This is a genomic window from Microcoleus sp. Pol1C5 (genome assembly GCF_036701115.1).
Taxonomy (GTDB): domain Bacteria; phylum Cyanobacteriota; class Cyanobacteriia; order Cyanobacteriales; family Microcoleaceae; genus Microcoleus.
This window is the reverse complement of sequence record NZ_JAUBQE010000017.1, coordinates 1-57,671: the sequence shown is the minus strand read 5'-3', so window position 1 is coordinate 57,671 and position 57,671 is coordinate 1. Positions and strand designations below refer to the sequence as shown.

The following is a 57,671-nucleotide window of genomic DNA, read 5'->3' as shown; positions in this document are numbered from 1 at the left end:
CGGTACAGAATTTCCGACTTGGCGAAAACCGTGCCATTTTGTAACGTGAAATCTAAACCAGTCAGGATAGGAATGGAGTCGCGCAGCTTCTCTGACAGTAATGCACCGAGGCGCGATCGGGTGAATCGGTCTCGGCGAAGTATAAGCCCCCCTAGCCCTGTCGGTTCCAGCCCTGAGAGTGTTGCAAACTCCCTGGGGATGAAGCTTATAAAAACGGCTGATCGGCTCTTTTTCGCCGTGTTTAGCAGCATGAAACCTTTCCATACATTCGAGAGAGTGTTGAGTTCGCAAACTACAAGAGAGAATTTGTCGATCGTACTCGCGATCGTAGGAATAATCATCCTCCAAACCATCAATCCCGCGCATTATACTCGCATAAGCGCTGCACTTTCCGTACTCCGCGATTACCCAATCTCGGTGCAGCAACTCGCTGTACTTTTCCACTTCCGGCAAATCTCCAATCGCATCCCAAACTGTCGGGACAGCAGGTAAATTAACTTTTTTATAGCGTTTAGGAATTTTAATTTTTGGCAGTATCGTAGTTTGCTGAGGGTATTTGGGTAGCTCATAACCTGCTTTGCACCCAATCAGAAACAAGCGTTTGCGAGCTTGTGGCACTCCGTAGTGAACCGCGTTGAGAACTTGATAGTTTTCTTCTACTTGATAGCCTGCTTCCAGAAAAGAGCTAATTAAAATATTCAAGAGTTCTTTGTGTTCTCCTGATGCAATTCCCGGCACATTTTCCATTACGAAAAACTTGGGTTTTAGCTCCAAAACTAAGCGTTTAAAGTGAAAAATTAGAGAATTTCGTGGGTCGTCCACCTCGCGCTTGCCCATCATGGAGAATCCTTGACAGGGCGAACCGCTGATTACTACGTCTATCTCGCGCCGCCCGATCGCCGATTTTTTCCGAATTTCTGAACCCGTAAGCTGTGTGACATCTTTGCACAGAATAGAACACAGCGGGAAATTAAACTCGTGTGTGGCGCAGTGAATAGGGTCAATTTCGACTGATGCAAGTACATCAAAACCTGCTTGTTCAAAGCCCAGGGTCATGCCGCCCGCGCCTGCAAATAAATCAACAGCGATCGGTCGCTTTTTCCGATTGCTTGGCATAACATTTCAATAACAAAGTTGCTTTAATAGAAATTAAAAAAATTAACCTGGTTTTTGGTAATAAATCTTGGGTTTGTCAAGAAGTCATCTACAAAGAAACCGGGTTTATACATAACCTTTCAATACCAAAATTGCTTTAAGAAGCTGTATTTAAGTTGACATTTTTCATTATTTCCGCAGCGGCCCGATCGCACACGCCCACCTCTCCGAGACTTTCGCGCATTTCCTGATAACCTGCCAAAGTTTGCTGGCGTCGATCGGCATTTTGCAGCAATTCCAGTGCGTGATTCACTATATTTTCCGCAGTAGCGTCGTCTTGCAGCAACTCCGGGACGATCGGCTTCATTTGCACCAAATTGGGCGGAGACATAAAAGGAATCGAAAATTTCAGCACGTGGCGAGCAATAATCGCGGTAATCGGACTGACGCGATAGATGACAACTTGCGGAACATCCAGCAAAGCCAACTCCAAATTAACAGTACCAGATTTAGCGATCGCCAGATCGGCAGCCGCCAAGATTTCCAGAGTTTGATTTTCTAACAAAGTAGCCCGCAAACCGTAATTCTCGATCGCTTTTTCGATTTTGCTGCGGAAAGCTTTGTTAGCAAGCGGAATCAAAAAATCAACTTCCGGCAATTTAGCTTGAATAGTTTGAGCTGCCTCAAATATAACCGGCATCAGGTACTTGAGTTCTTGGTGTCTAGAAGCGGGAATTAGGGCGATCGACACCTGTTCCGGCCCAATTCCCAAAGTTTTGCGGGCAACTTCCCGGCTGGGCGCAGATTGCATTCTATCCACCAAAGGATGACCAACCCAACTCACTTGGGCTCCTTTTTTTTGATAATAACAAGCTTCTTCAGGAAAAATTGCCAAAAGGTGGTCGCAAATATTGACAATCAAATCAGTATTGCGAGGAGAAATCGACCAAACCCATTCTTGAGGTGCAATGTACCAAATCACCGGCAAATCCGGCAAACAGCGACGGATGTAGCTGCCAATGCCGAGATTGGGAGTCAAATAATCAATCAATACAACCGCATCGGGGCGGAATTTTTTGAGATATTGTTTAGCTTTTTCCTGAACTTTGATCGTCGGCAAAATATAGGGTACAGATTCTATAATGCCCATAGAACCAATGCCCACAGTATCGCCTAAGATAGTAGCCCCAGCTTCTGCCATACGAGGCCCGCCCAATCCTGTTATTTCTAACTCTAAACCAGCGGCGACAGCGTGACGTTTTAAGGCTGCAATTAACAAAGCTCCTTGCAAATCCCCAGAAACCTCACCAGTGCTGATAAAAATTTTCATATTCTCACTTTATACAGGTAAGATGTTTGCTAATAACTCGGTAACAGCATCATATTGATCCGGCATATTAGCACAGCGTAGCAGTAATTCTAAGTCCACACCGGGAAGGAATGTACTCTGGCCAATCTCCTCATAATTTTCACCTGTTAAGTAATAGAGAGATAACTGACTATTTTGCCAAAACCAGACTTCCCTAACGCCCAATCTTGTGTAAAATTCTAAACTATTTATCTCGCCACTGGTAATTACCACTTCAATAGCAATATCTGGGACTATTTTTGGGGTTCCTATGTCATAGGAATCACCCGGCTCTTTTCTACCGCCTAATTCTCTGTTACCGAGAGTCGGCCCGCCCTTGCCGTAAAATCGAATCCCATTTGCTCTCATATATGCCTCTAGCAGCATACAGAGAGTTTTCTTGATTATTTCGTGTTCGGGCGAGACAGTCATAATTTGCAGTTTTTGATCGAGATAGAAAAATTTCACACCTCTGACATCTTTAAAAGCTGCTTCTATCGCTTCAAATTGCTCCCAACTCACATCTAAGAACCTGATGCAGCCCTCTTGTTCTGTTTCAGGGGACGTAGATTGGACTGAAGTATAAACATTCATTGGGCAACAGTCGCTTAGTTCCTAGGTTTATTCTACATCATTCACTTTTTGCCAGGAATCAAACCGCGCCGCCCTTTGGTTATAGACTGCTGCACAAATCTCCGCAGGTGCTGCAAGTGGGCGTTTTCTGGTAACAAATCCAACTGTTCAAAAGCTTGATTTAGAGTGTAACCAGAATGGTATAGAATACGAAAAGTTTTCTTCAAAACTAGCAAATCTTCTTCTGTCAAACCAGCGCGTTGGAGACCGACTTTGTTGATTGCTCGCACTCTCGAAGGATTCCCCTCGACTAGCATATAAGGAGGTACGTCTCGATCGATCCTGCTCAAGCCGCCCACCATAGACAAGCGACCGATGTGGACAAACTGGTGAACGCCCAAAACACCGCTCAAGCGGGCTTGAGACTCGATTTTCACGTGTCCGGCTAAGGCTACAGCATTGGCGATAATTACTCGATCGGCGATCGCGCAATTGTGTCCCACATGAACATAAGCCATCAATAGATTATGATTGCCAATAGTCGTGCTTTCCCCGGCTCCAGTAGCGCGGTTAATTGTCACATATTCCCGAATTTGATTGCTGTCGCCAATTTTCACCCTAGTCGGAGAACCCTCGTATTTCAAATCTTGAGGTTCCAAACCAATCGCCGCACCGGGGAAAATTTGATTGCGAGCGCCTATTTCGGTTAGCCCGTCGATAATTGCATGGGCACCAATCTTAGTATCAGGCCCGATTTTCACTCTTTCCCCAATTACAGCATAAGCTCCCACTTCTACAGTCGGGTGAAGTTCAGCACCGGGATGAATCACAGCAGTTGGGTGAATCAAAGTAAGCATTTGTCAGTTGTTTTGCTGGTAAGTGGGAAGGAAGTTTGGCAACGCGCAGTGTAAGGGATTAAACTGATTTAACGGATGGATATTGAAGCAAGAAGGAAGAGAGAAGAAGGAAGAACGAAGAAGGAATTTTTTTAATTTTAAGATTATTTCCTTCCGAGGAAGGCTTCGCGGTTTCAATTTAAATTGAAAACTCATAACTTAAAACTACCCCCAAGCCCTCACTAATTTCAAATTTAATCTACCATCGAAAACGTCAATTCTCCTTCACAAACTTTTTGTCCGTCTACTTCACCCAGAGCCTGCATTTTTGCGAAGCGGCGGCGTTTTACCCACAGCAATTCTACAGTCATCAGCAACTGATCGCCCGGTACAACCTGACGACGGAACTTGACTTGATCGATTCCGGTAAACATCCACAATCCTTGCTTGATGTCGGGCAACTGAGCGAGAACAATACCGCCAACTTGAGCCATAGCTTCAACAATTAATACCCCAGGCATAATTGGCCGTCCGGGAAAATGCCCTTGAAAATGTGGTTCGTTGAAAGTCACATTTTTAATTCCTATAGCCTTCTGGGACGGCACGTAATCAACAATCTTGTCAACCAGTGCAAAAGGATAGCGATGAGGCAATAATTTCTGAATTTCTTCGAGAGTAAAAGTAGATTTAACCGCTGGAGACTCCTCACCTTTTTCAGTGGGGACGGATTCAGAATTAGCAGTATTGAGGGTGTTAACTTCAGTCAGCGTGGACATTGCTTGAAGACTTTTGAGTGTGGTATGGCAGAAGGAATATGCAATCTTAACAGATCGCGTGTTTTTTCCTAACTTTTATCTAGCGTAGCTAGAGCTTGCGATTTCAGGGCTTGGGCGAGTTGGACGTGCAGGTTGTGACTGGCTTTGTAAGCCAAGTAGTGAGCTTTTGGCCAAGTTCCGAGCAGACTGAGGTCGCCTGCTAAGTCTAGGATTTTATGGCGCACCGGTTCGTTGGCAAATCTCAAGGGCGGGTTGAGCCAGCCGGATCGATCGCAAACTAGGGCGTTTTCTAGGGTACCACCTTTGATCAAACCTGCTTGTCGCAATTGGTCAACTTGGCGAGCAAGTCCAAAAGTGCGGGCTGGGGCGATCGCCGTCGCAAAACTTTCTGCCTCTGGCGACCAACTGTACCATTGATTGCCGATCGCCTGTTCCTCAAAATCAATTCCGTAACTAAATCGAGTTTCGGCTGAGGGTAAAGCCGCTGCAAAAGCATCTCCGTGGCGCACCCAAATTGGCTGTTGTAAGACGAAGGAGGAAGTGGGGTCTTGCTTCGATTCTTGAGGAACTAAGCCGGTATGGGCGATCGCCTCTACCCAAACCAGAGCCGAACCGTCCAGCAGCGGCAATTCCGCCGCATCAACCTCAATTCGAGCATTATCCGCTCCCATCCCCGCCAAAGCTGCTAAGAGATGCTCTACAGTGCGAATTTGAGCATCGATACCTGCCAGTTCAGTTGAAAGTGCAGTCTGAGAAACCGCCTCAATTTTTGCAGGAATTATCGGAGCACCGGGCAAGTCTATTCTGACAAAATAGCGACCTTCCCCAACCTCCGCAGGCAAAACTCGGACGCGAGTTTGTTCGCCACTGTGCAAACCGATTCCCGACAGTTCAAATTCAGATTTTAAGGTACGTTGAATAGTCATTAGTCAGTCATTAGTCATTAGTTAGTAGTTAACAGTTAGTAGTTAACAGTCAACTGCCAACTGTCAACTGTCAACTGCCAACTGCCAACTGCCAACTTAGAATCGCTCACCAATCCCAAAGTGAATTCGATTGTCGCCAGTGTCGTTGATACCGTAATCGATCCGGATCGGTCCTAAAGGAGATTGAATCCGCACGCCGAGGCCGTAACCGTAACCGCTACCCGGCTTTCCGCGGATACCGGCAGGGTCGCCCGGGACCTCTTCGCCCGTACCCAAGTCGGTGCCAGCATCCAAAAATAGCGCTCCGCCGATAAACGAAATAATCGGGAAACGGTACTCAACGCTGGCTTCTAGGAAGCTGCGACCTGCTCCCATGTCGCCTTCGTCGTATCCGCGCACCGAGTTCGCGCCGCCCAAGGCAAAGGCTTCGTAGGGAGGCAAATCTCCGAAGACGGTGCCGCCTCTAAAACTGAATGCCAGGGTTTGAGGGCCGGGGGTAAAGTTAGTGTACCTGACTGGTAGGTACAAGCTGTAGCTGGCCCGCAGGCGGTTTAACAGGATGCTGCCGGAACCTACAGGAATCGATTGTTCCATCCCAAACCTGAGCAGGGAACCGCTAGTGGGGCGGAGGGGATCGTTGCGTCGATCGCGCACAACACCTGCTTGCAATGTTGTCAAGTCGTCGGAGCCGGAATCGCTAAAACTTAAGAGGTTGCCGAGTTCGTCCTCGGACTCGCGCCTGCCTTTGCGATCGGTAATTGAGACTCGTTGGTACTGCAAGCCAACTGAAGCTGTCCACTCAGCATCGACAAAAGGATTGCGCGACAGGGGACGGGTGAAATTGATGCCTGCGCCGGTGCGGACGACGCGAGGTCGATCGTCGTTGGGCAATCTGACTTCCCGTTCGCCACCGTCAAAAATCACGCTGATCGATCGTCTTCTAAACGCATTAATCGTATAAGAAGTCCGGTAAGGGTCGCCCGCAATCCAGGGGTCGGTAAAACTCAGGTCAAACAGCGTTTGGCGTTCCCCGATTTGTACTTCAGCCCCCAATTTCTGGTTCCTACCTCTCAAGTTTTGCTGCTGGTAACTCAGCGTACCGAACAAACCCGTCGCCGAACTCAAACCGGCACCCGCCGCCAGAGAACCGGTATTTTTCTCAATGACGTTGACAATTACCCTTGCCTTGCGGGGGTCAGTCGTTCCCGGTTCCAAGGCAAGTCGCACGTCTTCAAAAATTCCCAAACCAAACACCCGTCTCAAATCCCTTTCCGCCTTGGTGCGGTTAAAGATGTCTCCTGGCTTGAGTTCTACTTCGCGGGTGATGACAAACTGACGGGTGTTGCCTCCGATCGGCTGACCCGTGGCATCTGTTGCCTCTCCCTCCTTGTTCAGGAAGCGGACATCAACGGATTCGATCTGGCCTTCTGCCACTACCAGAGTGACAGTGCCGTCGTCTGCTACTTGCGGGGCATCCGTGATTTGGCCCAAAACATAGCCGTTGTCTTGATACCACGCATTAATTTTTTTCACTCCCTCTTCAAAGCGACGAAGGTTGAGAATTTTGCCGTATTGATCGCGGAAGCTTTCGTCAATTACGCTTTGGGGCAGCACTTGCTGACCGGTGATTGTCACTCCCCGCAATACCGGATTTGGCTGCACAATAAAAGTCACCCGGACGCCCAACGGGGTGTCTTCCGGTACTGCCCGCACGTTTCTGAAAAAGCCTGTGGCAAAAATGGCGTTGATGTCTTGTTGCAGTTGGCTACGGTTGGTCGTGCGTCCTGGTTGGGTGCTGATGACTCGGTAAATTTCACTTTCCAAGTCTTCTGTCGCCCCGGTGACTGTAACTTCTGCAACTAGCACTTGCGGTTCTGCCGCCCCGGCGGGTGCGGGGGTTTGTCTGGGCTGCGGTGCTGGGCCAGGGGGCAATGGGGGAACGGTGTTAGCCGGCGGTCGGGTCGGGGCCGGTCTGGGGGTAACTTGGGCGTTTTGAGCGATCGTCCCGGATTCCTCTGGTTTCGCTAGCTCTGCTGCGATCCAGGCGGGCGTTACAGCCGCTTCCGATGGGGGGAGCGAGCTGTCCTGTTGCGCGTCTGGCAGGGCGTTTTGGCTGCTAGAGGTGGGGGAGGGGTTGGATGCTAGATCGGGTTTTAGTTCAAGGATCGGAGGAGAAACCGGAGAGGGCGGGTCTGTGACTAGCCTTGGGGGTTCGCTGTCGCCTTCTCCCCTGGCAGGGGCCGCAGCTATTTTTAGGGCTTCCCCTTTGCCGGTTTTAGCGGCTTTGCGGTTTTGAGGAGGGTTTTGGGTTAATTCTGGAATGGGGCGATCGGGTAATTCGATCGACGGGGCGGGCGGAACGGCAGCCAAAGCTTCCTCTGCTGATTCAGAGTAGGATGTTTGGCCGCTTGCAGAATTTGATAACCCGAATGTTGCTGAGGCAGTAAAAACTGCCACCAATACAGCAGATAAACGCATTTTTGTTCACTTTTTTGGGCAATCCACACACCACATTAGTCATTAGTCATTATTCATTAGTCATAGTCATTAGTTATTAAGTCGGTTGAATTTCGCGCTGACCGCTAATTGATGACTGTTGACCGCTGATTGCTGACATCAAAGGCACAAGGGTGACAAACTGTGCAATTCTAGCGCATTACCAAGGCCTCTAGACTTTCTGAGCGAGAACCCGTTGGAGAACTTGCTGGTAAGCGGTTTCTACCGATCCTAAGTCGCGGCGGAATCGGTCTTTGTCCATCACACGGGCGTCGGGGTCGGCTTCTGCGTTGTCCCAGAGGCGGCAGGTGTCGGGACTGATTTCGTCGGCGAGGATCAGATTTTGATGTTGGTCGATACCGAATTCTAGTTTGAAGTCTACTAGGGTAATGCCGCACTCGGTGAAAAATTCTTTTAGTATTTCGTTAATTTCGCGGGCGGCGATTTCTAGTTGGTCTACTTGTTCGGGGGTGGCTAGCTGCATTAGCAGCAGCCTGTCGCGGGTCAGCAGTGGGTCTCCCAAATCGTCGTTTTTGTAATAAAACTCCACCAGCGGCGGATTGACAATTGTGCCGAGGACGAGTCCGGTTTGCTTGCAAAGACTGCCGGCGGCAATGTTTCTGACTACGACTTCCAAGGGCAAGATTTGGACGCGACAGACTCGCATTTGGTTGGGGGCCGGCGTGTCGATGAAGTGGGTGGGAATGCCTTTGGCTTCTAGCATCCGAAACAGGTGGGCGGATATGGCGCAGTTGATTTCGCCTTTGCCGACGATGCTGCCGCGTTTCTGGGCGTTAAAGGCTGTGGCGTCGTCTTTGAAGTGTGTCAGCAAAATTTCGCTGTCTTCGGTGGAGTAGAGGATTTTGGCTTTGCCTTCGTAGAGTTTGCGATCGGCTGACATGGCGATTAATAATGTAGATGAGTTTTAGATTTTACCGTAGCTCGATCGGGTGTTATTGGCGAGTTTTTGGATCTCCGCTGCACCGCTCATTCTCTGACCAAGAATTTCTTGAGGGTAAAAGCCCCCTGATTTATCCGTGGAATCAATCCAAAATCTAAAATCTAAAATCCTCAAGCCCCCGCATTTATCCGTGGTGTCAATCCAAAATCTAAAATCTAAAATCTAAAATCGAATGATGGGCGAGTACGCCTGCAGGTAGATACTGTCATCGACTCAGGCATAAATGATTCTTGACAAAGGACAATAGAGATTAAACCTGCTGGGTTCGCGATCCGTGCTGACTAAACATCGCCAACGAGACGGGCGCTTAAAAAACATCTATAAAATGGCTGATTTATGCAAGACAAAAAAATTCATATTCTCTTGGTAGAAGATGATGAGGTTGATGTGATGAACGTCCGGCGAGCTTTCAAAAAAAATAACATCGTCAACCCCCTCTACATTGCTGCCAATGGATTAGAAGCTCTAGCTATATTACGTGGAGAAGGAAAAATAGATCCTCCAATGCCTCAAGCCCGCCGGTTGATTTTGCTGGACTTGAATATGCCGAGAATGAGCGGGATCGAGTTTTTGCAAGAATTGCGACTGGATGAATGTTTGAGGTCGATTCCGGTGATTGTTCTCACCACTTCTAATGAAGATAGAGATAAAGTAAAAGCTTATAATTTGAATGTAGCGGGATATATTCTTAAACCTGTTACTTTTTCTAACTTTGTGGAAGTGATGGCTACCCTCAACAGATACTGGATGCTGAGCGAAATTCCCTAACTAAAATAGGGAATTTTTAATAAAAAATTTTTCAAGGGAGCTCTATGATTTTTCAGCTATGCAGTTATTTTAATTCCTTTTTCTCGACAGCAGCTTTTTCGGAGTAATCCACAATTCGGTTTTTATGGACAAAATTCTCACAATTCTGATAGTTGATGACGATGCAGTCGATCGAATGGCGATCAAACGTTCGCTCAAGTCCGCTGGTGTTTCGGCAGCAGTTACTGAAGCAGAAGACTGCGCGGATGCGCTGGCCCAACTCTCGGTCAACAAAAATTATGCCCAGGCTACTGCTAAACTATCCAAACAAAATAAATCTCAACTTTTAAGCGAGGTTGATGAGATAGAAAATGGGCTGCTATTAAATCAAATATTTGAATGCAAATTTGACTGCGTATTGCTCGACTACGGATTGCCGGACGGAGACGGACTCAGTTTGGTAAAAAATCTCCGAGAAGCGGGGCTGAAAGTTCCCTTAATTGTTCTCACAGGTCAAGGCGACGAACAAATTGCTGTGGAATTAATGAAGGCTGGAGCTTCTGATTATATTGCTAAAAACAAGCTTTCTCCCGATAGTTTGTCTCGCAGTTTGTACAATGCCATGCGCGTGTACCGCGCCGAATCTCAAGCCTTTCATACCAGTCAAAAACTCAAGGAAAGCGAGGAACGCTACAGGTTAGTTTTAGAGGGAGTGAACGACGGAATTTGGGATTGGGATTTAAGTAAAAATGAGGTTTATTGGAACGATCGCCTTTTGGAAATTATCGGTTTGTCGCGAAAGCAATTTGGCAGGACGATGGACGCTCTATACAACCGCCTGCACCCCGATGACAAGGAGGGAATCGTCGCGGCGATCGCTGCTCACTTGGAACAAGAAATAGACTATAATGTAGAATTCCGGCTGCTACACTCGAACGGTCTTTACCGCTACTGCACTTCTCAGGGAAAAGCTCAGCGCAATTCCCAAGGAAAACCGCTGCGAATGGCCGGTATGATTAGCGACATTACTGAGCGCAAACAAGCGGAAGACGCTCTGGAAAGGGAACGGCAGCAACTGAGACAAATTATTACTTGCGTGCCTGTAGCAATGGCGATGTTCGATACACAAATGCGCTATATGGCTAACTCTAAAAAATGGGTTAGTCAATTTAATTTGGACTTGCCGTCCCTGAATAATCTCAGCCATTACGAATTGTTTCCAGATACGCCGAATCGCTGGAAATTAATGTACCAACAAGCGCTCACAGGTCAGGTAGTTTCTGTGAGCGAAGATGCCTGGGAACGAGCCGACGGATCTGTTCTGTACCTGCGGTGGGCTGCTCACCCTTGGTACGATCCAGACGAGAAAGTCGGGGGAATCGTGATGGTTGCCGACAAGATTAATGAGTTGGTGGAAGCCAGGGAAACTGCCTTAGAAGCGAGCCGGGTGAAGTCGCAATTCTTGGCGAACATGAGTCACGAAATTCGCACTCCGATGAATGGAGTTTTGGCAATGGCTCAATTGCTGCTGCGCGCTCCTCTGGAACAAAAACAGCGGGACTGCGCTCAGACTATTTACCGCAGTGCTGAACATTTGCTGAATGTTATTAACGATATCCTCGATTTCTCTAAGATTGAAGCTGGAGAAATGCGGCTAGACAAGGCTAATTTTGATTTGAATAGTTGCGTTGAGTCGGTGATAGAAATTATAGCGCATTTGGCCGAAGAAAAAGGTATTGAATTAAATATTTTAGTTGACAGCTCAGTTCCGAGAAAGTTGATTGGCGACGCGGGCAGATTGAAGCAAGTTTTGCTGAATTTGACGGGGAATGCCATAAAATTTACCGATCGCGGTCAAGTTCTAGTTCACGTAACTGTCAAACAGGGCAACCGACTGGCAGATGGTAGACAACAAGCAAGATTGCTGTTTTCCGTGCGGGATACTGGCATTGGAATTTCCGCAGAAGGGCAAACAAAGCTGTTCCAATCTTTTTCTCAGGTAGACGATTCTCCTACTAGGCCATACGGCGGGACGGGTTTGGGTTTGGCTATTTGCAAGCAGTTAGTGGAGATGATGGGAGGGGACATTGGAGTTCGCAGTTTGCTAGGCAGCGGTGCTACTTTTTGGTTTACTGTACCTTTGGAAAAACAGTTGCAAGTTGAGCCTCACGATCCCGAACTTGCGGGCAAGAAACTGTTAGTAGTCTCTGGAAGCGCTTTGAGAAGGGCAGCCGTGCGATCGCTCGCTCAAAGTTGGGGGGCCCGCTGCGATGAGGCGGAAACTGTTGCTGAGGCTTTGAGTTGGTTGAACAATGCCCAGGGCGGGATTTCTCAGAATTCGGGGGAGGGGGGAAAAAGCTGGGATGTGGTGCTTGTGGACTTGCAAATGCCAGAGTTGGATGCGGAGGAATTTGCTAGGAAAGTGCGATCGACCTCTATAGTTGGCTCGTTAATCGCCATGACTGCTTTGCGGGAACAGCCGAAGGCGGAAGCGCTTTGCCGTCAGGGTTTTAACGGATATTTGATCGAGCCAGTGCGGCCAAGCCACCTGCTGGAGGCAATGCTTGCGCCGGTGAAGGCAACGGGAGAGTTTGGGAGAGTGGACCCTACTAATACTTGCAAGTTGTCACCAGTTAATTCTCAATATGTTACTTCCAATTCGCCGTCATCGCTGAGAATTTTGGTAGCGGAAGACCACCCGATAAATCAACAAGTTCTTGTCGAACAGTTGGCTGTTTTAGGCTATCAGGCTGACTGCGTGGTCAACGGTCAAGAAGCGCTGGAGTTGCTGGCAAAAAAAAGCTATGATTTAGTGCTGATGGACTGTCAAATGCCGGTACTTGACGGTTACAAAACGGTCCAAAAGTTGAGGCAAATCGAAGGAAGCGAGCGGCATACTTTTGTGATGGCTTTAACTGCTCATGCTATGCCGGGGGAACGAGAAAAATGTCTGGCGGCGGGGATGGACGATTATCTCAGCAAGCCTGTAGATTTAGATGCTTTGGCGGCGGCCCTGAAAAAGTATGAAGCCCTAAATGTTCATGGTAAAAATAAGTATGGAGTTAAAAGTATTAATTCTGAAAATAAATCTCCATTAGCAACAAGTTATACAGAAGTTGTGGAAAAAGCGCAGGTTGTGGCTGGGCCGACACCAAGGGCGATCGGACTTCAAACTTGGGAACATAGAGACTACGACGGACTGTTCGACAAGAGCAGATTGGAGCAACTCGGACGAGTTAATATTAAATTGCCAGAGCGACTTTTGCAAGCTTTTGTGGCAGGCGCCCAAGCTGATATGGCTGCTGCCAAACTAGCTCTAGAAGCTAAAGATTGGCAAGCTGTGGAATATCAAGCCCACCGTCTCAAGGGAACTTCCGCTAATGTGGGAGTTGCTCTGATGTCGGATTTAGCCGCACAATTGGAGCATCAAGCGCGAGGCTTTCAATCTAAACCATCAGAGGTGCAATTATTAAATATTGAGAGGGTTGAGAATATATTAGTGAGTTTGTCTAGTCATTTAGCCCGGGTTAAAGAATTTGTGGAAACTCGAATGTTTGGTTAATATCTTACTCGCTCGTAGTCGATATTACTCGGTGATTAAAATCGCCCTTACAAAAACGAAATCCCTCTCTAAAAGACTAATAAATAAAGCGGTATGTTACGGAGTGTGCATCCTACATATAGACAATCTAGGAAAATTTTGTTTGTTTCTTCACTCCGTGTCCTCTGCGTTCTCTGCGGTTAATTAAAAAAATAATTAATTTAGCTATGAATTACGATACCAGTACAAACACTATTTTAGATAGCGATTCATTAGAAAATGATGAAAAACTGCTAACGCCTTTGATGATTTTTGAGCGAGAAGTTTTATTGTACGAAAACGAGGCTATCTCTGAGCAAGATTCTGCAAATCCTGGGCCGTACTCGCTCGAGGAAATCAATAATTTATGTGTTGACAATCTCCTAGCAAAGGTGGCTCGCTGCTGTCGGGAAAGCAAGGTGGGAAAAAAATTACCGACGGCTTTTTATGTTCACGTTTCGGCTTTGCAGACACTCAACCCTGTCCTCGGAATCTACGAAAATTGTGCCAGACGCACTCTGGAAAATATTGATGAAGCAACTTTAGTTAAAATTTCACTCCATCAACCTAAAATATCTTATCTTTTTTACCCTGATTTCGATACAGATGCTCATCCTGCTTTGCAAACCAGCATCCAGATTAATCTAGCAACTGGGGAAGTTAAATGTTTTGATTACAGCAACAGCGAAAATCCCCCGGTTTTGCACCGTAAGGAAACTTTTGTAGCTGCAGATTATCCCCATTACGAAAAGTTTGCGAGGCTGACTCGCTGCGAGGAAAAGTGGGGGCTGCTTGACAATACTAGCGTTATCGGCACTCGCGAGGGTTGGCTCAAATATTTGGGATATTGCGGTGTGGAAATCCAAGATCATGCTGTTGTCGAGCGTTTGAAACAGGAGAATAGTGAAGTATCAATTCCCAAAATCGAGCGACACAAAGCTGCGATGGTACGCAACTCTCTTTCTAAACCTTTGCGTCTGGTTTTAGAAGCTGATTTAGTGAGGGACGGGGCGACTTTTTTTGACTACGGTTGCGGTTACGGCGGGGATGTTAAATATATTGCACAAGAGGGTTATGCTATTTCTGGTTGGGACCCATACTATCAGCCGGATACTCCGCGAATTTGTGCTGATATTGTGAATATTGGTTATGTGATTAATGTCATTGAATCTTTGGCGGAACGCCGAGAAGCTTTGCTGAATGCTTGGGAATTAACTAAGAGTTTATTAGTTGTAGCGGCTCAAGTTTTGATTGATGATAGCGATCGAGGTCAAATTGCTTACGGGGATGGGGTGATTACTTCTCGGAATACTTTTCAGAAGTATTACGAACAAGAAGAGTTGAAGGTTTATATTGACCAAGTTTTGAGTGTTGATGCAATTCCTGTGGCTTTGGGGATTTATTTTGTGTTTCGTGATGCTGCGGAGGGTGAAGGTTTTCGCGCTTCTCGGTTTCGATCGCACTTATCGACTCCCAGAGTGCGATCGCAAGTTAAGCGGTTTGAGGATTATACGGAAATGTTGGCTCCTTTGATGGATTTTGTGAGCGATCGGGGCCGCCTTCCGGTTAAAGGCGAATTAGCTGAAGAATCGGTAATTAAAGGGGAATTTCACAGTTTTAATCGCGCTTGGAGGGTGATTTTGCAAGCAACGGATGCGGATGATTGGGAGAGAATCGCCGATAAGCGCCGCCAAGATTTGCTAGTATATCTCGCTCTCAACGGTTTGGGCGATCGACCTTCAATGCGCCGACTCCCGGCTCAAATCCGCAACGACATTAAAGGTTTGTTTGACAATTATCAAAAAGCTTGCACTTTGGCAGATTTAATGCTATACAGTCTGAGCAAACCTGATATTGTGGCTGACTGCTGCGAAGATAGTGCGATCGGCTACAAACAGCCCGGTTCCCTTTCAGTTCACGTCTCTGCATTAGAAGAACTTGACCCTTTGCTGCGGCTCTACGAAGGCTGCGCCAACCGCACAATTGGCAGGCTTGACGGGGCGACAATTATCAAATTTTACGCTCGCAAACCTCAGATTTCCTATTTATTTTATCCCGATTTTGACACTAACCCCCATCCAGCCCTTCACACTTCTATGCACATAGATTTGCGCGATCTTTCGGTCAGCTATCAAGACTTTTCTGATGTGTATAATCCGCCAATTTTAGTTAGAAAAGAAGCTTTTGTTACTGCTAGTTATCCCCATTACGACAAGTTTGCGAAACTCACTCGCCAAGAAGAAAAGTTAGGGATTCTCGATCGTGGCGCACCTAAAAAACATCGGGAGTGGGTGAAGTGTTTGGAGGAAAACTGCGTTAAAATTAAGGATCATAAGTTGTTTTGGCGATCGAATGCTGACCCTGAAAAGTTGAAAATGCTGCAAAAAGCTGCGTCGGAACGTCAGCAGAAAAAGATTGAGGTTAATGGGGGAAGGATTGAACAAACCGCAGAGGACGCAGAGGGCACAGAGGATGGAAAGGTTACTGGCTAACACAGTTCAAATTTGTTGGTGAGGCGTTTACAATTGAGGCTATAGCGTTCCTAGCGGTTGACATGGAAGAATACTTGAAAGTGAGTGAAGTTATTGATTGGCAGCATCCCGAAATTATGGAATGTGCTAAACAAATCGCATCGGGATATGAGACACCAACGGCGATAGCTAAGGCTTGCTTTGAGTGGGTGCGAGATGAAATTCGTCACAGTTATGACTATCAAATGAGTCCTGTGACCTGTCGAGCTTCAGATGTACTTCAGCACAAAACAGGATATTGCTATGCGAAAAGTCACTTGCTAGCAGCGTTACTAAGAGCAAATGACATTCCAGCAGGTCTTTGCTACCAGCGGTTAAGTATTGATGACAAGGGTGCGCCGTATAGTTTGCACGGTTTCAATGCCATCCATCTACCTGAATTTGGTTGGTATCGGGTTGATGCAAGAGGTAACAAAGAAGGAGTCAACGCTCAGTTCACCCCGCCCCAAGAGCAATTAGCATTCAAGATTCAGTTTTCCGAAGAGGCAGATTTTCCAGCCATATTCTCAGAGCCGCTTCAAGTCGTTATAGAAGCATTGCAAGCACAGAAGACATGGGATGATATGCTTCGTAATCTCCCAGACATTTCGTTGGAGTCTGCCAAGAGTTATATTGTGCTATGACGGATAATGATTGTATGCCAGCCCGCTAACACGACGTTGAAGCCATAATCAGCGTCATGTCGCTTAGTTTTTGTGATATTTGTCGCCACTCAATTTAGCCGTTAAGCATCATATGAATATTGTCCAAAGTATGATTGAGGAGGAATAGTTAGGGAAACAGAGTATGATTTTAGTCAGGGTAAGCGAGGGGCGATCGAGCCAATATTACCTGGGAAAACTCGGATCTCAGCTATGACAAGTTTGACGTTCAAAGAAGTTATGATTAATCTACGCTCCGCGACTTCCGCTGATTTGGATCTGTTACGACACTGGGATGAGCAACCTCACGTAATTGCGTCAGATCCTAACGATGACTGGGCTTGGGAGGTGGAACTTGAGCGCGCGCCCGATTGGAGGGAGCAATTGATTGCTGAAATCGATGGTCGTCCGATCGGATTTGTCCAGATTATTGATCCGGCACGCGAGGATAGCAACTATTGGGGTGATGTCACGGCTGATCTTCGTGCAATTGATATTTGGATTGGGGAACAAACCGATTTAGGCAAAGGCTATGGAACACAAATGATGCAGCTTGCAATTGCCAGATGTTTCGCAGATCCGGCGGTGAAAGCTGTCCTCGTCGATCCGCTAGCCAATAATACTCGCGCCCACCATTTCTATGAACGTCTGGGCTTTCAATTTATCGAGTACCGAAAGTTCGGTGACGATGATTGCTTTGTTTATCGCCTGAACCGAGTAGATTGACACCATCAATTGAGAAGGCATCGCTGTAGCAGCAGTCCGTGAGAGGCACAAATCTACAAGTTTTTTTTTGAGCCGTGATTTGAGAATATTAGATGTTCCTTGACGTAATAGATTAGAAAGTTGTTGTCATAGTCGCTAAAAATTAAGCTAAATTCAGGAATGATTGAACGAACCGTAGAGGACGCAGAGGAGGGGAAAGAAGATGGAAAAAAGGTTCAGATTGAAGCAGTTGAGCGTGGTTAGGATTGCTATAATGACCTCAGCGCTCGTTAGAGTCGATAAAAAGTAGCAGGGCAAAGAAAGTCAGCACCCCGGTTGAATTTTAGGCGGTTAAAACCGCTATCTCGCTTTCCTCTCAGTTCTCGCATAGACTGAGTTTCTAGCTTCGGAGGTTTCTCATGAAAATAATTTGGGAAAGAATTCATAATTGGCTGGCAGCCAATGCACCTCAAGTGCTGAAAAGTCTTAAACCAGGCGCTACTGATGAGGAGATTTATCGGGCACAAGCATTTTTTGGTGTAGAGTTTCCCGAAGATTTCACGCTGTCTTACCGCGTGCATAACGGTCAGGATGAAGAATCTTATTCCCTGTTCCCCCACTTGGAGTTCCTCTCTCTCGAAAGCGCGATCGAAATATCTGAAAAATGGCAGGATTGTTCAGACGATAATTTTAGGTGCGATCGTGAAAATATTTTTGAAGGAATCTGGAACGGTTGGTGGAACCAGAATTGGATTCCATTCACAATGGAAAGCAATGGTGCTTGCGAATGCGTAAATTTAGCCCCAGCAGCAGGCGGAAATGTTGGACAAGTCATTATTGTTGAGTGGCAGGAGCCTACTAGAGGGCTGATTGCACCTAATTTTCGCGTTTATCTGGAGACCTTTGCAGATGCACTAGAGCGAGGAGAATATCGGTTCTCTGAGGATGGTTATGGGTTAGTCGTAGTTGACTTTGAAATACTCGATCGTGCAGTTGATACTGCTCGATAGCGTCAGTCAGTCAAGTGTCAAGAATCAGCGTCTATTGAGAGGGGTAAGTATGTCAAAAATAATTTGTTACTGTACAGTAACAAACCTGAAACTATTGATGTACAAAGCTGTGAGAGTAGTGCGGATAAAAGGACTTGAACCTTCACTCCTTTCGGAACCAGAACCTAAATCTGGCGCGTCTGCCAATTTCGCCATATCCGCATTTAGACATTCAATTACTCTAGCACACAACAGAGCGATCGGTCAATCGATTTTAGATTTTAGATTTTAGATTTTAGATTGAAGGAAGCGACCCACTGATAAATCCGCAGGGTAATGACCCAATTGCTCGATCGCCCAACATCGAGAAACCCGGTCATTTTGGGACACCGGGTTCAATCATGAGTTATCGCCACAGCAATTTTCCGTATTTTTCACTTGTCACTTACTTTTGGCCGAGCGCTTTCCAGGTTGTTTCGTCCACCATGCCGCTAGCCATCAAACCCTTAAATTTCTGAAAGTTCTTGACAGCCGTAGCAGTGCGAGCGCCAAAAATGCCGTCGATCGGGCCCGGATCGTAACCCTGTATTTCCAAACGCACCTGTAGCGTCTTCACCTTGGAACCGACAGCGCCTTTATTTAGAAGAGTTGGAGGATTGCCGGGAACCGCAGCATTGCTCAGAATAGGAGCATTGCTCTGCACAGTTTCAGAAGCTGATGCCGGATCTGCTGCTAAAGCTGTCCAAGTTTCTTTGTCCACAATGCCATCTGCGTTCAAACCCTTAGACTGCTGAAAGGCACGAACCGCCGATGTAGTGCGAGAGCCATAGGTACCGTCGATCGTCCCAACCTTGAAACTGTGCACCTGCAAGCGCTGCTGTATGGCGGCAACTTCTGGCCCGTCAGCTCCCGCCGAGATAGTTTTTTCCTTTCTCACTGGCTGCTCGCCGGCGTAAAAAGGCTTGTTAAACATATCTGCTTGGGACTTTCCCTCGGGCGATGCTGACGCACCCGGATCGGCGGGAGCCGTAAAATCTCTGCGGTACTCTTCCTGCACCAAGGGTTCGGAGTCGAAAGCAGCAGTGGCCTTTCGGGTTAAGCCGGGAACGAGCAGAGCAATCAAGCTGAAAATCGTAACAGTAGTCACACGCATAAATTTCATCCTGTTAGTGAGGTTTGACAAGGTTTCGCTGTTTTCATGTTTCTAAATCTAATTGTATTACCCGGACTGCTTTCTGAAACATATAACAAAAGGAAGAAGGAACAAGACCATTTCACTTCGCGATCGGGTAACAAGAAGTCCGAGAGAAGGGGTAATAGACCGCATTGGTTTGGACCATTAAGAAAGTTCAACCTTCTGGCACGGTTGCTATATCTGGCCAGGTCTCTAGAATTTCGGCAATAGGGACACCAGCACTCAGAAGTTGCGAGTTGGAAGTTACGTGTTTGAAGTAGGGGCAAGTTCCCACTCTTCCTATAAACCCGGTTGATTCAGAGATGTTTCGTGACCAAAGTCAATATTTTCGTATAAACCACGTATATTAGCCTCAGTCTTATGGTACAAAACCTGCCGTCATTCACAAATCTTTACAGGCGGATTTTGTACAAAGTCGATCTATGAAAGGCGAAGTTTTTTCCTTCTATCTCCCCGTAATACCAATTTCGGTTGTACCGGAATTATTAAACCCCTATTGACGGAAAGGATACAGAGAAAGGGAAGAGAGAGATTAATAATTCCGATGCCAACGGATTTGATATAAAAAGCAAAATTCGGCAGTTATCGGTTCGCGTGTTCTGCCAATAAAGCCTTCGCTTTCGGCTTGTAAATCAGATAAAACAGCGATTCTATGTAGCGAAGCATATCTTCGCGATTTTCCTTGGACGAGTAGTTCCAGAAACCGTAAGTCCGCGCCAGCGTCAGCAGCTTGGTAGTATGAATTTTCCAGGTATAGGTGCTGTAAACTCGGTCAATTCCTCGCGTTGAAATTTCATACCAATAGTTGGGATTGTGTTCGCATTTCGATAAAAAATCTAGAAGTTTTTGGGCAGTTTCCTGGTGGTTGGTCGGGTTGATATAAAACCCATTTACGCCATCTTGAATAATTTCCAGCGGACCGCCAAACTGCGTCCCGAAAGTGGGAATACCGGTAATCATTGCTTCGAGAATTGTCAAGCCGAAAGCTTCAAATAATGCTGGCTGAACAAATATACCTTGGGCGTCGGCGATTACCCGGTAGATTTCGCCGGACAGGCTTTTGGAAAGCCTCACTCCCAACCAGCGAATTTTACCGTGAAGGTTGTATTGGTCGATAATTGCGTAGAGCTTTTTAATTTCTTCTGCTTCTTCGTAGTCTTCGGTTTCTTCGACCCGCAGCTTGCCAGCTACTAGAATTAAGTTGCATTTTTCTTGCAATTCCTGGCTTTTTCCAAACAATTCTGCTAAGCCTGTCATGTTTTTAATGCGATCGAGCCGCGCCATGGAAAATAAAGGGCGCTTGTGCGGGTCGTCGAGTTTTCCAAAGACTTGTTCCGGATCTTCTAGAGTAAACAGCAATTCGTTGAGCCGATCGCGATCGCCTTGCACCCGGTCTTCGATCCGCGTGTAGGGAAAGTACACACTTTCGTTAACTCCCGGCGGCACGACGTTGAATTTAGGGCTGAACAGTTCAATCCCGTTCACAACGTGGTATAAATCCGGCATCGTAAAACAATGGTAAGATTCGTACTGACCGACACTATCGGGTTGGCCCACAATCTCTTGATAGGTGCTGCTGACAATACAATTAGCTGCATTCATGGCAATTATATCCGCCGTAAATTGCAGCGAAAAATGGTACTTTTCCTCTGATTCTTGCCAGTAGAGATTGCTGAACAAATATTTAGATTTTTCCAGCGCATGGGCAATATTGCACTGAGTAACTTTTAGTTTGCGAGACAGCAAAAACGCTACCAAGTTACCGTCGGAATAGTTGCCGACAATTAAATCTGGCTTCCCCTGAAACTCAGCCAGAAGTTCTTTTTCTGAATCGATCGCGTAAGTTTCCAAATAAGGCCAAATCTCGAATCTAGAAATCCAATTTTGAGTCAGTTTGGGATTGAACTCCCGGAATGGAACCCGCAAAATCCAAGCATTTTCCGTGCCGTGAACTTTTTCCAAACGTTCGTTGCAGCGCGTACCGTCGCTGTTAGGAATTAACCGGGTGAGAATAATTACTTTAGGTTTGACTCCTAAACTATCGAGACCTGCAAGATGAATGTCTTCTTGCAGTTGTTTCTCTAAACTCTTGGCTTGATCGAGGACATAAACTACCTGACCTCCCGTATCCGGCCGCCCCAAAACTCCTTCTTGGCCGAACCAGCCGTGAGGAGAAACTAGGACGATTTTGAAAATCATCGGGATGCGAGAAATAAATGCTTCTAGGGTTTGAGGATCGGGCGAATCAATTAATTCGTCAAGAATTCCTAGGGTTTCATGTACGCGGGCTGCGGTATTTCCCCAACCGGCCTCGAAACCCATCAATTGCAGGACCAGTCGAAATCTTTCATAGGGTTCTTCTTCAGAAAGATCGCTGACAAAGGTGAGGGCTTTTTTGACTTGTTCGGAAAGTTGTTCTTGGGATTTTATGCGATCGTTAATTAGTAATTGTACGCCGTTGTAGCGGTGAATTCGCAAGAAATTAAATAGACTTTCTTGCCACTGTCTGGCGTCTTGGAACAGTTTGCTGGACAGGTATCGGTTGAGGAATTGCACTCCTTTGCCGATGTTTTTGGGGTCGCGAATGGTGGGGGAATAATCGTAAAAAGGGCCGAAATCTAGTTCGAGAATATCGCCTTCTTGGGGGTGAAAGTGGTTGACGAAGCGATCGCGCACGTCGAGCAATTCTTGCACTGTCATCTGCTCAACACTCAAGTCGTCTGCAACTCGTACTATTTCCATACTAGCAATTTTTGGCCGCAGCAAGACGCAAAAGCTGCCATCTTCGAGAATAATTTCCTGAACGTAGTAAATCAGTTTGCTTAAAAGAGAAGATTGATGGAACTGTTCGGGCTTTTCGTATTTGGTGCAGTAGGCTGCAAAAGCGTTAACTATGTCGTTTCGCAGTAAATATTTGTTTCCCAAAGCGCGTAAATCGCTGACAAACTGACGCAAGTCGGTTTTTTCGTCGCTGGCGATCACAGCCTGAAAGAGTTCAGACATACATACTCCCTTATTTAAGACTTTTGATTTCCGCTGTAAAATTAGGCGATACTCAAACAGTATCGCCCTTTTTTTAAGCGGCTACTTTTTTTGTAATTTTAAAGTCTGCAAAGTGAAGTTGCTATCCCTCAAATGACATAAAACTCCCCGTATTTGTGGCGAATGTAACGGATAAAGGGATCGATAGTTAAAGGTGAACCTGTAACACGATCGATCAATTCGACAGCGGTGTATTTACGGCCGTGCTGGTAGATGTTTTGTTTGAGCCAGTCGTGGAGTACGGTAAAATTGCCTCGCTCTATTTCTACGGGAATTTCAGGATTGTTTTTTACTGCTGTTTCGTAGAATTGAGCGCTCATCAAGTTGCCGAGGGTGTAACCTTGGAACATTCCGCCGATCGTACCAACATACCAGTGAACATCTTGCATGGCGCCTTCGCTGTCGGTGGCGGGGACAACGCCGAGGTCTGTTTTATAGCGTTCGTTCCAGGCTTCGGGGAGGTCTCGCACTGCTAGTTTTCCCTCTACCATTGCCAATTCTAGGTCAAAGCGGATGGCGACGTGGAGGTTGTAGGTTACTTCGTCGGCGTCGGTGCGGATGAGCGATCGGGAGACTTTGTTAATTGCCCGGTAAAATGCGTCAGTGGATACGTGTCCCAACTGTCGCAAAAATACCCCTTGGAGTTGCGGGTAGAAACATTCCCAAAAACCGCGACTGCGCCCGACCAAATTTTCCCAAAGTCGCGACTGACTTTCGTGCACGCCGGAGGAAATGCCGCCTGCAAGCAGCGTGCCCTCAAATTCCGGGGAATTTCCGAGTTCGTAGAGGGCGTGTCCGGCTTCGTGGATGCTGCTGAACAGTGCTTGATCCAAGTGGTCTTCATAGACGCGGGTGGTAATTCGCACGTCGTCTATGGAGAAGTTGGTCATGAACGGGTGCAGGGTGGTGTCTTGCCGTCCCCGTTGGAAGTCGAACCCCATGCGTTCTACAACTTTGCGAGTGAATTCTAGTTGCTGGGATTCTGGAAAGTCTTGGTGCAAGCAGGAGTCGTCGGCGGGAGGCTGGGAGGTGATGGCTTCGACTATCGGCACTAATTCTTGACGCAGTTTGGCGAAAAGCGGGCGCAGCAGGGATACTTTCATGCCGTAGTCGCTACGATCGATCAAAGGATCGGCGATGTGTTCGTAGCCGGGGAAAAACTCGGCGTACTGCCTGCTTAATTCTAGGGTTTTTTCAAGATACGGCTCGACCGCGGCGAAATTGTTGGCTGCTCTAGCCGCAGCCCAAGCTTCGTAGCAGTCGGCTTGGTGGCGGCAGAGTGCTGACATGAAAGTTGCGGGGACTCTAGCGGCGCGCTCGTAGTCTCTGCGGGCTATGCGAATCAGACTGGCTGCGGTGGAGTCGTAGGGGAGGGTTTGTTCATAGAAACGCAAGTCTTCTAGGAGTTCACCTATTTTTGGATCTGTAAATTTTTCGTGGGATATTTGTTGGAGAGTAGCCAACTGGCGGCCTCTGGCACTTGCACCTTTGGCGGGCATATAAGTTGATTGATCCCAATGCAGCAGCGACGAGGCTGATTCGATGTCGTTAACTTCTCTGAGGTGAGCTGCCAGTTGAGCGAATTTTGCTTGAGTTTTGTCTAGGGTTTGCATGATTGGGGTTTATGGTGCTGTTTTGCCTACAAAGGTTGCAGTGCGGCATCCGTATCCATCAATCATAGCTACCCTGAAATCAAGCTAAAAACCGCACTTCTTCCCGTATTGTACGCAATTTAGAGTCATTTTTGCACAATTTCCGGTATTTTTGCGGATTGAGTTCGATCGCCTTGGATAAGTTTTCGATCGCCAGCCGGATGCTGGTGGCGACAAGTTCCTGGCTGTTTGTGAGCTCGCCTGCTTGTTTTTCCAGGGCGTACACGCAAGCTTTTTGATAGTAGAGGTTGGGCTCGTCGGGTTTGAGTGCGATGATTTTATCGTAGGAGGCGATCGCGTCGGTAAATCGTTGAATTTTTTTGAGGGCGACGGCGCGGTTGTACCAGGCTTCCGTGTTGTCTGGCTGCAACTCTACGGTTTTGTCCCAAGAGGCTATTGCTTCTTCAAAGCGTTGTAAGTTGGCGAAGGCTAAGCCGCGGTTGTAAAAAGTTTCGCTGTCGTTTGGGTTGAGTTCGAGGGCTTTGTCCCAAGATGCGATCGCTTCTTCAAATTGTCCCATTTGGGCGATCGCCGTGCCGCGTTTGTTCCAGGCTTCGGCGGAATTCGGCCGCAGTTGCAGGGTTTTGTCGTAGGAGGCGACGGCTTCCGGGTAGAGTTTTTCATCGGCTAGGGCTAAGCCGCGGTTGTACCAGGCTTGATGCAAGTCGGGTTTGAGTTCGATCGCTTTGTCGAAGGAGGCGATCGCGGCTGTATTTTGGTCGGATTTTCTCAGGGCAAATGCTTTGTTGTACCAAGCTTCGCAGTAGTCTGGTTTGATAGCTATAGCTTTGTCGTAGGAGTCGATCGCTTCTGATAATTTTTCTAAGCTGACGAGGGTGTTGCCCCGGTTCGTCCAAGCTTCGGGGTAGCTGGGGTTGAGTGCAATCGCCTTTTCGTAGGATGCGATCGCTTCTGAGAGTCTGTTGAGCTTCCGCAAAACGTTGGCGCGATTATACCACGCTTCGGGATTGTTTGGTTTGATTTGTAGGGATTTGTTGTAGGCTGCGATCGATTCTTCTAGCTGGCCCATTTTTTTGAGGGCTACGCCTTGGTTGTACCAGGCTTCATAAAATTTTGGTTCAAGTTCGATCGCTTCTTCCCAAGATTCGATCGCAGCTTGGAATCGTCCCATTGCTTCTAGGGCGTTGCCGCGATCGTAAAATGTTTGAGCCTTTTGGGTGTTGACTGCTATGGATTTTTCCCCTGAGTCGATCGGCTTTTCTATGCTGGCTAATTTTTGCAAGGGGTTTCACCTCTTTATTTTCTGTCTAATTGATTCTTTTCTTTTTTATATGCGATCTTTTTCGCCTTTGAGTGCTTTCGATCGCGACTCTTTGGTTATTTATGGCAATTTTACAGGAACTTGGGAGCTTTTTCAATTTTTTTCATTATAATTCTAGAGCTTGGATTTGTAGGTATAGATTAATACTATTTTTTTATATGACTGCGTAGAAAAGAGGAAAGGGCGATCGTACTGAGGTGTGACAAACCTCACCCAATATCTAACAGCACTTACACATCCACCCTATTTGTAGTGCATTCCGGTCCTTATTACTACGGGTAGTGTAAAACTTTAAAAGTTGCGTAAGTCCTGATATAATTTTCACCTATCGGCGCTCACTGACTTAGCAAATTGTAGAGCTTTTCAGCAATTTGAGCCTGTGTATCTGATGACAATTCACCCAACTCACGCTGAATAACCACTGTAGAAACAGTTACCAGTTGATGCAGCCTGATAGTAGATGGCACCCGCAGCCCTGAAGCCTGAAAGTCGAGATGAGAAGCATCTAATACGATATCTGTTTCCAGTAAATTTGTTGGCAAGCGACTTGTAATATAAGCAAGAATAACATGACGCCGCGCTCCCAAATGGTTAGTCAAATAAGCTGCTGGACGCAGTTTGTGTGCCGATAAATCATCATAGGGAAACGGTACTAGGAAAATCTTACCCTTGGTCATGGAAGGGTTTACCATCAGCTATGGTATAAATGTCTTCTTCGGGGTCTAGGATCGAACCAAAATGAGGCTCGATTGCTACTGTTTTAATCCATTCAGGGTCGTGGAATGGCAAGCCATCAGCTAAAGTGTAGATATCTTCTGCTGAGTCTCTCAGAGAATCAAAAGCTGGATTGCGGGTCGCAGTTTTTAGCCATTCATACTCTTGTAGTTTTGCTTTGTTAATTAGGGCAGCTTCTAGGGCCTCCAACCGCTTCAGGTCTGCATAAGTAATGATAGCAGCGATCGCTCTTCCTTCCTGTTCTATGACAATTCGTTCTCCACTATCATCGACATGGGCGATGAGTTCGGCAAATTTGTCATTGGTTAGATTGACATTTAGTTGAGTCATCTTTTACCTCGCTATTAATTCTCCTATTATATCGTGTCCATTAGCTTTGTTGAAAAGTGTTTTTGATGTTATAGGGGCGGGTTTTCTCAACAATAATTTCCTTAAACCGACACTTTTATAAACCCGCCCCGCCCAAGGACAAATCCCTATTCTTGAATCAAGGCTTGAAACTGAGTATGCGATCGAATGCTGTCAAAATCCAAGTAAGTTTTGCGAGAAAGGGGTATTTTTCAAGCTTCAATTTGACAGCTTGCAGAAAAAATTGAATAGATAAGTTAACTTGACCTTGCAGGGCATAGCAGTAACCTTTATTATAAAATGCAACGGGAAAATCTGGTTTGAATTCTAAGGCTTTGTCCAAGGAGGCGATCGCTTCTTCCCATCTGCCTAAATTACACAGTGCAAAGCCCCGATTGTTCCAGGCTTCGTGGTAATCTGGTTTGAATTCTAAGGCTTTGTCGTAGGAGGCGATCGCTTCTTCCAACCTGCCTAAATTACGCAGTGCAAAGCCCCGATTGTACCAGGCGTCGTGGTCATCTGGTTTGATTTCTAAGGCTTTGTCCAAGGAGGCGATCGCTTCTTCCCACCTGCCTAAATTACACAGTTCAACGCCCCGATTGTACCAGGCGTCGTTGTAATCTGGTTTGAATTGTAAGGCTTTGTCGTAGAAGGCGATCGCTTCTTCCAATCTTCCTAAATGACCCAGTGCCTGGCCCCGACTGTTCCAGGCTTCGTGGTCATCTGGTTTGAATTCTAAGGCTTTGTCGTAGGAGGCGATCGCTTCTTCCAATCTTCCTAAATTATGCAGTGCACTGCCCCGATTGTTCCAGGCTTCGTGGTCATCTGGTTTGATTTCTAAGGCTTTGTCGTAAGAGGCGATTGCTTCTTCCCACCTGCCTAATTTACCCAGTGCATAGCCCCGATTGTACCAGGATTCGTGTTTATCTGGTTTGATTTCTAAGGCTTTGTCGTAAGAGGCGATTGCCTTTGCATATTCTTGAGCATGGCCATACAATAAACCTTGTTCATAAAACAATTCTGCTTGTTGTTCGGATGTTTGCCCCTCCTCATCAATTAAAGATTGAATCCTCACCAATTCCTGTTTGCGTTCTTGGGGAGTCAAAGCTAGATAATCTTCTCGCTTCCCTCTTTCGGAACAAGCCTGCCTTGATTCTAGTTGCAGGAGTTCTTTATCAATCGACAACTTAAATAAGCTCGATCGCCAATCAAAGAAATCCGGGGCCCGCTGGATCAAATAATTAACTGCAAAACGAGGCAAAATAAACACAAAACAAATCTTAAAATCATCTCTAAATCTTTCCCGCTGCTGGTTTAAATTAATTAAAACAGGCGGCACACCCCGCCAACTATAAGAATAAATATCCTTGCTTTCCCATCCGAGCTCTTTTTTTTCTTTCTCATATTCATAAAGTGAATATTCTAAGCCTTTCACAAACAGGATATTAATTGCATCTCGGTCTGGCAAATCTTCAATTATCTTATAAAAATTATAAACCGACTCATCCAGCGGCAACACCTCAATCTTTTTCTGCGGCACATCTGCTTGAACTTTCGCAATCAAGCGTTCACCTTCCGCAGGCGAACACTCAACAAACAACAACCGGAAACCATTTGTCCGTTTGAGAGTCCGTACCAGAGTTTGATATTCTTCCTCTGGTTCTGCTTCGGGTAAATCGGCATCCCAATCAATTATTTCTGCTGTCATGGCTGAAGTTGTGCAAGACAATCTTTAAATTGTTTAATTCCTTTAATCAACGGGTGAACATCATACCAAGGCTGCATTTCTCCTTCTTCATCATAGTATCGGTATTCCAAAATACAGCGGCTAAACAATAAATTGCGGTGCTGTTCATCGTTCAGTATGCGCTGAGTTTGGGAGACTTTCGCTAAAATTTGCCATTCGTCTTTTTCAGGAGTTCTGCGGTAGACATCCCGCGCTTGAGTAATTGCCCTTTGCGCTGCTTTTGCAGTAATTGGCAAATCCTCGGTGCGAGTTATTGCTTCTTGCATCATCAACAGCAAATTTCTGACGTGACCCCCACTCATCAAACACAGGCGCTCTAGAGTTTCTCCACTGTCAAACAATCCTGTTTCTAAAGATTGATTCGGATTGACTTGTTTTACCCGCTTTTCAATCAACTCTTTGATTTTAGCAAGTCCCCCTTCGTGGTTGCTGCCGTCTGGATTCTGCACCATAATCATCGGTAACACTTGCGGGTCGTTATAATTATTGATTAACTCAGTAGCGCGGTTAGAATACACCATAGAAATCGGTATGGTGTAAATGACATGACAATCTAAAGCTTTGAGTTGTTCGGTACGGTCTAAAAAGATTTCGTCGAGATTGCTGCGTTTCCCGTCCTGGGAAAACGGCACAATTCGGTCTAAATTATCGGCAATCACTGCGAGTTGCGAAGATTTATCCGGCAAGTTTTTTTTAGCATCGCCAATAAACTCATTGAGCGCATCAATCAGCGTCGTTGTGTGGGGATTAATTTTATCTCGAATTTTTTGGCGCAGACTCGGTACGGTTCTGACATTCGCCGTCAGTTTGGCAAACTGAGCAATTTGCGACTCTAAGCTCAATGTTTCAAAAGACACTTCGGTTAGGGCTAAATCTTTCAAATCTTCCCACCTATCTCGCATCCAATCGCGTAAAGGTTTAGAGTTAGCATTTCTGAGCTCTTCTAACAAATGCCTGGTACAAGCTAGCAAAATATCAGTATATTCAGTATCTTCGGGATTAATATCTTGCTCGTCAGCCGCAAAATAGACTACAAAGCAGCCTTGATTTTGCAAATATTCCTGAAGTCGCAGCAATTCTGTTGACTTTCCCGCACCGCGATGTCCAGCATACAACTGACAAGTCATTCGCTGCGATAGCTTAATCTTTTTGCCCAAATCTTCGATAATATCGCCATCTCCTCGCACTTCCCGACAGTCAACATACTGCGGATCTCCGGCTGGTAAAGGATAGAATGGGTCAAAAGCATTGTAGAGGTTTGTTAGTAACTTTTCTGATTCTTGAGTCATAATTTGATATTTTTTTGATAATTTTCAAGTATTTTTTCAGCTCTTACGCACTACGACCAAAGAAACCGGGTTTTTTACCGAATCTGCGGGTTACAACGAAGAATTTTGGTAAAAAACCCGGTTTTTGAACTCCCATGCGTAAGTCCTAAGAATGCTGCTGCACCCTACTTTCAAGCTTGATACTTTTTCAGAATAGCAACTTTTTCGGGGAATATTTCGATCGCCATTTTGTCATCATCACGAGTCGCGAGCGATCGCCTCACCTCGCCCAAAAACAGCGGCTGCGACAGCCCAGGTTCAGGATGTACAACTGTACGAACCCGGATGGTCATGTAGTCTCTGCCCCGCCCAGAGCGCCCTGGAGAGTACAAATCCGCAGCAGCTTGCCGCATCGTTGCTTCTAATTCTGATTCGGTGATCGTAGGTGGCACAGTAACTACTGTTTGAGCGCCGCCAGTATCGTAAACTAAAGAATAGCGAACTGCACCAGGAATTTCTGTGCGGGAAAACAGTCCCAAACCCAGACCGAATATACTCGCAGCAATCACGCCCATAAAGCTTGTCACTCCTACCAATCGGAAGCGAAAACCCCATTTGAAGATAAATGCTATAACTGTTAAAATAGCTAAAGCTCCTGTCAGAATTCCCGCCCATTGGGCGTACATTAAAAGGTTAGAATTTACGCTCATTTGTCAATTTGGTAATTGGTCATTTGGTCATTTGTCATGAGGCGTTTCGAGCCACAAGCAGATAAGTCATCATATCGCCTTTCCCCTTCACTGGAATCACGCCGCGCTCCTCAAAAACGTACTTACCCCGCAGGCGCTCGTAGGTAGCAACTGTCACCTGAATGCTGCCGGGGACGCCTTGAGATTCCATCCGGGAAGCTGTATTTACCGTATCTCCCCACAAATCGTAAGTAAATTTTTTAGTACCGATTACCCCAGCTTCTACCGGGCCTGTGTGGATGCCGATGCGAATGCTGAGCGGCTGACCTCCCTTGGTATGTATCTTAGTCATCGCTGCTTGAATTTCCAGCGCCATTTCCGCGATCGATTCGGCGTGGTCGTCGCTGGGCGTCGGCAAACCGCCAACCACCATATAAGCATCGCCGATCGTCTTAATTTTCTCAAGTCCGTAGCGCTCCGCCAACTCGTCAAAAGCCGAAAAAATCTCGTTGAGCAACTCCACCAACTGGGCCGGCGATAAATGAGCCGAAAGCTTGGTAAAACCGACCAAATCGGCAAACATCACTGTTACCTCAGCGAAACTGTCTGCGATCGTAATTTCCCCGTGTTTCAGGCGCTGCGCGATCGCCTTGGGTAAAATATTTAACAGCAAACGCTCGGACTTTTCCTTTTCCTGCGCCAACTCATGTAAATACGCCTGTTCCTTATCCCGCAGCCGCTTCTTTTCCAAACAAGCGCTAATCCGAGCCTTGAGCAATACCGGATTGAACGGTTTAGAAAGATAATCCTCCGCCCCCAACTCTATACACCGGACAATACTGTCGATATCGTCCACCGCCGAAATCATAATCACCGGGATGTAGCGCAAATTCTCGTCCGCCTTCAGACTTTCGAGCACCTGATAGCCGTTCATTTGCGGCATCATAATGTCTAAAAGAACTAAGTCAAAAGGATCGCTCCGCAACATTTCCAGAGCTTGGAGACCATCTTCAGCAACAGTCACCACATGGCCTTGACGCTGAAGTCGGCGGGCCAGCAAATCGCGGTTTACCTCATTGTCGTCAACAACCAGCACGCTGCCCTCATCACCTTTCATGTCATGGCCTCTTTGAGAAGCGTTTCAATTTTACCCAAAAGTCGAGGAAACTCGACCGGTTTAGTATCGTAGTCATTGCAGCCGGCGGCAAGACACTTTTCACGATCGCCCGCCATTGCGTGAGCCGTCAGCGCAATCACCGGAATCCTGCTAGTTTCAGGAGCCGCCTTAATTTGCTGCGTTGCTTGCCAGCCGTCGAGAACCGGCAGACTCATATCCATCAGAATCAAATCCGGTACTTTCGCGAGCGCCATCGACACTCCCTCAGCACCGTCAACAGCAATAAAGACCTCGTGTCCCTTGCGGGCCAGACGCCTGGAAAGCATATCCCTGTTCATTTCGTTATCTTCGACCAACAGGATTTTAGCCATTGGTGTTCTCCTTGCCTTTCGAGTCGTACCTGCGATCGAACCTGTCATTGACTATAGAGCGAACATCGCGCAACAAACTATCGCAACTGTAGACTCCCTTTTGTAGCACCCGCTCGACGTAGCCGTTGAGCTGCTGGCTTTCGGCCGGTGTCAAGTTTTTCCCCGTGATCACAACAATCGGTATAGGATCTCCTGAATGGGATTTGCGAATTTCCCCGATCAACTCAAAACCATCCATTTCTGGCAACATCAAATCCAGTAATATCAGGTGCGGGCGAGCAACTTTTAGTCGATCGAGAGCAGCGCGTCCGCTGTCAGCTTCCGTTACTGCCCAGCCTTGTGTTTCTAGTAAGCCTCGCAGTATTGCGCGCGTGGCAACGTCATCTTCCACAATTAGAATCTGACAGGTCAAATTGTTACTTGCAACGCCGTCTTGGTCGCGTCGGTACTTGTTCAACAAGGCAGCCAGCCGTTTGCCGTCCACTGGTTTGGTGAGGTAGTCCGAGGCACCCAATGCAAAGCCGAGGCTTTTGTTGCCCACAAAGGATAGCAGGATTACGGGAATTTCGGCAAGGTCAGGATCGGCCTTCAGCGCTGAGAGTACCGCCCAGCCGTCCATTCCGGGCATAATCACGTCCAGGGTAATGGCGTCTGGCCGTAGTTGCTTAGCGAGCCGGAGAGCTTGCTCGCCACTGCCGGCGACTTCTATGTGCAGTCCTTGGCGACTGAGGGTGCGCTGAATTAAATCCCGCGAGATCGGGTCGTCGTCCACTACCAGCACCGTGCCGACAGCGGGGGCGTGCGGAGGGCTAGTGCTGTCGTGAACTTTGTTGGGGATTTCCGGCTGTTTGATGGCTTTGGGCAAGAGCACGGTGAAAGTGGTGCCTGCGCCCAAGGTGCTGCTGACCTCAATGCTGCCGCCCATCATCTGACAGAAGCGCTGGCTGATTGCTAGTCCCAAACCGGTGCCACCGTACTCGCGGGTAGTCGAGGCATCAGCTTGGGTGAAAGGTTGGAAAACTCGCTGCAATTGCTCTTGTGTCATGCCGATGCCGGTGTCGGCGACGCGGAAACTTAAAAATTCGGAGTTGGAAATTAAAATTTGGGAAGATTCCTCTTGATTTTTCATTTTTAATTGTTCATTTTTAATTCTTTCCACTCCGATCGCAATTCTCCCGTTTTTTGTGAACTTGGCAGCGTTGCTGAGCAAGTTAAGCAGCACTTGCCGCACTTTTGTCATGTCCGCGTGCATGGTGTCGAGGTTGTCTGGACAGTACACTTCTAGGGTATTACCGTTTTTCTCGACCAGTGGTCTGGCCGTGGCAACAGCACTTTCAATTAAGGTATGGATGTCGAAGCTTTCTAAGTAGAGATCCATTCGGCCTGCTTCAATTTTAGAAATATCTAGGATGTCGTCAATCAGGGATAGCAGGTGTTTGCCGGCGCTGCAGATTTTTTCGAGGTCGGGAACAGACTCGCAACTTCCCAATTCTTCGGCTTCTTCTTGAAGCATTTCGCTGTAGCCGATGATGGCGTTGAGGGGTGTGCGAAGTTCGTGGCTCATGTTGGCGAGAAATGTGCTTTTTGCCCGGTTGGCGGATTCTGCTGCTTCTAGGGCCAACTGCATGGCGGATTCTGCCTGTTTGCGATCGGTGATGTCTTGGACTGTGCCTTCGTAGTACAAAACGCTGCCGTTTTCGTCGCAGATGCTGCGCGCGTTTTCGGAAATCCAAATCGTGCTACCGTCTCGGCGGTATATTTGGGATTCAAATTTTGACACTTGGTGGCGCGCGCGCAATTGAGCCATAAACTCGGCGCGCCGATTGGGGTTAACGTAAAATTGACGGTTGATATCGGTGAGTTCGGCGAGCATTTGGGTACAGGATTCGTAGCCGTAAATTCTGGCTAGTGCGCTATTGCCGCTGAGGTAGTACCCGGTCGGCGTTGTCTGGAATATGCCTTCGACTGCGTTTTCAAAGATGCTGCGGTATTTTGTTTCGGATTGTCTCAAGGCTGCTTCTGCTCGCTTGCGCTCTAGGACATTGGCGAGCATTTCTCCTACCATTTTTAGCTGTGTGGATATTTCGGTTGCTCGGCCTGCTGTTTGCTTTATGCCATCGAATCCGATAAATCCTACTAGGTTTTTACTACAAATTAGGGGAATAATTATCAGCGATTGAATATTTTTTAGCTGTTCTTTTAATTCGAGATTATTTAGGGAAGCGTCACTCGAAGGTATTGAGGCGGTTGCTGTTTGATTGACTGTTTGCGATGGGGAGTCTGTCTGGAATTCGCCTGAATTTTGACCAATAAAATAGCCAATTTCGGCGATGGCTGGGGGCGGGAGTTCGCCGATTTCTGGAATATAGAGGCATTCGGCGCGATCGAGTTTTTCTGCGATCCAAGGGATTTGTGCTATGTCTATTTGTTTGTCAGTGCTGTCTTTGACTGCCGGAAAGCTTTCACCGCACCACTCGTAGGTTTTGTCGGCGCGGGTTTTGTCTTCTGATAACAGGTAGATGTAACTGCGGTCAAACCCGCTCAAGGTGGCTATAGCTTCCAGGGTTTGAGTGATGCCTTTGTCTATTTCTGATAAGGGCTGGCTGATGAAATTGGTTGACAAACGGGCAATCAACTGAGCGAATTCTATTCGATACTGCAAAGATTGTTCTAGTTTTTTGAGTTCGGTAACGTCTCGAAAGCTCCAGACTCTACCGACTGTTTTCGCTCCGATTTTTGATGGCAACGAATTTAATTCAAGAATTTTTCCGTCTTTAAATTCTAATAATTCGCTGATTTGAGTATCTGAATCTACCGACACTTTGATCACGTTTTCGAGAAATCTTTGCGGGTATTTTAATTGTTCCCTGTCGAAGGGGAATCCTGTTTTGAGCGTGTTTTTGAGTGTACCCAAGGTCGATCGGCTCAACTTTCCTTGGCTGGCGGACAAACCCCACATCTCTAGAAATTTCTGATTATATTTACATATATTGCCGTTTCTGTCAACCGCCAGAATTCCTGCATCTGTAGATTTTAGAACTGCTTGCAGTATGGAGAGCGATTGCTTGTGTTCTCTAATCTCAAAAATGTCAAAAAACACCAAGACTGATATTTCGCTGCCCTCAGCTGCGGGATGGAAAAAATAGGAAACGGGTAAAATCTTGCCGTCGCGACACAAAAACTCGTCGTCCCAATTGCTGGAAGGTTGACTGGAAGCGATCGCCTCTTGTAAATCTAGTGTAGGTGCGATCGTCCCATCTTCACTCTTGCTGGGCGACTGTTTCGGAGCCGTCAAAACTTGGGATTTATTGCCTTTATTTTGCTTCCCGATGCGCTCTAGCAGAGAAACGCCTGCAATTTCCGATTCTCGCCACCCCAGCAAGCGTTCTGTCTCTGCATTCACCGAGATTACACAGCCCTTCGCGTCAAGGATACACAATCCCGCCCCCAAACTGTTGACAATCGCCCGCAGTCGATCGAATTCTGAAGCTGTTGGAGAGTCTTTAGGGGACTGGGGCGAGTCAGTTAAATCCTTTAATGCCACCGTCTCCAAGTTAAAACAATCTTCCTGCTGAAGTTCTTGCTGACTCTGAACTCGCTCATAGCTACAACTTACCTGCTCTAATAAAAGCTGCCACTGCTCAGCAGTGGGAGGGGGAGACTCGCCGACTAAACCGAGCTGTTCGAGTTGGCGCTGGAGGTGGGGGTGCATATTTTCTGGCGCTTTGTAAGCAACTTTCTACAGTATATCTTTTTAATTAATAGTATATATACGTAGGTATACCGTTAGGGGACAAGTAAGGGAGCGAAGTCTATCACAGGTTTTATTGAGAAGCCGAGGGATCGTGTCTCCTCTCCAAAATCTTTCAAACTGCGCTAATTATAAATTCTCCGAACTTTTAAGGTTGGTCAACTAACCAATCCTCTGAATGTCGGCAGCACGCTCAAAAATAATAATATCATCTTATCAAGTCAATACTCAGGAAAGTTTGGGTAACGATACTACAAGCTTTACAGGGCAAGGCTCATAAAAAAGTCTAATTAAATTCAAGACCAGGGTGGAGATGACATTGATTGAATGATCCAGATTCAATCAATGTCAAGCGAGAATAAGCCATTGGGCTATAGAAAAACTGTTCGGAATATTAATCAAGTGAACTTAGCCTCAAAAACTAGGTTGCCGCCAAAAAACGATCGCGGACGCGGCTACTGGAGAGGAAAATTTATTATTCCCATGCCAGCGGAAACGATTTCAGCACTTTTCGTATTTACTCATAAATTAATTAGGGTGATCTAACCCGCCCTAACCTTCTACCTCTATAGTAATTCTAAATTATTTGGAAATTTATTATTTCCTCAGAAGGATGCGGGTAGGATTTGGAGGGATTACCTTACTAATAACCTAAAATTTCTATATATAAAAACTTCTAAAAAACTAAGTTTATAATGTGAGTAATTATGTGCAAAATCTCCCGCTCTGCTAGCGAAATAATCAGCCACTCGCAGAGGCAAACAAAAGTTGCAGGCATCGAAAATAACTGTAAAAAAAAATATTAGTCGTCAGACTTTTCGGTTGAGATCGAAAGGTCTGTGAAAATAGCTGGCAGCCGAATGGTAAAAGTAGAACCTTTATCTAACTCGCTTAATGCAGTAATGTCTCCGCCCATCATTTCGCAGAATTTCTTAGTAATCGTCAGCCCCAAGCCAGTGCCGCCGTACTTTTTAGTAGTTGAAGAATCGGCTTGCGTGAAAGGCTCAAAGATTCTTGCTAACTGTTCGGGACTCATGCCAATGCCGGTATCTTTGACCGTAAAAATGATCCAATCTTGAGCGGATGATAAGAGAGACAAGCTATTTTCAGCTTGGCCACCTCCTCTATACGCTCCAAGTTTTTTGCCTTTCTTTGCAGCGTCGGCGGGGGTTTCGACGGATCGGGTAACGGCGAAGGTAATCGCGCCGGAGCAAGTAAATTTCGCGGCATTGCTGAGGATGTTGAGCAGAGACTGCCGGAGTTTAGTCAAGTCGGTCTGCATCGAGCCAATATCATCGGGGCATTGTATTTCTAGGATATTGCTATTTTTGTCTGCCATCGGCGCGATCGTGGTTACTACTTGCTCAACCAGAGTTGAAATGGTGAATGTTTCGACGTGCAAGTCGGTGCGCCCTGCTTCTATTTTGGTCAAGTCGAGGATATCTTTAATCAGCGCGAGTAGGTGCTGACCGGCCGTGTTAATTCTCTGGAGGTCGTCGATGAACTCTTCGGCACCGAGGTCTCGGGCGTCTTCTTGCAGGATCTCGCTGTAGCCGATGATGGCGTTGAGGGGGGTTCTGAGTTCGTGACTCATGTTGGCGAGAAAAATGCTTTTCGAGCGATTTGCAGCTTCGGCGGCTACTGCGGCCCGGCGGAATTCTTCGGAACGCAAGCGTTCGGTGATGTCGGTGGTCATGATTAAAACGCACTGAGTGTTGCCGAGGTGGATGAGTTCCACTGACAGCAGCCAGTCGCGCACTTCGCCGGCTTTGGTGCGAATTTTGATTTCTTGGTTGCTGATGGAATTTTGTGATTGCAAAATCTGGGCGAGCCGCCCCCCGTCTTCTGAATTGACGAATATTCCTAAGTCGTTGGCGGTGCGGCCGATAAATTCATGCCGCAACCAGCCTAATGAGCGCAAAAAGCTTTCGTTGGCATCGAGGAAGCATCCGTCTGTGAGGGTGCAGATGCTGATGCCGACTGGGGAGGCGTGAAAAGCCTTGGAAAATCTTTCTTCTGAAGAACGCAGGGCGGCTTCGGCTTGCTTTCTGTCTGTGATGTCTTGGACGGTGCTGGTGATGTAGAGGGAGGTGACGGCGGCTTGTTCGTAGACTGTGCGGTTGCTGCCGTCGGGGAGTATGAGCCTGTAGTCGATGCTGTAAGGCTGTTGCTGAAATAAAGCGGCTTCGATCGAGGTTTTGACTAATTCTCTGTCTTCAGGGTGCACGTATTCCAAGAAGGCTTCCAGGCTGGGTTCAAAAGTTCCCGGTTCCTGTCCCAAGATGCGGTAAATTTCCTCTGACCACCGCAATTGCTGGGCGTTGCGGTCTAAGTCCCAGTTGCCTAGCTGGGCGATGCGTTGGGCGTTAGCGAGGCTGGCTTCGCTGGCGCGCAGGGAGGCTTCTGCTTGGTGACGTTCGGCGACGGTGGCAGCTAAGACTAAGCCGGTGACGGCGATGACGGCGATGAAGGCTTGCAGGGATAACAGTGCTTGGGGGATACTGCTGGCGTGTTTGAGGAAGGGGCCGCTGCCTCGGGCGATACCCCAGATTGCGAAGCCGCAGAGGATGAGGTTGGAGAGGGCCGTGTAGCGCTGACCGAATCGAAAGGCAGCCCAAACTACGAGCGGAAATGGTAAGTATTCGAGGGGATAGCGGGCGTAGGCGGCGCGGGTGCGGGAGCAGAAGACGAGCCAGCCGAGTGCTAGCAGCAGCAGCAGCCAAATCGCTCGTTCAACTATCTGTTTGCGATGGGTGGGGACTTTGGGCATTTGTTGCCACGTCAGTAGCAGCGGGGCGACGAGCACAATTCCCATAGCGTCTCCCACCCACCAAGTCCCCCAAATCGTGCCAAAATTGCTCCAGCTAGATAAACCGGTCAGGCATACGACGATGCTGCCGATGGTGGAGTTGATCAGGGTCGATCCCAAGGCTGCTAGTCCGACTATTCCTAAAACGTCTTTGAGCCGATCGAGCCTGGCGCTAAAGTTAATGCCCTGGAGTAGATAAGTTCCCGTCCACGCTTGCAGGGTTCTGGCGCCTGCCGAGATCAATGCCGTGCCGATGTTGGCCGACGGTACGCTCATGCTGAACAGGAAGCCTCCGATCGCGATTCCCGGCCACAGTTGTCGCCCAAACAGCAGCAGGGCGACTTGGGCAATTCCTGCGGCTGGCCACATCGGGTAAATTTCTGAACTGAGGGTGAGGGTGGAAATGGCGAATTGCGACGCCCAATAGTAGACCAGGGCGATCGCGCCTACTGCGAGGAAGTACCGCCAGGAATGTCCTTTGATTGCATTAAGGAACTTTGTCTGCATGGTCGTTTGGGGAAAAGGTGGACGGTTGTTGGGATCTCAGTAGGTGGCACTGGACAGGCACGGGGTAGAGAAAATGTTTCTATTAGGTGATGGTAGGTCATGGGTGGTAGGTAGTGGGAGAAGCTTTTGAGCTAACTTTTTGTAGTGCCGTTGAGGGAGCGGTTTTTTTGTTCGCTCAAATCTGCCCATGAATTTCGGGAGTATCGCTTTTTTGTAAATATATCTCTAATGGCTAAGCAATTGGTTTGTAAATTTTTGGTTTTTGTTAAAAATTTATTACCGAGCGAGAGCGGGTGTCTTTTTGTGTCTGGCGATCGTAACTCTATTCACCCTAACATCTTGCATCACGATCGATAATACCTACCATACCTAAAATACAAATAAAAGCGACGTAAAATCTCTGTTTTTACGTCAGTTTGGGGCAAGCAACACGGTTTCTGATTAGAAGTGCAGGCGGTAGTGATTTTCACTAGATTTTTAACCAATCAATCGAGACTTTCAGTCTTTCGCTCGAATACAGTGAAAGCGGATAATTTACAGACAACAAAAAATATTTTTTATTGTCTATTTCTCTTTGGCTGTTGCAATATCTAAGGTGAGTGTCAAACGCTCTTGAGATTCTTTAAGAGCGTCTTGGGGGTTGCGGCCCAGAAGGGTTGCCTCTATGGCGCGACCGAGGTTTTCTGACAGGCGGGAGTAACCTGATATAATGGGTCGCGCTCTGGCTGAGTTCATTTGTTCTAAAAATACTCGCAAAACAGGGTTTTTTTCCACAAAGCTTTGATAAGCTTGGCTCTGTCTCGATTTTAAGTTAATGGGCAAATAACCGGTTCCCAATGCCCATGCTGTTTGGAATTCTTCACCTATAACGTATTCTAAGAATACTAGGGCTGCTCGCTCTCGTTCTGGTGAGGTTTTCATTAAAAATAGGTTTTCACCCCCTACGACGGCTGCGGGGCGTTTGAGAATCGGTAAAGGCATTGCTGCGTAGTCGATCGCGCTTTGCTGCAACTGTGCTAGCGTCCATGGCCCGGTGATTTGCATGGCGACTTTGCCGGCGATGAAGTTGTCGAGTTCGTAACCGCGTTCGGGTGCTGACAATATTGCTGAACCTTCTGTTAACAAGTCGCTCCACAATTCTAAGGCGGCGTGAGAACCGGGATTATCTATTTGGGGTACAGGACTTTGAGGTATTTCGCCTTTGAGTTCGCCGCCTGCGCTGAACATGAATGGCAGCCAGGTAAATACTGTCCATTCTCCCTTGCCTAGGGGGAGCACTATGCCGTGTTGGTCTGTGCGGCCGTCTCCGTTGGTGTCTTGCGTGAGCGATCGGGCTGTTTGCTTTAATTGCGCCCAATTCTGCGGCACTTCTTTGATTCCTGCTGCTGCAAATAAGCTGGGACGGTAAAATATGGCGACGTTGTTTGTCGCTAGAGGAACTGACCAAGTGTGTCCGCCGAGTTCCATTGACTCGAACAGTGCCGGGTAGATTTCCGCTTTCCGGGGCGATTTGTTGAGCCAGTTTTCTAAGGGTTCAATTGCATTTAGTTCTGCGAGTTTTCCTGAAATTGTGGCAGCATTCCAAAGCAAATCCGGTGGTGCATTTCCAACTATTGCTGTTAGTATTTTGGGCAGTTGTTGGTCTGGCTGACCTATATAAACTGGTTTAACCTGGATGTTGGGATGGGTTTTGTTGAATTGGTCTGTGAGGGTTTGAAATACGTCGCGATTTGGGGGAGGATTGATGCCGTGCCAGAGCGTAAGTTCGATCTGTTCGCCGTTTCTTGAGGTTGGGGTAGTGCTGTTTTGACAGCCACTTAATATTAGCAAATTTACGATCAGTAAAATAACGAAAGCTAGTTTTAGTTTCATATTAATTGTTTTGGATAATTTGGATAAAATCATTTTTTAGCGGGATTAATGGAAGAAGTTTTTTTTAACCGCAGATGCACGCGGATAGTTAGAGGTTGGTAAAATGAGCTAAATCTCGAAAATCTGCTGGTAGCTGATTTCTCTCTCCATCCGAGGTGTTTTGAAACAAAACGGTGAAAGATCCTGCTTCTAGTTTATCTTGCGGCCACATCCGATAGCAAGGAATTTCTGTCAGGTGCGATCGAAATGTTTCTAAAGGAGGAACAGTGACTGGCTCAAATTCTGGGAATTTGCTTAACAGCCATTCGTTGACTTGTTCGTTTTCTGCGGTTGAATAAGTGCAGTTCATGTATGCAAGATAACCTGGTCGCGCTACAATTTTAGCAGAATTGGCTAATTTTTTTCGCTTGGCATTGCTGTTGATGGTGACATGATGAAAGCATCCGGGTGCTTTGTCTCCTTTTATTAAGATTAGCTGACCAGTATAAGGAGCATCTACTATTACTAAAATAGCAGTTGGTGGTATCTTCTCGGTAAGTATTTTTGAATCGACGTTAGTGGCGACGGATGGTTTAATTTGGCAGGGTTTTAAATTCGATATCGGCATTCCTATGCGTTTGCCTATGACTTCGTTGCACAACAGCAATTCTGGCTTTAAGGTTTTCCAAGCAAATATACTTTTTCCTTCGGGGGCGGTGCACATATCTAAGATTAGTTTGATAGACTGGGATATTGTTAACAAGGTTGAGGCGGAAAAAATTGAGGAAAAGTCGAGACAGTAGTAATGTCCTGCTTGATGTAAGGAATGTTTTACCGACTGTAATTCTAAGGCTAATCTCTACAAATTGCGGTTCCCAAGAAACGGCAACTTCGACAGTAAATGGGTTTTCTGTTGGTTTTCGTTGCACTCACAAGATAGCAGGATTAAAAGCTTGGAGATTGGTGACTTCATGAAGAAACTTTTCTTGTTCGGCGGTGTCTGCAAATAAGCTGCGGCTGAGTTTAAGCAGGAGATTAGAAGTTTTTTTGGTTGGGAGAGATATGATAAGATTGAGATTAGCAGTGACAAAGGTAGATTAGATGATAATTCTTAGTGTAGAACAGTTATAGTTAACTTGGGAAGAACGGATGCAAATGTGGTTGCGTCTATCAAACCCATTGCTTTGGATCGTTCGAGTCGGGCTGCACCTGAGTATCAATCGAAATCCTTTTTGCCGATCGCACAAGTCGGAACTATTCTCGAAGTGTATAATCTAGGAGCAAACTACTATTATTCGATCGTCAAAATAAAAATTACATGAACTCGGTGGGTAAAAACACTCATAAACTAGCTTGTATCATAGCTCCTACGTGTTTAAGAGTCTCTACAATATAGTTTGGTTTTTGCCATTACCTACTTGATAACTAATCAGTAATGACTGAGGACTACTTACTAATAACTAAGAATCTATGAAAATTGTCTTTTTTGGCACTCCCGATTTTGCTGTTCCTACTTTATCCAGTTTGCTGAGTCATCCAGAATTTGAGGTTGTGGGTGTGGTGACTCAGCCGGACAAACGCCGGGGAAGGGGCAATCAATTGATGCCTTCACCTGTAAAAGATGTGGCTTTAAATCACAGTCTCCCGGTTTGGCAGCCACGCCGAATTAAGAAGGATGCGGAAACAATTGCCAAATTGCGGGAAGCAGAAGGTGATTTTTTTGTGGTGGTGGCTTATGGCCAAATTCTTTCTCAAGAAATACTGGATATTCCTAATTTGGCTTGCGTTAACGTTCACGGTTCAATTTTGCCGAAGTATCGCGGTGCAGCACCGATTCAGCGCTGTCTTTATGACGGGGAAAAGACAACAGGAATTACTACTATGCTGATGGATGCTGGCATGGATACTGGGGCGATGCTATTGAAGGCTTTTGCTGGTATTTCACTGTTGGATAATGCTGATTCTTTGGCAGATAGGTTGGCGGAAGTTGGGGCTGATTTGTTGATAGAAACTTTGGTGAGGTTGAGGGATGGAGAAGTTCAGGCTGTTCTTCAAGATGATGCTGAGGCGACTTATGCGCCGATGATTAAGAGTGCAGATTATGTGCTGGATTGGTCGAAAAGTGCGATCGCCCTTCACAATCAAGTTAGGGGCTTTTTCCCGGATTGCACGACGACTTTTCGGGGCAATTCTTTGAAGGTGATGGCGACAGTACCCGTCGCGCCGGAATATTGGCTGCAATTACCGCCAGATTTAAGAGTTTTGGAACGCGAATGGCCTGTTTTAGATCAGTTATCGGGCGCAAATGGGGAAGTTGTGAAGGTTGTGAAGGGCTTGGGGGCGATCGTCCAAACCGGTGATGGTTTATTATTGTTGCGGGAGGTACAGTTGGCGGGAAAAAAGGTGCAGTCTGGGGTGGATTTTGCGAACGGAACTCGGTTGGCGGTAGGGGAAGTTTTTGGGGGTTAAATTGTATCTTTAGGGCGGGCATCCTGCCCACCCCACAATATTTGGAAGCAAAATCATCTTATAATTAGATGCGCGACAGTTGACCTAAAATTCGACCAAAACCTCCTCTTTCTCTCCCAACAAACCCTGCGCCGCCTCTAACATACTCTCAGCAACATCTTTCAAATCTTCACGACTTGCTAAATAAGTTTTCAAAGCTTCTAACGGTTCTATACTATTATTAGCATTCAATTCTGGCAACCGCGGCCTCGCTAGCTGACTGACTAATTCCGGTTGGATTGTGTAGCTGTGCGCTTCGCCCAGAAGCGTGTGCAATTCTCCGTTGTCGATTAAATCTAATTGTTCCGATCGCAATTGGTAAATTAATCTAACTACTGCGTCTTTAATTTCCTTCTTGCCAATAGCTTTAACTAACTCGGCTTGCGGGTGATCCGATTCGGAAACATTCACTTTAATAGTCTGAAATACCCGCACGGGCAACGTGCAAAATTCCCACTCCGCTTTTCCCCGTTCCAAATTAACTAACACAAAACCTTTATCTTCTTTCTCTTCGCTAAAATCAACTCGTTCGATACTTCCGGGATAAATTACGGGCGGATTGTTGGAAGCATTGAGATTTTGGTGTTTGTGTACGTGGCCGAGAGCAACGTAATCAAAACAAGGGCGAGTTAGCATGGAAACAGGAATGTTAAAACCTTTGCCAACTGCTAAAAAACGTTCGGCGCCCAGACTTGCTTTATCTGCCATTAAGTGCGCTAAAAGTACGGTTGGTATGTCGGGGTTGAGGCGGCGGATTTCGCCTTCCATTGCGATCGTCAGTTTTTCGGTTAATAATTGGTTAACATCGCCCATAGACAGGCTTTCAGTCTCGGAACGTGTCATTAAGGTCGATCGAGTCAACCAAGGTAATGTTACCACCTGTACGGGCCCGCTGCGGGTTTGAATCAGGTGAGTGTCCAGGCGATCGCCTACAATAAACTTAGGTATTCCCAAAGTCCGGTAAATTCCCAAACTCGCGCCACCTTGTCCCTGAGAATGCTGATCGTGATTTCCTACTAGCAAAACCGTCGGAATTTGGGCGTCAACTAAGCGGCTGAATTGGCAAGCAAAAGCCTCTTTTACAAACGGCGGTGGCGTTGAATCCGGGAAAGCATCGCCGCCGAATATGACTAAATCTACGGGTTCAGAAATTGCTCTATCCATACATTTGCTCAGCGTCGCCGCGAAGTCTTCCAGCCGCGTATTTAAACCGGTTTCTGGATTAATCCGGCCGTGAGAAAAGCCGCTGCCCATGTGAATGTCTGAAAGGTGTAAGATTTTAATCATTGTTTTTTCTATTTGTTAGCTATCGTTTCGGTTTCTAGTGAGGACTTCTGTCCTCAGAAGAAGGACTTGCATTCCTGACTGCGAACCAAAGAAAGTTTTTTTTCATACATCACAATATGATGCCGGGTACTTTTTGATAAACTTGTGCGATCGGGCAGCGAAAATCTATACTCATTAACTGTAACTCATCTCCTTGTCGGTAAGTCTGAGAAACCCAATTTCCCTCAGCGTTGACGCGAAAACACTCAATTTTGATTTCTGATTGAGTTATGAGCACGTATTCCTGCAAACTCGGAGAAGTTTGGTAATCTGCAAATTTATCGCCTCTCTCAAAAGCTGCCGTTGAGGGCGACAATACCTCAACTACTAAAGATGGATATAAAATAAAATCTTCAGTAGTTGAGGTATCTCTTTCGTCGCAAGTCACAGCTACGTCAGGATAGTAATAGCAGTTTGCCTCTTCCAGTCGGACTTTGATATCTGATGGTAAAACGATGCAGTCGGTGTCATCAAGATGATTTCCTAGCCGCCTTACTAAGTTACTAGCAATAATGATATGGGGCTTTTTTGCCCCTGTCATTGCATAAACGTGTCCCCGTCTGTACTCATGTTTTATCGGGCTTACTCGCTCGCCTTCTAGGTAGTCTTCTGGGGAGATGTAGAAATTGTTTTTGCTGATAACCATTGATGGTTTACTCCGCTGATTTTATCTGATACTATGTGTTGGAACTCCCATATTTGGGGAAGGAAACGGCAGTGCCGTTTTCCTACAAATTCAACAAAACTCCAGAAATCGTGCGTGCCACAGTTTGCCGCTTTCCGTCAAACCCTGCGATCGCACTTTAATTTTGACACTTTTGGGGTTAGCTTCGTAGAGTCGGGCAATTTCCTGCATTTCCTCCCCGCTAAACCCGGTTCCCACGGTTCCTACTGGGACTAATTTGCCATCAATTTCTTGCGCTACTTTGACGGCGCTAAACGGCCGCCCCGCAACTTTTGTCGCCGTCAAGCCCACAATAAACAAATCGTGTTCTTGACAGTATTTAGTTCTCACCATCGGATATTTCTTAACATCTTTGCCACCGACATACTGGCAGTTGTGCAACACCCAAACTTCGCCTTCTTTATTTTCAGATTCCTGCTGATTTGCCAGGACGATTTTTTCGGTGGTGGTGCGAAATGTCGGTACAACTTCAAAGGCTGGGGATAAATTCGCCAGCATTTCGCCAACTTCAACTCCCGCTGCAATTCGTTCGGATTCTGCCACGGTAGTTAGGTCATTGCCTTTGAAAAATAAACTTTTAAAAATGGCATAAATTGCGCTGGGCTGGATTGTGGGAAAACCGCTTTCAATATTAACTGTAGCAGCTTGCGCGCCGGTGCGGTGTTCGCTGCCGGTACAGCTTTTGTAATACAGTTCGCCGTCTAAAACAAAGGTGCCAATTTTAGCGGCTGTGTCGATTAATGTGCGATCGATCTCAATCGATGCTTGTTGCCGCAGGTTAGTCGATCGCGATTGGTAGTATACTTTATCTGGCGTCGCAATGACCACTACTCGATTGCCGTCGCGCTTGGGCTGTCCCCAATAATCGGGGTTTTCGATGTAATAAAAACGTTCACTGGGCGCCTCAACTGGCTGCATGGTTACAATTCTTCCCGGCTGCAAGTGCGGCGGCAATTCGGGAACAATCCGATGGTAGACAGTTTCTATTTTTGGGTCGGAAGTTGATTGTTTAGCAGGAGCGATATCGGCGGTAGAATTGTTTCGAGTATTGAGGGCGATCGGCTTTTCTCCGGTTTCCAATTCAAACGCTCTTTTCCAAAAGCCGATCGCCATTTCCGGGTATCCTTCCGACTCCGCACACAGTGCAAAACCAATAACTTTTGCCGTACCAATTCCGCGCCCGTAATCAGCCAAATACTGCACTGCCCCCGCTTCTCCCATCAAGTGCAATCCTCGCGTCACGATGCGATTGTTCCAGCGTTGTCGAATGTCGGCGCTAATTTTTTTAGCTGCTTTTCGCTTGGCTTCGGCGTATTCGGTGCAGTCCATACTGCCTCCTTTATGTAGGGCTATTTATATACTATACTAAAGATTGATTTATTAGTCAAAATTGAGTTTACAATTAGGTTATGTGAATAAATTTAACTCTTTCATTGGTGAACTAGATTTATTTTTTCACCGCAGAGGCGCAGAGGGTACAGAGGAAGAGAAGAAAGAGATAGTCAAGCGCGGTAATCTGTTGGCTGCCAATGCTAAGATAACTTCGATCGCGCATTGCGACCAATAAAGCCGTGAGTTGTGTCTTACTCGCGTTGAGTTCGCCCACTGGCGATCGGACATTTCAGAATTTAAGATCGAGTTTAATCTTACTGTTATGATGCGATTGATTTTGTACAGCAAACCCGGATGCCACTTGTGCGAAGGGTTGCAAGAAAAACTCGAACAGATTGAAAACCTCAATTTTCAACTCGAAGTCAGAGATATTACCGAACAGGATGACTGGTTTCAAGCTTATCAGTACGAAGTTCCAGTTTTGTTTAAAGTGCAGCCTCAGCCAAAAAATTCTACTGGCGAGGCTGCTTTCTCCGCTGAAGAACTGTTACCCCGTCCTTCTCCCCGCTGTAGTGTCGCCCAATTGGAGCAAATGTTACAGAAATATTTGCAAATCGATCCGTCACAATAATAGGATTTACCCAAAAACTCAGGTTTTAATCCTGACCTAGGGGTGCTCGGTGTGCAGCTTAATCTAGGCCGATAGGTTTTACACCGCGCATAAAAAAAACCTAGGGTTTGCACCGCGCACAGCAAAAACCTGTAGATGGTGGCTCAAACAATGTGTTCCGCCAGTCATATTCAAGACATTCAAGCGAGGAGTTTTTCAGATGAAATTGAGAGAATTATTAGCAGCAGTTCCCAGCATTTCCTTTGATGCGCAACATCCCGCCCTCAATGCCCAAGTCAAGGGTTTATCCACTAATTCCCACGCTTGTCAGGCGGGCGATTTGTTTTTGGGAATGCCGGGAACGCGCGTAGATGGGGGAGATTTTTGGCAAAGTGCGATCGAATCTGGTGCACTTGCCGCCATAATTTCCACCCAAGCAGCCGAGAAAACACCTTCGGAAGACGGGGGTAATTGCGTCATCGCAGCAGCCGATATGGCTCAAGTTTGCGGTCAAATAGCAACTGCTTTTTACGGCAATCCAGCTAGCAAATTAAAACTTGTCGGCGTTACCGGGACTAACGGCAAAACTACAACAACTCATTTAATCGAATTTTTGCTTAATGAAATGCAGTTGCCGACGGCGATTTTTGGCACGCTTTACACTCGCTGGCCGGGCTTCCAACAAACTGCACTTTACACCACACCCTTTGCGGTTGACCTGCAAAAACAATTAGCAGAAGCTGTAGCAGCCGGATGCAAACACGGGGTGATGGAAGTCAGTTCCCACGCATTAGCACAGCAGCGAGTTTTGGGGTGTAGTTTTGAAGTTGCTGTCTTTACAAACTTGACTCAAGATCATCTAGATTATCACCGTGATATGGAAGATTATTTTGAGGCTAAATCGCTTTTATTTGGATCGAATTACCTCGCAAATCGCGCTGTAATTAATATTGATGACCCCTACGGGCAGCGGATATTTGAGACCCTCAAATCTGACAGAGTTTGGAGTTACAGCACTGTTCTGAAAACGGCAGATTTGTATGCTTTTGATTTGGAGTATCAGCCGAACGGAGTTAAGGGAATGCTGCACACTCCGAAGGGTGAAACTGCTTTTTCTTTGCCTTTAGTCGGTCAGTTCAATTTATCAAATATGTTGGCTGCTGTCGGTGCTGTTTTAGAATTGGGTTTAGATTTGTCCGCAATTGTGGAGAAATTATCTCACTTTTCGGGAGTTCCGGGACGGATGGAACGGGTGCAAATTAGTCCAGACCAAGATATTAGCGTTATTGTCGATTACGCGCACACTCCCGACAGTTTGGAGAACTTGTTGAAGGCGTCGCGGCCGTTTATTCCGGGTCAGATGATTTGCGTGTTTGGCTGCGGTGGCGATCGCGATCGCACTAAGCGGCCCATCATGGGTAAAATCGTGGCAGAATTAGCCGATTTAGCTGTTGTTACTTCCGACAATCCGCGTACTGAAAATCCGGATCGCATTTTGGAGGATGTTTTAGCAGGAATTCCACCCACAGTAAAGCCGGTCGTGATGTGCGATCGAGCGGCTGCAATTCGCACTGCTATTATGGATGCTAAACCCGGAGATGGCGTGCTGATTGCAGGGAAAGGACACGAAGATTATCAAATTTTGGGTACAGAAAAAGTCCATTTTGACGATCGAGAACAAGCGCGAGATGCCTTGAAAGCCAGAATCAATTCGGTTAAGTGAATTTGGTTAATTGTTAACGGTTAACTGAATTCGGTTAACTGTTAACGGTTAGCTGTCCGTGGGCTGTGAAATTTGTTGTAGTTTTAAATATTGATACCTGGGTAAAATCTGATTTGCACTAGATTATAATAGTAAGAAAAAATATCTTAACAAAAAAAATAATTATTGCTATGATAGAACTAACTGGCTATCAAATTCTCGATCGAATTTACTCAGGCACTCGCACCTTAGTTTATCGCGGAATTCGCCTCTGCGACCAAAAACCTGTCGCCATCAAAGTCTTGCGGAACGAGTATCCCACCTTCAGCGAACTCTTGCATTTTCGCAATCAATACACGATCGCCAAAAACCTGAATTTGCCCGGAATCATCCAAACCTACAGCTTGGAACCCTACCGGAATGGCTATGCGCTGATTGTGGAAGACTTCGGGGGCATTTCTCTGAAGGAATGGGCGGGAAAAGAAAAAATGGTGCAATCTCTGGTTGAGTTTTTCCAAATTGCGATCGACCTCTCCAATACATTAGATATACTTTGCCGCCAGCGCATTATTCACAAAGATATTAAACCCGCTAATATTCTAATTAATCCAGAGACTAAACAAGTCAAACTCATTGATTTTAGTATTGCATCTTTGCTGCCAAGGGAAACTCAAACCTTGATGAGTCCCAACGTGCTCGAAGGAACACTCAGCTATTTATCTCCAGAACAAACAGGAAGAATGAATCGCGGGCTTGACTACCGCACAGACTTTTATTCATTAGGTGTAACTTTTTACGAATTGCTGACAGGAAAATTGCCATTTTCATCCAGCGACCCGATGGAATTGATCCACTGTCATATTGCCAAGCAACCGCCCTCTGTACGTGAAATTAATCCCGAAATTCCCCTTATGCTCTCGGAGATTGTCAGCAAATTGATGGCTAAAAATGCTGAAAATCGGTATCAGAGTGCATTAGGGTTCAAAGCCGATTTAGAAACTTGTTTGCAGCAACTCAATGAGACAGGTAAAATTGAGAGTTTTGCCATTGGACGGCGCGATGTGTGCGATCGGTTCATCATACCCGAAAAACTCTACGGCAGAGCAACCGAAGTCGCTGCATTATTAGCAGCATTCGATCGAGTAGCAAACCCCTCTAGATCTGGTTCTCAAGAACAGCATGGAAACGAGATAAACGAGGGAAAAGAAGACTCACCCCTTACTAAGGGCGGCTGGGGGGAATCGAATTTATCCCGCAGGGAAATGATGCTAGTTGCAGGATTTTCCGGCATTGGTAAAACTGTTGTAGTCAACGAAGTTCACAAACCCATAGTTCGCCAACGCGGTTATTTCATCAAAGGCAAATACGACCAATTTCAACGCAACATTCCCTTCAGCGCCTTTGTGCAAGCCTTCCGAGAATTGATGGAGCAATTACTCTCAGAAAGCGACGATCAGCTACAGCAATGGCAAAGAAAAATTATGAATGCTGTTGGCGAAAACGGTCAAGTTATTGTAGAAGTAATTCCCGAACTGGAACGAATTATTGGCAAACAACATCCTGTCTCTGAACTTTTAGGAAGTGCCGCCGAAAACCGCTTCAATTTAGTGTTTCAAAAATTCATCTCTGTGTTTGCTACAAAAGAACATCCCTTAGTGATATTTTTGGATGATTTGCAGTGGTCAGATTCAGCATCCCTGAAGCTTTTGCAAGTGTTGATGAGCGAAAAAGATAGTCAGAATTTGCTGGTAATTGGGGCATATCGGGATAACGAAGTATCCCCCGTTCATCCATTTATGTTGGCGGTAGCAGAAATGGTAAAAGCAGGAACAGTGGTTAATACTATTACCTTGCAGCCGCTGAGTCAAGCCGATATTAACGATTTGATAGCAGATACGCTCTCGTGCGATCGACCTTTGGCTCAGCCATTAACCGAGTTAGTTTATCAAAAAACCAAGGGAAATCCCTTTTTTGCCACGCAATTTCTCAAATCGCTACAGGAAGATGGGCTGATTGCGTTTAACCCCACCCCCCTTTCATCCCCCCTTACCAAGGGGGGACAGAGGGGGGTAACAGGGGGGTGGCAGTGTGATATTGCCAAAGTCAAAGCCCTAACTATCACTTCGGATGTGGTGGAGTTTATGGCGCTGCAATTGCAGAAGTTGCCGCCAGAAACTCAGGAGGTGCTGAAGTTGGCTGCGTGCATTGGAGCGCAGTTTGATTTGAATACATTGGCGGTAGTCAGCGAGAAGTCGCCCGAAGAAACTGCGGCGGATTTGTGGAAATCATTGCAAGAAGGATTCATCTTACCAACCAGTGAAATTTACAAGTTTTATCAAGGAAAAGAACCTCGCAAACAAACCGATATATTGCCAACTACTGCCGATCAATTACCTAACTACAAATTTCTACACGATCGCATTCAACAAGCAGCTTATTCCCTAATTCCAGAAGATAGAAAACAAGCCACTCACCTGAAAATAGGGCAACAGTTGCTCCAAAAAAGTAGTGAAACTCAACGTCAGGAAAGGATTTTTGATATTGTCGGTCATTTCAACTTTGCCCGCGGGCTGATTTGCGAGCGAACTGCACGTTATGAATTAGCCTCGCTCAACTTGCAGGCTGGGAAAACTGCAAAAGCTGCCGCAGCCTTTGACGCGGCATTGATATTTGTCAATACAGGTATTAGCAGCTTACCAGCCGATAGCTGGCAAGAACAATATACTCTGACGCTGGCGCTGCACAATTTGGCAGCCGAAGCAGCGTATTTGTGCAGCCAATTTGAACAGATGGAACAGCTAATTACTGCGATTTTGCAACAAGCAAATCAACTGATCGACAAAGTTAGCGCTTACGAGATTCAAATCCTCGCTTACCTTGCCCAAGGCCAGCCCCAGGATGGCGTTTACACAGCAATTGATGTGCTCGGGCAGCTTGGGATTCGGCTTCCCAAAAACCCGACTCAGCCTCAAGTATTGCTGGGTTTAGCCAAAACTAAGTTGATTCTCTGTAACAAGAAACCGGAACAGCTTGTGAATCTGCCAAATATGACAGATGCTAACAAATTGGCAGCGATGCGAATTCTTTCTAGTGCTGCTTCTGCTGCCTATCTTTGTGCTCCGAAGTTGATGCCGCTACTGGTATTTGAGCGGGTTAACTTGTCTGTACGGCACGGCAATACCGCCCTATCAGCTTTTGGCTATGCTTGGTATGGACTGATCCTCTGCGGCATACTCATGGATATCGAAGGAGGCTATCAGTTTGGACAACTTTCTCTGCAATTACTAGAGCGTTTTAACGCGACGGATTTGAAAGCGAAAGTGCTATTTATGACTTATACGTTTATCAGCCATTGGCGCGATCGCATCGCAGATACAATGCCAGCGCTGTTAACAGCTTACCAGAGCGGTTTAGAAACGGGAGATGTAGAATATGCTGCTTGGGCCGCTTTGGTTCATTCTTACAATCGCTACTGGACAGGGGAGAACTTAACGGAAGCAGAAGCAGCAATTCGTTCTTTTATAACGGCGATCGCTCCTTTCAACCAAAAAAACGGCTCTCTTTACATCCAGATATACCATCAAGCGACCTTAAATCTTCTGGGTCATTCTAGCGATCCAAGTTGCTTGTCCGGCGAAAGCTATCGGGTTGCTGAAGATATTCCCGCACAGGTGGCGGCGAACGATCGTACAGGGTTATTTTTTAGTTACGTTTGCCAGCAGCATCTTCATTATTTGTTCGGTCAGTATGACGCAGCAATTGAGAAGTCAAACGCTGCTAAACCCTATTTTGATAACTGCGTTTCCTCGCTTCCAACGGTTCTGCACTACTTTTACGATTCTCTGGCACAACTGGCAATTTACGCGGCTTCAACGCCTCCACAACGCCGGCAAATCTTGAAGTGCATTCAGGCGAGTCAGAAAAAGCTGAAGAAATGGGGACACTATGCCCCCATGAATTACCAACATAAGTTTCTTTTGGTAGAAGCAGAACGGTATCGGGTACTGGGGCAAAAGCTAGAAGCGATCGACTATTACGAGCGCGCCATCTCCCTCGCCAAAGAAAACCAATTCCTCAACGAAGAAGCCTTAGCAAACGAACTCGCCGCTAAATTCTACCTCGACTGGGGCAAAGAAAAAGTTGCCGCAGGCTATATGCAGGAAGCCTACTATTATTACGCCCGCTGGGGAGCCAAAGCGAAAACCGATGACCTAGAAAAACGTTATCCCGATCTGCTGCGCCCTATCTTACAACAGTCCGCCCAACCGCTCTCTATTTTTGAAACCTTATCCACCCTCACCAATCCCACCTACTCCATTCATTCGCTCGACCACCACAGTACCTCAAGCAGCTCCATCAACCATGCTCTAGATTTTTCAACGCTACTGCAAATCTCCCAAGTCATCTCCAGCACGATCGAGCTGGATGAGTTGCTGCAAATTGTCACCCAAACCATGTTACAAAACTCGGGAGCCGATCGCTGTGCACTGATCCTCTGCCAAGATCAAGAATGGCAAGTGCGGGCGATGGCTACCTGGGAACACATTAGCCTGGAAACGGAACCCCTAGAGAACAATCCCACCGTTCCCGTTAAATTAATTCAGTATGTCAAAAACACCCTAGCAGCAGTTGTCATCGATCGCGCCAAAACCGATCTGCCTGTGATTGACGATTATTTAGATCGTCATCAACCAGAGAGTTTGCTGGGTTTGCCAATTCTAAATCAGGGCAATTTGGTAGGCATTTTGTATCTAGAAAACCGGATAACCAGTGGGGTGTTTAGTCGCGATCGCCTCCTAGTGCTGAATTTTCTCTCTAGTCAAGCGGCGATCGCTCTGGAAAATGCCCGCCTCTATCACCAAGTGCAGCAGACTTTGAATGAACTTCAGCAAACTCAGATGCAAATGATCCAAAGTGAAAAGATGTCAGCATTAGGTAATCTAGTGGCAGGGGTTGCCCATGAAATCAACAACCCCGTTGGTTTCATTGCCGGGAACATTAATGAAGCTCATGCTGGAGTCCAAGACTTAATTGATTATTTGCACCTCTATCAAGAAAAGTTTCCTCCATCGGAAGCAGAATTGATTAAGAAAGCAGAGGAAATAGATTTAGATTATCTAGTAGAAGATTTACCCAAAATGTTGAGTTCCATGAAAATAGGATGCGAGCGCATCAAAAACATCAGCACCTCCCTCCGCACTTTTTCTCGCGCAGATACGGCCAATAAAGTTGAAGCCAATATCCACGAAGGACTCAATAGCACTTTGATGATTTTACGCCATCGCCTGAAAGCGAACGAAAAGCATCCTGAAATTCAAATCATTAAAGAGTATGGCAAGATTCCCAAAGTAAAATGTTATTTGGGACAATTAAACCAGGTATTTATGAATCTGCTGGCGAATGCGATCGATGCCTTAGAAGAATCGAATCAAGGACGGAGTTTTGCCGAAATTCAAGCCCATCCCAATCACATCACTATTCGGACAAAAGTAGAAAATGAAAAGGTAAAAATTTCCATCGCCGATAACGGAAAAGGAATGTCAGAAGAGGTTAAAAATCGTATCTTCGACCATCTATTTACCACTAAAGATGTGGGCAAAGGCACTGGGTTAGGACTGGCGATCGCGCGTCAAATTGTAGAAGAAAAACACGGCGGAAAACTGACATGTATTTCTGCACTGGGAGAAGGAACGGAGTTTGTCATTGAGATTTTAATTGATTAAAACTAATAGACATCCTGCAAAAGTCTATCTGGCGATGGATTCCACTTGACGGGGTGACAACGCCTCTGGAACCTTGATGGTAAAAGCATTAAAGCCCCTGAACCTCAAACAAGATAGCGGATTAGTGACAGGCTTATTGACTCATAACCCACATTCCGCAACCATCAGCACCAAACCCAAGGTGTCCACCATCAGGTGGCGTTTGCGGCCTTTAATCCGCTTGCCCCCATCAAATCCCATAGCTAAGGCGACTGGAGTTGCCATTTTAACTGATCGTCGCGAATCCATGCTGGTCGCCCTTGGTAGCGTAGGTGAAACCTATGGCTACTTAAAATGTTAAGAAAGGTATGCGATCGCTCGGGAAACTCAAAAAGACAAGTTTACAGCGTAACAGCGTTCGTGTATGATTTACCTGTCAAAGTAGAAAGGAAATTGTATGAATAGCCTGACTAATAAGGAAGTAGTTAAACTGTTTTTTGAAATTTATAACCATCAAGATTACGAAGCTGCATTTAAGTATATTGCGCCGAATTATATAGATCACGGGCTACCTCAAGTGCGAAGCGTCGAGGATGCGATTGAGATACTGAAGGCGACTCACAAAGCCTTTCCAGATATCAAAGTAGTGATTGACGATCTCATTGAGGAAAATGACAAAGTTGTATTTCGAGGTCGCTTTACAGCTACGCACTTGGGTGAGTTTGTTGGTATGGCTGCCAGTGCAGTGAAAGTAGAATTTGAGGCATTAGAAATATTTAAGATTGAGAACCAGCAGATTACAGAATCCTGGGGATATTGGCCAATGTCAGATATTGTAAGCCAAATTCAGGCTTCTGAGAATGTCTAGCCGTAATTCTGTACCTGTGCAATACAGTAGATTCGGAGTAGATGTTGGGATGAAAGGTGCTAGCATAGGGAGTTTTCTCTCCTAGATAATTCAATAGTTAACATTGAGTTAAAATAACCCTTAGTTAACGTTATTTTAACAGTTATTCACCTATCGAGTGCTAGTGGCTAATATTCCTCCCCGCCGACCCAAAAGCCAATAGGTCATCATTTCTCCTCTTGCCTTGACCTCGATCAACCCCAAAACCAGCAGAAAATGGGCTGAAATATTGGTGTCAAGATGAAACAAGAATTGGTTTAAAAACAATTGACAGGAAAAGAATTACAGCTTTTGGAGTTAAACCAATAGGTAAAGTTCAATGGAATTTTAAAGCCTATTATTTATATGGTGCAGTTGCGCCACAAACAGGAGAAAGTTTTTGGTTAGAGTTCTCACATCTAGATGGTATGTGCTTTCAAATGTTCTTAGATCAACTAGCAGACAAATATCCCAATCATTTAAACGTTATCCAATTGGATAATGGAAAGTTCCATCAAAGTAGTAGGCTAAAAATACCAGATAATATTCTACTAATTTTTCAACCACCATACAGCCCTGAATTGAATCCAATTGAGAGAATATGGTTACACATAAAACAAGAACTGAGTTGGAGAATCTATGAAAACCTAGATGGTCTTAAAGAAAAAGTTTGCGCTTTTCTGGGGTAACTTTCAACAGAAGAAATAGCATCTATAGCCGGATGGAACTACATTTTATTAGCTCTGGCTACTGTTGCATAAATTTGGAGAATTGGTATTATTCAGCAAGCCCTATTTAGGGATTTTTCAAGTAGAGCTTCTTCTCAAGACAATCAACGATTGATACTGCTAAATCGTGCATGACCTCTAAAGCGGCATCCTCATACTTTTTGTACTCATTAAGGTCTTTAATTATCATTTTTTGACCATGAGCAATATCATTTCTTCTTCTAACTAATGCTTTAAGCTCGATTTCATATTGATCTACTAGGGTACAATTAAGACCAGCTAGGAGTGTGTTTTCCTTAAATAAAGCCGGCCATAGATTTGATTCGGTTTCTAGTTTAATGTCAAAATCTAGATTTTCTTCGAGTAGTGAATTGAAGCCTATTTGACCAAATTCCCACATCTTTAATGGAGACGTATCTCCTCTCATTTCCTTAAACTTCTTTTGAAGAGATAGCCTAGCTATTGCATCTTGACAGTCTTTTCTCTTGACACCTGCGTTTTGGAGCTCCTTAAGATATATATCCCAGGCAAATTTGCAGAAACCTTCGTAGTGTGCATAGAGAATCGCCCACATAGCACGTAGAAGTGCTTGGTATATAATAGAACCTTTAGGGGCTTGAAATACTTGTTTTTTTAGTAATACAAGTTCTTCCTCTCTCCACTTTAAATCATTTTCCAATTCTTGAGACCATTTACTCATGGAGCAGTTCCAAAAGAGCATCTTTAATCACATTAATTCTACCTATTAACTTATCCTTTTTATTCGCTCCAGAACCAGTATTTTCTCGAAAATTATCACTCTGAACTGTATCAATTATTTTCTCTTTGACTAAATCAGTCGGTACATGGCTAATTTGAGGTAAGACATTCAAAGTCCCTACTGTAATAGCTTCATAATAAGCAGGAGCAAGACCACCAATAGATTTATCTCCCTTATATTTCACAAATGCTCCTTCTCCCAGGGCATTACTAAGAAATGAAAATAACTTATTAAAAGATTCTTCTTCTTCTTCATAATTAAAATTGATTTTTTTCAGGAGTATTTTTTCCATGTAATTATCTAGCCAATCTCGAACACTACCTTTAAACATATCTTGAGCATTCTTAGCAGCAAAAAACCTGAGCACGAGTTCTTCATCTCCTTTTTTTTCTTTTTCAACTGATGCCAGGGTTTCTGTACAATTCACAAAAGCCGGATGAGCAGCCTTTTTTTGTACAAAAGAATAGAAACGAATGCCATCCTCACCCACCATCCTAGCAGAGCAATTACGAATTTCTTGGGGGTCTAGAATTTCTCCACCTGTATTTAACCGTTTAAACATTGCATATCGTAGAAATGATTTACTTTGTCTCTTGATAATTATTGTTCGCACTGATGAGCGTTTAATCGTCAGCTTAAGTCTTAGGGATAAATCTTCAAATTTTTTGCCATTTAATTGTTCAACCAAATCACATCCTTGAAGAATTAGAGGTTCTAAATTTAGAAGGGAAGAATCAATGAATTGGATTACTGAACTAACTCTTTGCAAACCATCAATTAATTCAAAGGCGTTGCTGAATTGATGTATGATATAGCGATCGAGAGCAAAGTTGACGAAAAACAATGAACAGCAAATTAGAGTCC

General features: G+C 46.0%; 42 protein-coding genes, 1 tRNA gene and 1 pseudogene (1 of these 44 running past the window's edge). 14 read left to right on the top strand and 30 right to left on the bottom strand.

Annotated elements, in window-relative coordinates; genetic code table 11:
• The 8 genes from QUA23_RS11775 to purC form a co-directional block, all read right to left on the bottom strand.
• Positions 1-1,116: the 5' portion of a DNA cytosine methyltransferase gene (locus QUA23_RS11775; RefSeq protein WP_333076241.1), read on the bottom strand. Its footprint begins 147 nt before the window's first position; 1,116 of the gene's 1,263 nt are visible here — the first part of the coding sequence; it begins with the start codon at positions 1,114-1,116; its stop codon lies beyond the left edge, outside the window.
• Positions 1,117-1,252: 136 nt separating this feature from the next.
• Positions 1,253-2,425: a lipid-A-disaccharide synthase gene (gene lpxB / locus QUA23_RS11770; protein ID WP_333076242.1), complete on the bottom strand. Its 1,173-nt coding sequence runs from the start codon at positions 2,423-2,425 to the stop codon at positions 1,253-1,255.
• A 9-nt stretch (positions 2,426-2,434) separates the two neighbouring features.
• Positions 2,435-3,037, bottom strand: a complete 603-nt coding sequence (locus tag QUA23_RS11765; protein WP_333076243.1) for a Uma2 family endonuclease — start codon at positions 3,035-3,037, stop codon at positions 2,435-2,437.
• Between the two features lie 41 nt (positions 3,038-3,078).
• A complete protein-coding gene (lpxA, locus tag QUA23_RS11760; RefSeq protein ID WP_333076244.1) occupies positions 3,079-3,873 on the bottom strand; it encodes an acyl-ACP--UDP-N-acetylglucosamine O-acyltransferase in 795 nt (264 codons plus the stop codon).
• A gap of 233 nt (positions 3,874-4,106) precedes the next feature.
• Positions 4,107-4,628, bottom strand: a complete 522-nt coding sequence (gene fabZ / locus QUA23_RS11755) for a 3-hydroxyacyl-ACP dehydratase FabZ (protein WP_333076245.1) — start codon at positions 4,626-4,628, stop codon at positions 4,107-4,109.
• 68 nt (positions 4,629-4,696) lie between these two features.
• Entirely contained in the window at positions 4,697-5,554 is an 858-nt protein-coding gene (gene lpxC, locus QUA23_RS11750; protein ID WP_333076246.1) for a UDP-3-O-acyl-N-acetylglucosamine deacetylase, read from the bottom strand.
• 96 nt (positions 5,555-5,650) lie between these two features.
• Positions 5,651-8,032: a BamA/TamA family outer membrane protein gene (locus tag QUA23_RS11745; RefSeq protein WP_333076247.1), complete on the bottom strand. Its 2,382-nt coding sequence runs from the start codon at positions 8,030-8,032 to the stop codon at positions 5,651-5,653.
• Between the two features lie 190 nt (positions 8,033-8,222).
• A complete protein-coding gene (purC, locus tag QUA23_RS11740) occupies positions 8,223-8,951 on the bottom strand; it encodes a phosphoribosylaminoimidazolesuccinocarboxamide synthase (RefSeq protein ID WP_333076248.1) in 729 nt (242 codons plus the stop codon).
• Positions 8,952-9,347: 396 nt separating this feature from the next.
• Here purC and QUA23_RS11735 point away from each other — a divergent pair, with 396 nt between their 5' ends.
• The 6 genes from QUA23_RS11735 (at position 9,348) to QUA23_RS11710 (ending at position 18,225) form a co-directional block, all read left to right on the top strand.
• Positions 9,348-9,779, top strand: coding sequence for a response regulator (locus tag QUA23_RS11735; RefSeq protein ID WP_333076249.1), 432 nt, complete (start codon positions 9,348-9,350; stop codon positions 9,777-9,779).
• A 124-nt stretch (positions 9,780-9,903) separates the two neighbouring features.
• Positions 9,904-13,320: a response regulator gene (locus QUA23_RS11730; RefSeq protein WP_333076250.1), complete on the top strand. Its 3,417-nt coding sequence runs from the start codon at positions 9,904-9,906 to the stop codon at positions 13,318-13,320.
• A 206-nt stretch (positions 13,321-13,526) separates the two neighbouring features.
• On the top strand, positions 13,527-15,830 hold the full coding sequence (locus QUA23_RS11725; protein WP_333076251.1) for a DNA phosphorothioation-associated putative methyltransferase: 2,304 nt from the start codon (positions 13,527-13,529) through the stop codon (positions 15,828-15,830).
• A 62-nt stretch (positions 15,831-15,892) separates the two neighbouring features.
• The gene (locus QUA23_RS11720) at positions 15,893-16,492 is read left to right on the top strand and encodes a transglutaminase family protein (RefSeq protein WP_333076252.1); all 600 of its coding nucleotides are present in this window, start codon (positions 15,893-15,895) and stop codon (positions 16,490-16,492) included.
• Between the two features lie 231 nt (positions 16,493-16,723).
• On the top strand, positions 16,724-17,236 hold the full coding sequence (locus QUA23_RS11715; RefSeq protein ID WP_333076253.1) for a GNAT family N-acetyltransferase: 513 nt from the start codon (positions 16,724-16,726) through the stop codon (positions 17,234-17,236).
• A gap of 398 nt (positions 17,237-17,634) precedes the next feature.
• Entirely contained in the window at positions 17,635-18,225 is a 591-nt protein-coding gene (locus QUA23_RS11710) for an SMI1/KNR4 family protein (protein WP_333076254.1), read from the top strand.
• A 119-nt stretch (positions 18,226-18,344) separates the two neighbouring features.
• Here the strand turns inward: QUA23_RS11710 and QUA23_RS11705 are convergent.
• The 16 genes from QUA23_RS11705 to QUA23_RS11630 form a co-directional block, all read right to left on the bottom strand.
• Positions 18,345-18,426 (bottom strand) — tRNA-Leu (locus QUA23_RS11705).
• Positions 18,427-18,649: 223 nt separating this feature from the next.
• Entirely contained in the window at positions 18,650-19,357 is a 708-nt protein-coding gene (locus QUA23_RS11700; protein ID WP_333076255.1) for a peptidoglycan-binding protein, read from the bottom strand.
• A gap of 624 nt (positions 19,358-19,981) precedes the next feature.
• Positions 19,982-22,402 (bottom strand): sucrose synthase, encoded by a 2,421-nt coding sequence (locus tag QUA23_RS11695; RefSeq protein WP_333076256.1) that lies wholly within the window; start codon positions 22,400-22,402, stop codon positions 19,982-19,984.
• 128 nt (positions 22,403-22,530) lie between these two features.
• Complete coding sequence (locus QUA23_RS11690; protein ID WP_333076257.1) at positions 22,531-24,054, bottom strand: carboxypeptidase M32; 1,524 nt, start codon at positions 24,052-24,054, stop codon at positions 22,531-22,533.
• A gap of 79 nt (positions 24,055-24,133) precedes the next feature.
• Positions 24,134-25,336 (bottom strand): tetratricopeptide repeat protein, encoded by a 1,203-nt coding sequence (locus QUA23_RS11685; protein WP_333076258.1) that lies wholly within the window; start codon positions 25,334-25,336, stop codon positions 24,134-24,136.
• Between the two features lie 374 nt (positions 25,337-25,710).
• Complete coding sequence (locus QUA23_RS11680; protein WP_333076259.1) at positions 25,711-26,052, bottom strand: type II toxin-antitoxin system PemK/MazF family toxin; 342 nt, start codon at positions 26,050-26,052, stop codon at positions 25,711-25,713.
• Positions 26,039-26,440 (bottom strand): type II toxin-antitoxin system prevent-host-death family antitoxin, encoded by a 402-nt coding sequence (locus QUA23_RS11675; protein ID WP_333076260.1) that lies wholly within the window; start codon positions 26,438-26,440, stop codon positions 26,039-26,041. Before QUA23_RS11675 ends, QUA23_RS11680 begins: the two co-directional genes overlap by 14 nt.
• Before the next feature lie 157 nt (positions 26,441-26,597).
• Positions 26,598-28,166: a tetratricopeptide repeat protein gene (locus QUA23_RS11670; protein ID WP_333076261.1), complete on the bottom strand. Its 1,569-nt coding sequence runs from the start codon at positions 28,164-28,166 to the stop codon at positions 26,598-26,600.
• Positions 28,163-29,494 carry an ATP-binding protein gene (locus tag QUA23_RS11665; protein ID WP_333076262.1) on the bottom strand — a complete coding sequence of 444 codons (1,332 nt, stop codon included), beginning with the start codon at positions 29,492-29,494 and terminating at the stop codon, positions 28,163-28,165. Before QUA23_RS11665 ends, QUA23_RS11670 begins: the two co-directional genes overlap by 4 nt.
• 170 nt (positions 29,495-29,664) lie before the next feature.
• A complete protein-coding gene (locus QUA23_RS11660; protein WP_333076263.1) occupies positions 29,665-30,183 on the bottom strand; it encodes a Ycf51 family protein in 519 nt (172 codons plus the stop codon).
• Between the two features lie 34 nt (positions 30,184-30,217).
• Entirely contained in the window at positions 30,218-31,279 is a 1,062-nt protein-coding gene (locus QUA23_RS11655) for an adenylate/guanylate cyclase domain-containing protein (protein WP_333076264.1), read from the bottom strand.
• Positions 31,276-31,650, bottom strand: a complete 375-nt coding sequence (locus QUA23_RS11650; RefSeq protein WP_006631823.1) for a response regulator — start codon at positions 31,648-31,650, stop codon at positions 31,276-31,278. The genes QUA23_RS11655 and QUA23_RS11650 overlap by 4 nt, the downstream gene beginning before the upstream one ends.
• Positions 31,643-35,362, bottom strand: coding sequence for a response regulator (locus tag QUA23_RS11645; RefSeq protein ID WP_333076265.1), 3,720 nt, complete (start codon positions 35,360-35,362; stop codon positions 31,643-31,645). Before QUA23_RS11645 ends, QUA23_RS11650 begins: the two co-directional genes overlap by 8 nt.
• Before the next feature lie 841 nt (positions 35,363-36,203).
• Positions 36,204-38,717 (bottom strand): MASE1 domain-containing protein, encoded by a 2,514-nt coding sequence (locus QUA23_RS11640; protein WP_333076266.1) that lies wholly within the window; start codon positions 38,715-38,717, stop codon positions 36,204-36,206.
• A 564-nt stretch (positions 38,718-39,281) separates the two neighbouring features.
• Positions 39,282-40,622, bottom strand: a complete 1,341-nt coding sequence (locus QUA23_RS11635) for an ABC transporter substrate-binding protein (protein WP_333076267.1) — start codon at positions 40,620-40,622, stop codon at positions 39,282-39,284.
• A 55-nt stretch (positions 40,623-40,677) separates the two neighbouring features.
• Positions 40,678-41,292, bottom strand: coding sequence for a hypothetical protein (locus tag QUA23_RS11630; RefSeq protein WP_333076268.1), 615 nt, complete (start codon positions 41,290-41,292; stop codon positions 40,678-40,680).
• Between the two features lie 433 nt (positions 41,293-41,725).
• On the opposite strand from QUA23_RS11630, the gene QUA23_RS11625 reads away from it, so the two are divergent.
• Both QUA23_RS11625 and fmt read left to right on the top strand, forming a co-directional pair.
• The gene (locus tag QUA23_RS11625) at positions 41,726-41,890 is read left to right on the top strand and encodes a hypothetical protein (RefSeq protein WP_333110375.1); all 165 of its coding nucleotides are present in this window, start codon (positions 41,726-41,728) and stop codon (positions 41,888-41,890) included.
• Positions 41,891-42,038: 148 nt separating this feature from the next.
• Complete coding sequence (fmt, locus tag QUA23_RS11620; protein ID WP_333076269.1) at positions 42,039-43,037, top strand: methionyl-tRNA formyltransferase; 999 nt, start codon at positions 42,039-42,041, stop codon at positions 43,035-43,037.
• 84 nt (positions 43,038-43,121) lie between these two features.
• On the opposite strand, the gene sbcD is transcribed toward fmt, so the two are convergent.
• The 3 genes from sbcD to QUA23_RS11605 form a co-directional block, all read right to left on the bottom strand.
• Entirely contained in the window at positions 43,122-44,363 is a 1,242-nt protein-coding gene (gene sbcD, locus QUA23_RS11615) for an exonuclease subunit SbcD (protein WP_333068052.1), read from the bottom strand.
• Between the two features lie 109 nt (positions 44,364-44,472).
• Positions 44,473-45,048, bottom strand: coding sequence for a Uma2 family endonuclease (locus tag QUA23_RS11610; RefSeq protein WP_333076270.1), 576 nt, complete (start codon positions 45,046-45,048; stop codon positions 44,473-44,475).
• Between the two features lie 90 nt (positions 45,049-45,138).
• The gene (locus tag QUA23_RS11605; protein WP_333076271.1) at positions 45,139-46,416 is read right to left on the bottom strand and encodes an ATP-dependent DNA ligase; all 1,278 of its coding nucleotides are present in this window, start codon (positions 46,414-46,416) and stop codon (positions 45,139-45,141) included.
• Positions 46,417-46,498: 82 nt separating this feature from the next.
• Here QUA23_RS11605 and QUA23_RS11600 point away from each other — a divergent pair, with 82 nt between their 5' ends.
• The 4 genes from QUA23_RS11600 (at position 46,499) to QUA23_RS11585 (ending at position 54,454) form a co-directional block, all read left to right on the top strand.
• The gene (locus tag QUA23_RS11600; protein WP_333076272.1) at positions 46,499-46,654 is read left to right on the top strand and encodes a hypothetical protein; all 156 of its coding nucleotides are present in this window, start codon (positions 46,499-46,501) and stop codon (positions 46,652-46,654) included.
• 90 nt (positions 46,655-46,744) lie between these two features.
• Positions 46,745-47,050, top strand: a complete 306-nt coding sequence (locus tag QUA23_RS11595) for a glutaredoxin family protein (RefSeq protein ID WP_333076279.1) — start codon at positions 46,745-46,747, stop codon at positions 47,048-47,050.
• Between the two features lie 199 nt (positions 47,051-47,249).
• Complete coding sequence (locus QUA23_RS11590; protein ID WP_333076273.1) at positions 47,250-48,752, top strand: UDP-N-acetylmuramoyl-L-alanyl-D-glutamate--2,6-diaminopimelate ligase; 1,503 nt, start codon at positions 47,250-47,252, stop codon at positions 48,750-48,752.
• Positions 48,753-48,922: 170 nt separating this feature from the next.
• Positions 48,923-54,454, top strand: a complete 5,532-nt coding sequence (locus QUA23_RS11585; protein ID WP_333076274.1) for an AAA family ATPase — start codon at positions 48,923-48,925, stop codon at positions 54,452-54,454.
• 159 nt (positions 54,455-54,613) lie between these two features.
• Here QUA23_RS11585 and QUA23_RS11580 read toward each other — a convergent pair.
• Positions 54,614-54,757 (bottom strand): annotated as a pseudogene (locus QUA23_RS11580) (IS5/IS1182 family transposase); the annotation flags it as partial.
• A 133-nt stretch (positions 54,758-54,890) separates the two neighbouring features.
• Here QUA23_RS11580 and QUA23_RS11575 point away from each other — a divergent pair.
• Complete coding sequence (locus QUA23_RS11575; protein ID WP_333076275.1) at positions 54,891-55,301, top strand: ester cyclase; 411 nt, start codon at positions 54,891-54,893, stop codon at positions 55,299-55,301.
• A gap of 260 nt (positions 55,302-55,561) precedes the next feature.
• Positions 55,562-56,008, top strand: coding sequence for an IS630 family transposase (locus QUA23_RS11570; protein ID WP_333076280.1), 447 nt, complete (start codon positions 55,562-55,564; stop codon positions 56,006-56,008).
• A gap of 106 nt (positions 56,009-56,114) precedes the next feature.
• Here QUA23_RS11570 and QUA23_RS11565 read toward each other — a convergent pair whose 3' ends face one another.
• Both QUA23_RS11565 and QUA23_RS11560 read right to left on the bottom strand, forming a co-directional pair.
• The gene (locus QUA23_RS11565) at positions 56,115-56,747 is read right to left on the bottom strand and encodes an MAE_28990/MAE_18760 family HEPN-like nuclease (RefSeq protein ID WP_333076276.1); all 633 of its coding nucleotides are present in this window, start codon (positions 56,745-56,747) and stop codon (positions 56,115-56,117) included.
• On the bottom strand, positions 56,740-57,671 hold a 932-nt coding region (locus QUA23_RS11560), incomplete at its 5' end, for a GmrSD restriction endonuclease domain-containing protein (RefSeq protein ID WP_333076277.1). The genes QUA23_RS11565 and QUA23_RS11560, both read right to left, overlap by 8 nt.

Coding starts and splice junctions, on each gene's coding strand:
- lpxB (WP_333076242.1), bottom strand. CDS start 2,425: ATGAAAATTTTTATCAGCACTGGTGAGGTTTCTGGGGATTTGCAAGGA.
- QUA23_RS11765 (WP_333076243.1), bottom strand. CDS start 3,037: ATGAATGTTTATACTTCAGTCCAATCTACGTCCCCTGAAACAGAACAA.
- lpxA (WP_333076244.1), bottom strand. CDS start 3,873: ATGCTTACTTTGATTCACCCAACTGCTGTGATTCATCCCGGTGCTGAA.
- fabZ (WP_333076245.1), bottom strand. CDS start 4,628: ATGTCCACGCTGACTGAAGTTAACACCCTCAATACTGCTAATTCTGAA.
- lpxC (WP_333076246.1), bottom strand. CDS start 5,554: ATGACTATTCAACGTACCTTAAAATCTGAATTTGAACTGTCGGGAATC.
- QUA23_RS11745 (WP_333076247.1), bottom strand. CDS start 8,032: ATGCGTTTATCTGCTGTATTGGTGGCAGTTTTTACTGCCTCAGCAACA.
- purC (WP_333076248.1), bottom strand. CDS start 8,951: ATGTCAGCCGATCGCAAACTCTACGAAGGCAAAGCCAAAATCCTCTAC.
- QUA23_RS11735 (WP_333076249.1), top strand. CDS start 9,348: ATGCAAGACAAAAAAATTCATATTCTCTTGGTAGAAGATGATGAGGTT.
- QUA23_RS11730 (WP_333076250.1), top strand. CDS start 9,904: ATGGACAAAATTCTCACAATTCTGATAGTTGATGACGATGCAGTCGAT.
- QUA23_RS11725 (WP_333076251.1), top strand. CDS start 13,527: ATGAATTACGATACCAGTACAAACACTATTTTAGATAGCGATTCATTA.
- QUA23_RS11720 (WP_333076252.1), top strand. CDS start 15,893: ATGGAAGAATACTTGAAAGTGAGTGAAGTTATTGATTGGCAGCATCCC.
- QUA23_RS11715 (WP_333076253.1), top strand. CDS start 16,724: ATGACAAGTTTGACGTTCAAAGAAGTTATGATTAATCTACGCTCCGCG.
- QUA23_RS11710 (WP_333076254.1), top strand. CDS start 17,635: ATGAAAATAATTTGGGAAAGAATTCATAATTGGCTGGCAGCCAATGCA.
- QUA23_RS11700 (WP_333076255.1), bottom strand. CDS start 19,357: ATGCGTGTGACTACTGTTACGATTTTCAGCTTGATTGCTCTGCTCGTT.
- QUA23_RS11695 (WP_333076256.1), bottom strand. CDS start 22,402: ATGTCTGAACTCTTTCAGGCTGTGATCGCCAGCGACGAAAAAACCGAC.
- QUA23_RS11690 (WP_333076257.1), bottom strand. CDS start 24,054: ATGCAAACCCTAGACAAAACTCAAGCAAAATTCGCTCAACTGGCAGCT.
- QUA23_RS11680 (WP_333076259.1), bottom strand. CDS start 26,052: ATGACCAAGGGTAAGATTTTCCTAGTACCGTTTCCCTATGATGATTTA.
- QUA23_RS11675 (WP_333076260.1), bottom strand. CDS start 26,440: ATGACTCAACTAAATGTCAATCTAACCAATGACAAATTTGCCGAACTC.
- QUA23_RS11670 (WP_333076261.1), bottom strand. CDS start 28,166: ATGACAGCAGAAATAATTGATTGGGATGCCGATTTACCCGAAGCAGAA.
- QUA23_RS11665 (WP_333076262.1), bottom strand. CDS start 29,494: ATGACTCAAGAATCAGAAAAGTTACTAACAAACCTCTACAATGCTTTT.
- QUA23_RS11660 (WP_333076263.1), bottom strand. CDS start 30,183: ATGAGCGTAAATTCTAACCTTTTAATGTACGCCCAATGGGCGGGAATT.
- QUA23_RS11655 (WP_333076264.1), bottom strand. CDS start 31,279: ATGAAAGGTGATGAGGGCAGCGTGCTGGTTGTTGACGACAATGAGGTA.
- QUA23_RS11650 (WP_006631823.1), bottom strand. CDS start 31,650: ATGGCTAAAATCCTGTTGGTCGAAGATAACGAAATGAACAGGGATATG.
- QUA23_RS11645 (WP_333076265.1), bottom strand. CDS start 35,362: ATGCACCCCCACCTCCAGCGCCAACTCGAACAGCTCGGTTTAGTCGGC.
- QUA23_RS11640 (WP_333076266.1), bottom strand. CDS start 38,717: ATGCAGACAAAGTTCCTTAATGCAATCAAAGGACATTCCTGGCGGTAC.
- QUA23_RS11635 (WP_333076267.1), bottom strand. CDS start 40,622: ATGATTTTATCCAAATTATCCAAAACAATTAATATGAAACTAAAACTA.
- QUA23_RS11630 (WP_333076268.1), bottom strand. CDS start 41,292: ATGTGCACCGCCCCCGAAGGAAAAAGTATATTTGCTTGGAAAACCTTA.
- fmt (WP_333076269.1), top strand. CDS start 42,039: ATGAAAATTGTCTTTTTTGGCACTCCCGATTTTGCTGTTCCTACTTTA.
- sbcD (WP_333068052.1), bottom strand. CDS start 44,363: ATGATTAAAATCTTACACCTTTCAGACATTCACATGGGCAGCGGCTTT.
- QUA23_RS11610 (WP_333076270.1), bottom strand. CDS start 45,048: ATGGTTATCAGCAAAAACAATTTCTACATCTCCCCAGAAGACTACCTA.
- QUA23_RS11605 (WP_333076271.1), bottom strand. CDS start 46,416: ATGGACTGCACCGAATACGCCGAAGCCAAGCGAAAAGCAGCTAAAAAA.
- QUA23_RS11595 (WP_333076279.1), top strand. CDS start 46,745: ATGCGATTGATTTTGTACAGCAAACCCGGATGCCACTTGTGCGAAGGG.
- QUA23_RS11590 (WP_333076273.1), top strand. CDS start 47,250: ATGAAATTGAGAGAATTATTAGCAGCAGTTCCCAGCATTTCCTTTGAT.
- QUA23_RS11585 (WP_333076274.1), top strand. CDS start 48,923: ATGATAGAACTAACTGGCTATCAAATTCTCGATCGAATTTACTCAGGC.
- QUA23_RS11575 (WP_333076275.1), top strand. CDS start 54,891: ATGAATAGCCTGACTAATAAGGAAGTAGTTAAACTGTTTTTTGAAATT.
- QUA23_RS11565 (WP_333076276.1), bottom strand. CDS start 56,747: ATGAGTAAATGGTCTCAAGAATTGGAAAATGATTTAAAGTGGAGAGAG.